The 57,671-nt window shown below is 58.0% G+C and carries 52 protein-coding genes (2 of these 52 cut by a window edge); 33 read left to right on the top strand and 19 right to left on the bottom strand.

Annotated elements, in window-relative coordinates:
* On the top strand, positions 1-688 hold the 3' portion of the coding sequence (locus ACR0KL_RS15300) for a ParB/RepB/Spo0J family partition protein (protein ID WP_170680077.1). The gene continues 380 nt to the left of window position 1, outside the view; only the last 688 of its 1,068 coding nucleotides appear in the window; its start codon lies beyond the left edge, outside the window; it ends in the stop codon at positions 686-688.
* A 439-nt stretch (positions 689-1,127) separates the two neighbouring features.
* Here the strand turns inward: ACR0KL_RS15300 and ACR0KL_RS15295 are convergent, their stop codons facing one another.
* The 15 genes from ACR0KL_RS15295 to ACR0KL_RS15225 all read right to left on the bottom strand — a co-directional run bounded on the left by ACR0KL_RS15295 (position 1,128) and on the right by ACR0KL_RS15225 (position 15,653).
* Positions 1,128-1,823: an RraA family protein gene (locus ACR0KL_RS15295; protein WP_170680078.1), complete on the bottom strand. Its 696-nt coding sequence runs from the start codon at positions 1,821-1,823 to the stop codon at positions 1,128-1,130.
* Complete coding sequence (locus tag ACR0KL_RS15290) at positions 1,820-2,515, bottom strand: alpha/beta fold hydrolase (RefSeq protein WP_170680080.1); 696 nt, start codon at positions 2,513-2,515, stop codon at positions 1,820-1,822. The genes ACR0KL_RS15295 and ACR0KL_RS15290 overlap by 4 nt, the downstream gene beginning before the upstream one ends.
* Positions 2,512-3,636 (bottom strand): cobalamin-independent methionine synthase II family protein, encoded by a 1,125-nt coding sequence (locus tag ACR0KL_RS15285; protein WP_480777220.1) that lies wholly within the window; start codon positions 3,634-3,636, stop codon positions 2,512-2,514. The genes ACR0KL_RS15290 and ACR0KL_RS15285 overlap by 4 nt, the downstream gene beginning before the upstream one ends.
* A gap of 10 nt (positions 3,637-3,646) precedes the next feature.
* The gene (locus tag ACR0KL_RS15280) at positions 3,647-4,249 is read right to left on the bottom strand and encodes a class I SAM-dependent methyltransferase (RefSeq protein WP_170680084.1); all 603 of its coding nucleotides are present in this window, start codon (positions 4,247-4,249) and stop codon (positions 3,647-3,649) included.
* Positions 4,246-5,205: a cupin domain-containing protein gene (locus ACR0KL_RS15275; protein ID WP_170641186.1), complete on the bottom strand. Its 960-nt coding sequence runs from the start codon at positions 5,203-5,205 to the stop codon at positions 4,246-4,248. Before ACR0KL_RS15275 ends, ACR0KL_RS15280 begins: the two co-directional genes overlap by 4 nt.
* A gap of 148 nt (positions 5,206-5,353) precedes the next feature.
* Positions 5,354-6,343: a nuclear transport factor 2 family protein gene (locus tag ACR0KL_RS15270; protein ID WP_170380316.1), complete on the bottom strand. Its 990-nt coding sequence runs from the start codon at positions 6,341-6,343 to the stop codon at positions 5,354-5,356.
* Entirely contained in the window at positions 6,340-7,383 is a 1,044-nt protein-coding gene (locus tag ACR0KL_RS15265; protein ID WP_480777219.1) for a LacI family DNA-binding transcriptional regulator, read from the bottom strand. Before ACR0KL_RS15265 ends, ACR0KL_RS15270 begins: the two co-directional genes overlap by 4 nt.
* Complete coding sequence (locus ACR0KL_RS15260) at positions 7,383-8,147, bottom strand: SDR family oxidoreductase (protein WP_170680088.1); 765 nt, start codon at positions 8,145-8,147, stop codon at positions 7,383-7,385. Before ACR0KL_RS15260 ends, ACR0KL_RS15265 begins: the two co-directional genes overlap by 1 nt.
* Entirely contained in the window at positions 8,147-9,199 is a 1,053-nt protein-coding gene (locus tag ACR0KL_RS15255; protein WP_170680089.1) for an ester cyclase, read from the bottom strand. The genes ACR0KL_RS15260 and ACR0KL_RS15255 overlap by 1 nt, the downstream gene beginning before the upstream one ends.
* Complete coding sequence (gene hisD, locus ACR0KL_RS15250; protein WP_170680090.1) at positions 9,196-10,527, bottom strand: histidinol dehydrogenase; 1,332 nt, start codon at positions 10,525-10,527, stop codon at positions 9,196-9,198. The genes ACR0KL_RS15255 and hisD overlap by 4 nt, the downstream gene beginning before the upstream one ends.
* A gap of 11 nt (positions 10,528-10,538) precedes the next feature.
* Complete coding sequence (locus ACR0KL_RS15245; RefSeq protein ID WP_170680091.1) at positions 10,539-11,069, bottom strand: ester cyclase; 531 nt, start codon at positions 11,067-11,069, stop codon at positions 10,539-10,541.
* Between the two features lie 4 nt (positions 11,070-11,073).
* Positions 11,074-12,228, bottom strand: a complete 1,155-nt coding sequence (locus tag ACR0KL_RS15240) for a carbohydrate ABC transporter permease (protein ID WP_170680092.1) — start codon at positions 12,226-12,228, stop codon at positions 11,074-11,076.
* 1 nt (position 12,229) lies between these two features.
* Positions 12,230-13,252, bottom strand: coding sequence for a carbohydrate ABC transporter permease (locus ACR0KL_RS15235; protein WP_170680093.1), 1,023 nt, complete (start codon positions 13,250-13,252; stop codon positions 12,230-12,232).
* Positions 13,253-13,319: 67 nt separating this feature from the next.
* A complete protein-coding gene (locus tag ACR0KL_RS15230) occupies positions 13,320-14,531 on the bottom strand; it encodes an extracellular solute-binding protein (protein ID WP_170641198.1) in 1,212 nt (403 codons plus the stop codon).
* Positions 14,532-14,606: 75 nt separating this feature from the next.
* On the bottom strand, positions 14,607-15,653 hold the full coding sequence (locus ACR0KL_RS15225) for an ABC transporter ATP-binding protein (protein ID WP_170641200.1): 1,047 nt from the start codon (positions 15,651-15,653) through the stop codon (positions 14,607-14,609).
* Positions 15,654-15,805: 152 nt separating this feature from the next.
* Between ACR0KL_RS15225 and ACR0KL_RS15220 the strand changes: the two genes are divergently transcribed.
* The gene (locus ACR0KL_RS15220; protein ID WP_170680094.1) at positions 15,806-16,819 is read left to right on the top strand and encodes an ester cyclase; all 1,014 of its coding nucleotides are present in this window, start codon (positions 15,806-15,808) and stop codon (positions 16,817-16,819) included.
* Positions 16,816-17,688 carry an amidohydrolase family protein gene (locus tag ACR0KL_RS15215; protein ID WP_170680096.1) on the top strand — a complete coding sequence of 291 codons (873 nt, stop codon included), beginning with the start codon at positions 16,816-16,818 and terminating at the stop codon, positions 17,686-17,688. The genes ACR0KL_RS15220 and ACR0KL_RS15215 overlap by 4 nt, the downstream gene beginning before the upstream one ends.
* A 209-nt stretch (positions 17,689-17,897) precedes the next feature.
* On the opposite strand, the gene ACR0KL_RS15210 is transcribed toward ACR0KL_RS15215, so the two are convergent.
* Positions 17,898-19,145, bottom strand: coding sequence for a flavin-containing monooxygenase (locus ACR0KL_RS15210; RefSeq protein WP_170680098.1), 1,248 nt, complete (start codon positions 19,143-19,145; stop codon positions 17,898-17,900).
* Between the two features lie 200 nt (positions 19,146-19,345).
* On the opposite strand from ACR0KL_RS15210, the gene ACR0KL_RS15205 reads away from it, so the two are divergent.
* The 15 genes from ACR0KL_RS15205 to ACR0KL_RS15135 all read left to right on the top strand — a co-directional run bounded on the left by ACR0KL_RS15205 (position 19,346) and on the right by ACR0KL_RS15135 (position 37,571).
* Positions 19,346-20,488 carry an SRPBCC family protein gene (locus tag ACR0KL_RS15205; protein WP_170680100.1) on the top strand — a complete coding sequence of 381 codons (1,143 nt, stop codon included), beginning with the start codon at positions 19,346-19,348 and terminating at the stop codon, positions 20,486-20,488.
* 2 nt (positions 20,489-20,490) lie between these two features.
* Positions 20,491-20,907, top strand: a complete 417-nt coding sequence (locus ACR0KL_RS15200) for a RidA family protein (RefSeq protein ID WP_480777218.1) — start codon at positions 20,491-20,493, stop codon at positions 20,905-20,907.
* 4 nt (positions 20,908-20,911) lie between these two features.
* Complete coding sequence (locus ACR0KL_RS15195; RefSeq protein WP_170473865.1) at positions 20,912-21,586, top strand: DUF1028 domain-containing protein; 675 nt, start codon at positions 20,912-20,914, stop codon at positions 21,584-21,586.
* A 24-nt stretch (positions 21,587-21,610) separates the two neighbouring features.
* Positions 21,611-22,720, top strand: a complete 1,110-nt coding sequence (locus tag ACR0KL_RS15190; protein ID WP_170680102.1) for a Rieske 2Fe-2S domain-containing protein — start codon at positions 21,611-21,613, stop codon at positions 22,718-22,720.
* A gap of 54 nt (positions 22,721-22,774) precedes the next feature.
* Entirely contained in the window at positions 22,775-23,710 is a 936-nt protein-coding gene (locus ACR0KL_RS15185) for a LysR family transcriptional regulator (protein WP_170680104.1), read from the top strand.
* Positions 23,707-24,852: an acetylornithine deacetylase gene (gene argE, locus ACR0KL_RS15180; protein WP_170680105.1), complete on the top strand. Its 1,146-nt coding sequence runs from the start codon at positions 23,707-23,709 to the stop codon at positions 24,850-24,852. The genes ACR0KL_RS15185 and argE overlap by 4 nt, the downstream gene beginning before the upstream one ends.
* A gap of 632 nt (positions 24,853-25,484) precedes the next feature.
* Positions 25,485-27,908, top strand: a complete 2,424-nt coding sequence (locus ACR0KL_RS15175) for a DUF3141 domain-containing protein (RefSeq protein WP_480777217.1) — start codon at positions 25,485-25,487, stop codon at positions 27,906-27,908.
* Positions 27,909-28,061: 153 nt separating this feature from the next.
* Positions 28,062-29,423 (top strand): V-type ATP synthase subunit B, encoded by a 1,362-nt coding sequence (locus tag ACR0KL_RS15170; protein WP_170680109.1) that lies wholly within the window; start codon positions 28,062-28,064, stop codon positions 29,421-29,423.
* Complete coding sequence (locus ACR0KL_RS15165; RefSeq protein WP_170641219.1) at positions 29,401-30,006, top strand: V-type ATP synthase subunit D; 606 nt, start codon at positions 29,401-29,403, stop codon at positions 30,004-30,006. The genes ACR0KL_RS15170 and ACR0KL_RS15165 overlap by 23 nt, the downstream gene beginning before the upstream one ends.
* On the top strand, positions 30,003-31,799 hold the full coding sequence (locus ACR0KL_RS15160) for a V-type ATP synthase subunit I (protein WP_480777216.1): 1,797 nt from the start codon (positions 30,003-30,005) through the stop codon (positions 31,797-31,799). Before ACR0KL_RS15165 ends, ACR0KL_RS15160 begins: the two co-directional genes overlap by 4 nt.
* Positions 31,796-32,239, top strand: coding sequence for an ATP synthase subunit C (locus ACR0KL_RS15155; RefSeq protein WP_170324458.1), 444 nt, complete (start codon positions 31,796-31,798; stop codon positions 32,237-32,239). Before ACR0KL_RS15160 ends, ACR0KL_RS15155 begins: the two co-directional genes overlap by 4 nt.
* Positions 32,239-32,916: a hypothetical protein gene (locus tag ACR0KL_RS15150; protein WP_170680113.1), complete on the top strand. Its 678-nt coding sequence runs from the start codon at positions 32,239-32,241 to the stop codon at positions 32,914-32,916. Before ACR0KL_RS15155 ends, ACR0KL_RS15150 begins: the two co-directional genes overlap by 1 nt.
* Before the next feature lies 1 nt (position 32,917).
* The gene (locus ACR0KL_RS15145) at positions 32,918-33,610 is read left to right on the top strand and encodes a hypothetical protein (RefSeq protein WP_170680115.1); all 693 of its coding nucleotides are present in this window, start codon (positions 32,918-32,920) and stop codon (positions 33,608-33,610) included.
* The gene (locus ACR0KL_RS15140; protein WP_170680117.1) at positions 33,607-35,448 is read left to right on the top strand and encodes a V-type ATP synthase subunit A; all 1,842 of its coding nucleotides are present in this window, start codon (positions 33,607-33,609) and stop codon (positions 35,446-35,448) included. The genes ACR0KL_RS15145 and ACR0KL_RS15140 overlap by 4 nt, the downstream gene beginning before the upstream one ends.
* 380 nt (positions 35,449-35,828) lie before the next feature.
* Entirely contained in the window at positions 35,829-37,571 is a 1,743-nt protein-coding gene (locus ACR0KL_RS15135) for a sugar phosphorylase (protein ID WP_170680119.1), read from the top strand.
* Here ACR0KL_RS15135 and ACR0KL_RS15130 read toward each other — a convergent pair.
* Positions 37,549-38,784 (bottom strand): glycosyltransferase family protein, encoded by a 1,236-nt coding sequence (locus ACR0KL_RS15130; RefSeq protein ID WP_170680121.1) that lies wholly within the window; start codon positions 38,782-38,784, stop codon positions 37,549-37,551. The two genes, ACR0KL_RS15135 and ACR0KL_RS15130, sit on opposite strands and share 23 nt — an antisense overlap.
* A gap of 18 nt (positions 38,785-38,802) precedes the next feature.
* Positions 38,803-39,579, bottom strand: coding sequence for an HAD hydrolase family protein (locus ACR0KL_RS15125; RefSeq protein ID WP_170680122.1), 777 nt, complete (start codon positions 39,577-39,579; stop codon positions 38,803-38,805).
* 263 nt (positions 39,580-39,842) lie between these two features.
* On the opposite strand from ACR0KL_RS15125, the gene ACR0KL_RS15120 reads away from it, so the two are divergent.
* From ACR0KL_RS15120 to ACR0KL_RS15085, 8 genes are all read left to right on the top strand, one after another.
* Positions 39,843-40,742, top strand: a complete 900-nt coding sequence (locus tag ACR0KL_RS15120; protein WP_170680124.1) for a LysR substrate-binding domain-containing protein — start codon at positions 39,843-39,845, stop codon at positions 40,740-40,742.
* Between the two features lie 93 nt (positions 40,743-40,835).
* Complete coding sequence (locus ACR0KL_RS15115) at positions 40,836-42,887, top strand: ABC transporter substrate-binding protein (protein WP_480777215.1); 2,052 nt, start codon at positions 40,836-40,838, stop codon at positions 42,885-42,887.
* 89 nt (positions 42,888-42,976) lie between these two features.
* On the top strand, positions 42,977-43,969 hold the full coding sequence (locus ACR0KL_RS15110) for an ABC transporter permease (RefSeq protein WP_480555242.1): 993 nt from the start codon (positions 42,977-42,979) through the stop codon (positions 43,967-43,969).
* Between the two features lies 1 nt (position 43,970).
* Positions 43,971-45,134: an ABC transporter permease gene (locus ACR0KL_RS15105; protein WP_170680128.1), complete on the top strand. Its 1,164-nt coding sequence runs from the start codon at positions 43,971-43,973 to the stop codon at positions 45,132-45,134.
* Entirely contained in the window at positions 45,134-47,068 is a 1,935-nt protein-coding gene (locus ACR0KL_RS15100; protein WP_170680129.1) for an ABC transporter ATP-binding protein, read from the top strand. Before ACR0KL_RS15105 ends, ACR0KL_RS15100 begins: the two co-directional genes overlap by 1 nt.
* Before the next feature lie 96 nt (positions 47,069-47,164).
* Positions 47,165-48,352 (top strand): 2-aminoethylphosphonate--pyruvate transaminase, encoded by a 1,188-nt coding sequence (locus ACR0KL_RS15095; protein ID WP_480555240.1) that lies wholly within the window; start codon positions 47,165-47,167, stop codon positions 48,350-48,352.
* A gap of 14 nt (positions 48,353-48,366) precedes the next feature.
* Positions 48,367-49,155 carry a phosphonoacetaldehyde hydrolase gene (gene phnX / locus ACR0KL_RS15090; RefSeq protein WP_170680133.1) on the top strand — a complete coding sequence of 263 codons (789 nt, stop codon included), beginning with the start codon at positions 48,367-48,369 and terminating at the stop codon, positions 49,153-49,155.
* Positions 49,156-49,159: 4 nt separating this feature from the next.
* A complete protein-coding gene (locus tag ACR0KL_RS15085; RefSeq protein ID WP_480777214.1) occupies positions 49,160-50,596 on the top strand; it encodes a sulfatase-like hydrolase/transferase in 1,437 nt (478 codons plus the stop codon).
* A gap of 54 nt (positions 50,597-50,650) precedes the next feature.
* On the opposite strand, the gene ACR0KL_RS15080 is transcribed toward ACR0KL_RS15085, so the two are convergent.
* On the bottom strand, positions 50,651-51,484 hold the full coding sequence (locus ACR0KL_RS15080; RefSeq protein ID WP_480777213.1) for an IclR family transcriptional regulator: 834 nt from the start codon (positions 51,482-51,484) through the stop codon (positions 50,651-50,653).
* A gap of 246 nt (positions 51,485-51,730) precedes the next feature.
* Between ACR0KL_RS15080 and ACR0KL_RS15075 the strand changes: the two genes are divergently transcribed.
* The 7 genes from ACR0KL_RS15075 to ACR0KL_RS15045 all read left to right on the top strand — a co-directional run.
* Positions 51,731-52,825 carry a TRAP transporter substrate-binding protein gene (locus ACR0KL_RS15075; RefSeq protein ID WP_170380352.1) on the top strand — a complete coding sequence of 365 codons (1,095 nt, stop codon included), beginning with the start codon at positions 51,731-51,733 and terminating at the stop codon, positions 52,823-52,825.
* An 82-nt stretch (positions 52,826-52,907) separates the two neighbouring features.
* Positions 52,908-53,516: a TRAP transporter small permease subunit gene (locus tag ACR0KL_RS15070; protein ID WP_170380353.1), complete on the top strand. Its 609-nt coding sequence runs from the start codon at positions 52,908-52,910 to the stop codon at positions 53,514-53,516.
* Positions 53,509-54,873, top strand: a complete 1,365-nt coding sequence (locus ACR0KL_RS15065; RefSeq protein ID WP_170526894.1) for a TRAP transporter large permease subunit — start codon at positions 53,509-53,511, stop codon at positions 54,871-54,873. Before ACR0KL_RS15070 ends, ACR0KL_RS15065 begins: the two co-directional genes overlap by 8 nt.
* Positions 54,870-56,213 carry an amidase gene (locus tag ACR0KL_RS15060; protein ID WP_170680139.1) on the top strand — a complete coding sequence of 448 codons (1,344 nt, stop codon included), beginning with the start codon at positions 54,870-54,872 and terminating at the stop codon, positions 56,211-56,213. The genes ACR0KL_RS15065 and ACR0KL_RS15060 overlap by 4 nt, the downstream gene beginning before the upstream one ends.
* 16 nt (positions 56,214-56,229) lie before the next feature.
* Entirely contained in the window at positions 56,230-56,424 is a 195-nt protein-coding gene (locus ACR0KL_RS15055) for a hypothetical protein (protein WP_170380356.1), read from the top strand.
* Between the two features lie 4 nt (positions 56,425-56,428).
* Complete coding sequence (locus ACR0KL_RS15050; RefSeq protein WP_480777212.1) at positions 56,429-57,391, top strand: 2-hydroxyacid dehydrogenase; 963 nt, start codon at positions 56,429-56,431, stop codon at positions 57,389-57,391.
* A gap of 15 nt (positions 57,392-57,406) precedes the next feature.
* Positions 57,407-57,671, top strand: partial view of an NAD(P)-dependent oxidoreductase gene (locus ACR0KL_RS15045; RefSeq protein ID WP_170680143.1) — the 5' end (the start) only. It continues 608 nt past the right edge of the window; only the first 265 of its 873 coding nucleotides appear in the window; it begins with the start codon at positions 57,407-57,409; the stop codon falls past the right edge of the window.

Raw genomic sequence — 57,671 nt, 5'->3', positions numbered from 1 at the left:
CGAAGGGGATGGTTTCGGTCTGATTTCGGGATTTCGGCGGCTTGAAGCGTTCCGACGGCTGGCGGGCACGGATCCTCGGTTCGCCGAAATCCCAGCTTTTGTTCGCTACGCGGGGACGGGGCAGGGGGCCTATGTCTCCATGGTCGAAGAAAACGAGCTGCGCGCCAATCTCACGCCGTATGAGAGAGGACGCATAGCTGTACTGGCGGCAGGGCAGGGGGTTTTTCCGTCGACCGAAGCGGCTGTTGATGTGCTGTTCGCCGCTGCGTCAAAAGCGAAGCGATCAAAGGTCCGCAGCTTTGCAATGGTCCATGAAAGCCTAGGCGATCTTCTCCAGCACCCGGTTGCCTTGTCAGAGAAGGCGGGTCTAAAGCTGGCATCGGCCATTCGAAGTGGTGCGCAAGCGGTGCTCCGCGACGCTTTGGCAGGAGTCGGTCCGCTGGATGCAAAGGCCGAATGGGGTATCCTTGAGAAAGCAATGAGTGACTCGTCCGATGCGTCTCAGGTCAAAAGCCGAGGCGGCCGACCCACAGAAGTTCTACGCCTCCCAAAGAGACCATTGAAGGGGGGAGGAGAGGTTTGGGCAGAAGTCGCATCAGGTGAATTGCGGTTGAAAATCAAAGGACGTGAACTGGCGCTGGCAGATGCGGAAGCCTTGGTGAACCAACTTTGTGAGCAATTTGAATAGGCAATAGTTGAGGTGCAGGGGGCTGGTAGAGAGGAGGGTAGAATAGCAAATTCACGGGAGTGCGCAAAATATAGAATTATTGAACATTATATTCGGCGAGGCTATTCTACCATAGCCAGCCATGATGTAATTGATGTACGACTTCCCAAGTTCAAAAGTAGGAACATGGAAGCTTCTGAAAATCACACACTCTGGAACAGGACTAACAGTCAGTAGATGACAAGCGCTGTAAATGCGATGGAAGAGAGGAAGGCTTCCAGGCATTCGCAGTAAACGCAATAGTAGGAAGTTGGTTGAACCGCGTATTGCTTAAGTCATCGACAGATCAAAGCTACTCTTTCGCCAGCGCGAAGTCTTGTGGCAATCGGTTTGTCTGGAATTCTCTCTAAAGAATAAGCGTAACTTACTTTTCAGAGGGTCTTTCAATTGTCGGCGGCAATCAAACTCTTGCCTTTTCGAACTCGGCCCATGCGGTTTCGAAGGTTTCAAAATCAAACCCGGATTGGCGTGCAGCATCCAAGACGATACGCTCTGTCACAAGCAGTTTCTGGATTGCGGCTTCCAGTTGCACAGTGATATCCTCTGGCATCACCAGTGCTCCGTGACGGTCAGCGTGTACCAAATCACCTGGGCTTATATTCAGGCCGAACACGGAAACCGGCGTATCAATCTCGCGTATGTGGACGAAGCCATGGCTCGGGCCGACCGAACCGGCGACAACGGGAAATCCTTCGGGTAGGTCCCCAAGATCGCGCATCACGCCATTTGTGACGACCCCCGACATACCGAACCCTTTGTGGACCGATGTGTTGATCTCACCCCAATAGGCGCCGATACAGTCCGGGTAGTCTACATCCTCAATCACCGCGACAGATGGCTCCGGGGCCTCAGCCATATATTTGTAGTAGGCCATGCGCCGCGCCCGGATCACATCTGCTGGCTCGGTTGGCGGGTGAATGGCGGCTATCTTGGCGGTGCGTGCATAGCCGACAATTGCCGGCTCATCGGGGGCAGAGCACAGCATGGTGCCCCGGGTGAACTGATCAAAGCCTCGTTTGCCCTGCGCCACTTCAATGGCGTTGCATACGGTGGGCGTGTCGACCTTGCGAAGCAGAGACAGAAGCGATGGGGTCATGTGTCCTCCAGCCAGCGGATCAGGGCCGCTGTGGTTTCTTGTGGTTGTTCCAGTGTGGGCAGGTGCCCTGCGTCTTCAATGATCGTCAGCGCGCTATTAGGCAGAAGATCGTGCATGAGTTGGTGGCGTTCGACAGGGCAAAGACCGTCGGCACGCCCGCACAGAACCAGCGTTTTGCCGGTATAGGCCGACAGGGTCGCGCGTTGGTCGATGCGATCCATCAGCGCTTGCGACTGACGTAGAAAGACGTCCGGCCCCAGATCCGTGGCCATAGCCATGCAAAGATCCAGAATAGCGCCCTGTCGCGGACCATCCGCCAGATAGTTGGGCTTCATCTCATCGCGCATCACCTGCCGCAAGCGCCCCTCGCGAACGGCGGCCATCTGCGGCGCACGGCGCGCTTTGACCTCGGACGCTTCTGCCAGCGGGTTGGTGTCTAGCAAAGCGAGCCGTTCCACCCTATCCGGGGCCTGACGCAGCACTTCCATCGCAACGATCCCACCCATCGAAAGCCCCGCCAAAGCGAAGCTAGGAGGGGCATTGTTCAGAATTCCGGCGGCAATGGCCCCGACGCTGTCCTGCTGGCTTAGCGGGAAGCTCATCAACGGCACCCTGTTTGACATTGCGTCGATCTGCGGACCAAAGAGGCGCGCATCGCACATCATGCCGGGCAACAAGATCAAAGGCGTCATGACGCAGCCAGCTTTGCCCCTGCCGACAGCGCCGCCAATTTGGCATAGGCGATCTGCGGATCAACCGCTCCGAAGCCCGCGAAGGTACCAAAACCGCAATCGCTGCCTGCAATCACCCGATCCGCCCCTACGATGCCCGAGAAACGGTCGATGCGCTGCGCCACAAGCTTGGGGTGTTCGATGAAGTTCGTGGTGGTGTCGACAACGCCGGGCACCAGTACCTTGTCATCGGGTATCTCATTTTTCCGGTCGCGGAACACGGTCCATTCATGGGCGTGTCGCGGGTTCGAAGTTTCAAACAGCACATAGCGCGATTTGGTCGCCATCAGAGTGGAGAACACCTTGTCCATTGCGATGTCACAACAATGGGGCCCCTCGTAATTGCCCCAACAGATATGCACGCGCACACGGTCCTGCGGGACGTTCTGTAGAGCATGATTCAGGGCCTCGACATGCATATTGGCGATCTTCACGAACGCATCGTCCGACAGATCGGTGAACAACATATGCCGCGACAGGGCCAGATCCGGGCAATCCAGTTGTAAGTCCAGACCGGCGGCCACAATGGTCTCGTATTCTTCTTTCATCGCATCGGCCAGCGCGGCCAGATATGCTTCGCGCGTTGGGTAGTGGTCATTCTGCAGAAACAGCGAAATCACCCCTGGCGAGGCGGCGTTCATGAAGCCTCGGTCGAGCCCACGTTGGGACATCGCCGACTTAAGGTTTTCGATGTCCTTCTGCAACTCGCCTTGCCCTTTTGAACGCACGTCGCCCGTACACATGGGTCGCGCATATTTCGGGGTGCCGCCATCATCGGCGAGGCGTTGCAAAAAGCAGGGAAACATCTTCAGATCCGCAGGTGCATTACGCGGGCTGTCACCGGAAAAACCGGTATATCGGTCTTTGACGTAGGTGGCGTAGGAAATCTTCGAGGTCTCGCCATCGCTGACGATATCCACCCCGGCTTCGACCTGTTTGCGCACCGTCTCGGAGACCGCTTCAGTCATGCAGGCATCAAAACCTGCGGCATCGTATGGCTTGCCGTTTTCACGGGCGAAGATGTAATCCACCACGTCCTGCGAGCGGGGCAGGGATCCAACATGCGTGGTCTTTACGGTCATTGGGGCCTCCTCAGATTTTGCGAGCCATCAGGATTGTGTGGCTTTGGGTTTCGGGGTCTTCGGCCAGAAACCCGGTCAATTGCAGCCCGTACTCTTCAAGGCAAACAGCATAGCCTGCCGGAGACAGCGACGCGTGATAGACACGTTCCGATCCAACGGTACCACTGTCCTCTCCCGCGCGGGGACCGACGGTCAGCATCAGCATTCCACCGGGCCGCAAGTGACGGGACATGCGGGCGATGCAATCCCTTTGCTCGTCCGCTGTCAGATGGAAAAAGCTGTTCCAGGCGATGATGCCATCGAAGGTCTGATCCAGTTCGAAATCGCGCATGTCGCCATGTCGCCAATCCCCATCGGGCCAGCGGGTCCGGGCAATGGCCAGCATCGCCTCAGAGAAATCGACACCCGTGACGTCAAACCCTTCGGCCTTGAACCACCGCGCAATCGGATCGCCTGTCCCGCACCCTAAATCCAGAACGCGATCGCCTGGCTTCAGGCTGGCAGTGAAGCGCGCCAGCCAGCGCGCTTCGAACAAGGCCTTTGAACGGCGCTTGTCATAGTCGGTCGCCTGCCGTTCATAGATAGCATGGGTGTCGTTTGGATCTGCGGTCATCCTGTCCAGGTGGCTCCTGCCGGGTCATCGGTCGCTGTAATCCGGTACAGACCTGCCTGTCCGGTCATCGACGGTTCAACGCTATAGCGTTCTCCTGGCAGAACCAAGGCGGTGTCTCCATTTGACAGAGTGGTCTCATACCCATCAATCGAGATGCGCCAGTGACCGCTGGCGGGCATTAGAACAACCGGTTTTTCAGCGACAATCGGATCATTGACACTCGACCCGCGCCCGAGGAAGTCGACCTCGAACCCCGGTTTATCTTTGATCAGAGCGTTTTCGCCAATCACCGGCGCTGGTTTATTGGCCGACAATGCCATCAGATCCCAGTAGCGGGCAACGTATTTGCCCACCACATCCTCGACCGGCACCTCGGGGTAGTCTTTCAACTGTTCCTCGGTCAGCAGCGGCATCGGGCGCACGTTGTGGGGCAGCTCTTGGCCTTTCTTGCTGTCATACAGAACGCCATTGTCACCCAGCATCAGCCCGTGGGCCTGCGCGTCCTGAATGACTTGCGGTGCCCATGTCACGCCACCCCCGGCATCGTCACCGCCGAGGATCGACATGATCATCCCATAATCCTGACCGACATTTTCGAACCCGCGAAAAATGCCGGTTGGAATGTTGAAGATGTCGCCTTCTTCGGCAATGAACTCACCCGCAGTGCCATAGCGACCCCAGAAGAACCGCCAGCGGCCCTTGGCGACAAAGAACACTTCGGCCGTGGTGTGGCTGTGCAGAGAGTTCCGGCATTTTGGAGGCTGGCCCGCAGCGCCGATGTTAAAGCCGATCTTGTCGGTGATGTGGACGTGCTGGTCGGGCGATTCCGAGACGCCGCCGCCGATAATGGTGAAGTTCTCTTTCTGGTCACTGCCCGGCGTATGGGCGTCGATAAAGGCGGTTTTGCAGGGCTGCAGCTCGCCGTAGCGGACGATGCGTTGTTGGATTGTGCTCATGATGGTCTCCTTGAAAATGGGGGTGATGGGATCAATCCCGTCCCCCGGGAGGTCGATTATTCAAACGCCGAGCGCGCAGCGAGGCGCGATGCGTGTGAAAGCGCCGCGCCGCCTGACTGGCGTTCAGGGAGAGGCCCATCGCAGCCACTCAGCCCTCCTGGTCTTGTAGCAGGATCTGTTTCCAGACCGAGGTCTCGTCGAACAGGGTATATTCCCGGCGCAGCTGCGGCTGGCCGCTGATCAACTCGCCGAACTCGCCGTGGCTGATGCCCAGAACATAGACCTGCGCACCGGTTGGCGCGCCAAAGACACCCCAGCCATCATGCTTGCCCCATAGGCTCCAGCGGATCGCGGCGCGAGGGGGCATATTCGGGTCGTCGCGGCCAATCTGGTGTTCGATCTTGAACTCGGCGTTCGGAAAGCTGGCGCGCAAGCCCATCCAGAACCGATCCACCGAGTCCCAGCCGTGACCGGTGATCCCGCCTACATATTCGGACTGAACAGCGCGATCATATTCGGTTTCGATTGCGCCCATATCGGCATTCATGATCCGGGTCAGGATATCGGCGTAACGCTGCCCCCATTCATTGTCGTTGCCGGTGCCCTTGTAGGGGCCGGGCTGGTCGATCTTGGGTGTCAGCGGTTTGACGCAGTTCTCAGGTCCACCTTCGCGCGCAATTAAATCGGCGGCGTATTCCTTGGGGTCCCAACCCATCTGACGCACGATCGCCCCCTGATCGCGGATCAGCCATTCGTCGTTGATCTGATTGTCGATGGCGTGGCAGTCGGCGAGAATCCGATAGCGCAATTTGGTTCCGGTCGCTTTTCCATAAACTCCCTCGGCCAAATGTGTTGCGGTCGAGATGATCCGGTGCGAACTCAGCATCCCCTCTTCCGGCGTACCGGACCAGATAACATCCTCGCCAAGCAATTGACGGTCGGGAAACTCGGCCAGCGTCGCCATGGTCGCGCCGATGACGTTCTGGTTGCCCAGCACCACCGACCCGGGCGAGCGCACGACGATATCCTTGCTGTAATAGTCGTGCAGCGTGGCGATGCCGCGATCCTCCCAGATCTCTTTGGTGATCCCGATGATGTAATCCGGGAAGTCCCGGAATTTCGGATCAAAGCCCTTCATGTCTCAGTCCTTTGTGGTTTCCACCCCTTCGGCAAACGCGCCGAGGTCCGCACGATCAGCGGCCCGTCAATGGCCACTTTGCGCGGTTCGGCCGTGGCCGGGGTGTCGATATGGTCAAGCAATGCGGTGACGGTTTCAGCCACCATCAGATTTGCGCGCTGGCGGATGGTCGTCAGGTTATAGGCAGGCCACCCGGCGGGCGGCACATCGTCATAGCCGATGACCGAGACATCCTCGGGCACACGCAGGCCTAGTTCGAAGCGGATCACATCCATTACGGCCAAAGCCATGTGATCATTGGCCACAAATACCGCGTCGGGCCGTTTGCCGGGCGCCACATCAAACATCCGGCGGGCGGCGGCCCGGGCGTTTTCGGTGTGGAAATCTCCGACATCATGGGCGAAAACATTCTGCCCGCCTTCTGCCAATGCCGCACGGAACCCCGCCTCGCGGTCGCGCTGGGTCGAGGCGCCCTGCCAACCCGCGATATAGGCGATACGCTTATGCCCTCCGGCCAGCAGAAACTCGGCCACTTTACGCCCGCCCGCATAGTTGTCTGAGGCCACCGTGGTAATCCCGTCTAGATCTTGCGTACGGTTGAACAATACAACCGGAACACCGGCCTGCTGGCAGCGCGTGGCAATATCCGACGACATCGGAACCGAGGCCAGAATAACCCCGTCAACCTGATAATCCAGAATCTCGTCCATCACGTCGTCAATATTCCCGGCCGAGCGTGAGGCCATGAAAATCAGCACGTGATAGCCCTGTTCCTGCAGCGCGTTGGAGAGCTTTTCTAACGCCTCGGGGTAGAAGTAATTCTCGAGATACCCCACCACCAGACCAATGATCCGGCTTTTGCCTGACACCATGGCGCGGGCCAGAACATTGGGTCTGTACCCGAGTTCGGCGGCCGCCTTGCGCACTTTGTCTTCGGTCTTTTTGCTGACCGAGGCCCCGGGCGTGAACACCCGGCTGACCGCCGACTGGCTGACGCCTGCCAGCTGTGCAACCTGCAGGGATGTGACCTTTTCAGCCATCAGTCCGCCGTCCATCCGCCGTCAATCAGCATCGAGGTGCCCGTCACCAAAGCCGAGGCGTCCGAGGCCAGATAGGTGACCGCGCCCATGATGTCTTCGACTTCGCCCACGCGGTCGAGTTTGATCTTGTCCATGATCCACGCGGCCCGTTCGGGGTTGTCGAAGGTGGATTGTGTCAGCGGCGTGCGGATGAAGGTCGGGCAAACCGTGTTGATGCGGATGCGCTGTTTGCCCCATTCGATCGCCATCGCTTTGACCATACCCTCAAGCCCGTGTTTGGTGGCGCAGTACAGCGCCCGGTCCACACCGCCCACATGGCCCATCTGGCTTGAGATATGGATGATCGATCCTGGCCGCCCCGCCGCCAGCAGCGCCTTGGCCGCGTAGGATGACAGGAAATAGGCCGAGCGCAGGTTGATATCGGTCACTGCGTCGAAATCCTCGGGCGTGGTGTCGATTGCCGAGCTGTGGCGGGCGGTCCCGGCGGAGTTGACCACCACGTCAAAGGCGCGGCCTTCAAACAACTGTTTCAGCGCCTGTAAGTTACCTTGATCCACCACAGCAGCCTCGGCCGACCAGCCCTGCGCCTGCAGCGCGGCGACGGTCTCGGCCAGTCGATCTGCCCCGCGCGCCGCACAAACCACATGCGCCCCGGCTTCGGCCAGCGCCACGGCGCAGCCCTGACCGATACCCGAGGAGGCACCGGTAACCAGCGCGGTCTTACCGCTCAGCGAAAAAGAGGGGGTGCGGGGCAGGTCAGTCATCAGCTCATTCCATCCGGTATTTCAATTCGGCCCATATTCCGGGCCTTGTTGAATTCCCGCAGACGGGCGAACACGTCAACGCCAAGTTGGCGATAAGCGTCCAGAAGATCGACCAGAACCCAGTTTTCGCGGATCAGGCCATTCTCGAGCCGCCAGAAATCAAGGCTGCGCATTGTGATCCGCTGGCCCGAGGGCGCAATCCCCATCCAGCCGTCATGGGTTACCGTTTGGATCATGTTCGGCCAGCCCGTGACGGCGGCATAATCGCCATCGCCGAAGAAGTGATAGGTGATCTCATCCACATACTTCCCGCGATCCGGCATCCCGCTCAGGAACGGAATTTGGTGCCAGTTGCGAAACCCTGCATAGCCGCGCCCGGTTCCGATCCCCGCCGGGCCGTACCAGTTCATTCGCGGATGCCAGAACTTCTCCATCTCCATCACCTCTGGCCCGCCTTCTGAGGGGTGTTTCTTGAGGTGATCCAGCATGTCGATGATGTGCTGGCATGTCTGCTGGCCCTTGGCGGCATCATATGGCCCCGGCACCAGACCATCCTGTGTCGCGGGACCCGGCACATGCCATTCGTGCCCAAGGCTAGGGGCCATGGGCCAGGCGTTGGCCTGCATCATAACTTCGGGGATGTCCCAAAGCGCCTGCATCTCGACGATTCTACCGTCGCTGAAGCGATAAAATTCATGGAACCGCATCGTCACCTGATGGCCGGTCGGCGGGATATCCAGCCACGGCCCGGTAAAGGTGCCGGTATAGTAGCCGCCGCACCCGACCCAATCCGCGCCGTGTTCATCCGGTCCGGCTGTGACGATGTAGTCGCGCCGCTCCAAGTCAGGCCATGCGTCCAACAAACCTTTGTAAGCGGTGTCATAAAACGCGTCGCTGCCTGTGCTGTCGCCGAACGGGTGGCACAACCGAAACAGGGCGTCCGGAGCGCTGATATTTGCCAGCGCCTGACGCACACCCGTTTCTATAAAGTCATACATAGCTGCCCTGATTTGCGCGATCAGCGCTTTGTGCTGCGTATGGGTGTCACTCATTCCGCGGCGTCCCGATAGGGGGCGGCCTCGCCATAGGGGACGTTGATCCCGCCATAGCGGCGGACACGGACGTTGCATTGCTCGGCATGGCCCACGAACCCTTCCAGCATACACAGGCGCGAGCCATATTCGCCGATTAGCGTTGCCGCTTCATCGGTCAGAACCTTCTGATAACTGTGCGTTTTCAGGTACTTGCCAACCCAAAGGCCGCCGGTATACCGCCCGGCCTTTTTGGTCGGCAGCGTGTGGTTGGTACCAATCACCTTGTCGCCATTCGACACATTGGTGCGCGGACCGAGGAACAGCGCGCCGTAGCAGGTCATATTCGCAAGGAACCAGTCATCGCGGTCGGTCATCACTTGCACATGCTCGGACGCGATGTCGTCGGCAACTTTCAGCATCTCGTCATAGGTGTCGCAGACAATCACCTCGCCATACTCGGCCCAGGACACTTTCGCGGTGTCGGCGGTGGGCAGGATGCCCAGCAGGCGGTCGACCTCGGCAAGAGTATCCTCGGCCAGTTTGCGCGAATTGGTCAGCAACACGCAGGGGCTGTTATAGCCATGCTCGGCCTGACCCAACAGGTCGGTTGCGCAGAGTTCCGCGTCTGCTGCGGTCTCATCTGCGATCACCATAGTCTCGGTCGGACCAGCAAACAGGTCGATGCCCACACGGCCAAACAGTTGACGCTTGGCTTCGGCCACAAAGGCATTGCCGGGGCCGACCAGCATGTGGACGGGATCAATGGTTTCGGTTCCCAGCGCCATCGCGCCGATGGCCTGAATGCCGCCCATCACATAGATCTCGTGCGCACCGCCCAGATGCATGGCGGCGATCACCGCCGGGTTCGGCTTACCCTGAAACGGAGGTGTGCAGGCGATGATGCGCGGCACGCCCGCCACGCTGGCCGTCGCAACCGACATATGGGCCGAGGCCACCATCGGGAACTTGCCGCCGGGCACATAGCAGCCTACCGATTGCACGGGGATGTTCTTGTGACCCAAAATGACGCCGGGAAGGGTTTCAACCTCGATATCCAGCATCGAGTCGCGCTGCGCCTGTGCAAAGTTGCGCACCTGTTCTTGGGCGAATTTGATATCGTCCAGCTCGCGGTCGGTCAGCTGGCCGATCAGATCGTCGATCTGCTCCTGCGACAAGCGGAACGAGGCGGGGGAATAGTTGTCGAACTTCTCGCTCAGTTCGCGCACAGCGGCGTCGCCACGGGTTTCGATGTCTTTCAGTGTGGCCTCGACCACGGCGCGGGTCTTGGCGTCATCTTCGGCCCGGTCAGCGTCGGACTTGCCGCGTTTGAGATACTCGATTGCCATTGTCGTGATCCTTACTTGTCGGGGCGGGGCGCGATTTTCTCACCCCGGTCATAGGCTTCCCAGCCCTCACCGTTAAACAGATCGACCCCCAGCTGCGCGGCCACATGGGCGAAATCCACATTCACCCAGTTGTCGACGATTTTGCCGTCGACCACTTTCCAGAAATCCATGTAACGGATTTCAACCCGCTTTCCGGTGGGGGCGATGCCCAGAAACTCGCCGGAATGGGTGGCCTCTTGCCGGCCGAAGGCGGCAGCCCATTCACCCATATAAAGGCGTGCCTCATCGATGCAGGTTTTGTCTGAAAACGCCGCTTGGAAGGGGCGCTGCCAGTTGTCTTGAAACTCTTTCAGGCCGGTCTTGGTGCCGCAACCCTGATTGCCCATCCAGCGGAAACCCTGCGAAAAGAACTCGCCGATATCGTCTATACGGTGGTCGTTCAAACCGTCCACCATGGTTTCGATCACGCGGCGCGTATCTTCGGTTTTGCTCAGATCCGTTTCACGGGTCAGAACGGCTTGTTCCGGGCGGGAACCCTTCATTTCTTTATCCTTTTACTGCGCCAGCGGTCAGTCCGCTTACGATTTGGCGTTGGAAGATCATCACAAGGAAGAACAGCGGGGCGATGATTGACACCGCAGCGGCTACGGCGACCACCTGATCGGTTGTCGTCGTCTCGCGGTTGAACATGCCCGCAATGGCGGGGACCATCGTCTGGTTCTGCGCATCAAGCAGCAGCGAGGTCACAAGAAAGTCGTTATAAGCCAGCAGGAAGCTGAACAGCCCGGTCGTGATCACCCCCGGCCACATCACCGGCATGATCACGCGGCGGAAGGCCTGAAAGTGGTTGCAGCCATCAACCCGCGCAGCCTCATCCAGTTCGGCCGGAATGTTCTGGAAGAACGAGCGCAGCATCCAGATCGTGAACGGCTGGTTGATCGCCACCAGCACCGCGATTACGGCGAAAGGCTTGCCATAGAGCGTCGGTGCATTCTCACCCAGAATTGGCGCCAGCCATTCGGCCGAGTTGATGAAGACCGGCAGGTAGCCCGCCACCAGAACCGAATGTGGCAGCGCGCGAAAGATCAGCGCAATCAGCAAGATCCAGAAGGCCAGTGTCGAGCCCGACCGCGCCAGACCATAACCGGCCAGCGTTCCCACGGTCAGCGATACGGTCACAACCCCTGCGGTCACGATCAGCGAGTTTTTGAAGTTGTTGGAAAAGCCCCGGTCGACCCAGACGGTCTTGTAGTGCTCGGTCGTCACGCCCAGCACGTCGCGACCCAGAGGGCCGAATAGCGGGTTCAGCACGTTCAGAAGCGCAGGCAAGACCACAAAGAACACCAGCAGGAAGGCGATCAGGGCAACAAGCACTCCGACCACCCAGCCGAACCATGCCTGACCCGGCGCAGTGTATTCCCTGATCTTCGTGGGCAGCACCTTGGTTACGACCATGGCTGCGCCCCAGATCACCGTGATCCCTAGAATGATATCCAGAACCGACAACCCGTTCCCGGTGGCCAGCGTCGCCGGGCCAAAGATCACGTTCAGCGCGTTGCTGTCATAGGCGTCCACTGGGGATTTGACGCTCATGATCGCAATCCAGACGATCGGGAAGGCGGCGACAAGGCACCAGAACGCCAGGAAGATGTTTGATGTCAGCCGCAGGCTGAGAGGTTGGCGAAGCGCGCGTGAGGACATATCAGTGGCCTCCTTTATGGTCGCGCCAGGTGCGGCGCAGCGGCAGGATCAGCAGAATGACGATCCCGATCATGGTCAGCATCGCGCTGGCCGAGGCCCGGCTGATCGACCGGTTGCCCGCCTGATCCGGCACGAGGAAGTCGAAGGTCAGCCATTGTAGCGAGATGACATAAGCCTGACTGGAGAAACCGACGATCTCTTCGAACACCCGGTAAGCGTCCATCAGGTGAATCATCGATACGAAGATGATCAGCGGCATCAGATGCGGAATGACGATGTATTTCATGCGCTGCCAACGAGTCGCCCCATCGATCACGGCGCTTTCCAGACTGTCCTGATTGACGGTCTGCAGCCCGGCATAGAACACAACGGCCGCAAACGGGGCCACGTGCCAGACGCGGTAGAACATCATCAGGATTTCAATCGTCCAGGCCTGCGCGAACAGGGCGATGTCTCGGTTCAACCACCATTCCAGCAGTGCGGTCAGGATACCGTCCCCACGGAACAACCAGTTGATCGACAGCGCGCCGATCACCGGCGTGATGATGAAGGGCAGCAGCGAGATGAAGATGACCGGTCCGCGGATCGACCCCGCAGCGTTATTGATCAGAACCGCGATGCCCAGCCCGAACCCAATGACCAGAGGCAGCGTGATTAGCGTAAAAGTCAGCGTGAATCGCAGCGCCTTCCAGAAGTTGATGGTGGACAGCACGGACCAGTTGCCCTCGGTGATCGCGCGCCAGGCCCGCTCGGGTTCCAGCACGTTGCGATAGCTTTGCAGGCCGACATATTCGGTCTGGGTGATAACCTCGCCATGTTCATCCAGCTTGGGCTGCGATTTCTGCTCGGTCACACAAGTCTGAGTCAGGAAGCCAGGGGTACAGGTTTCGACCTCGACTGTCTCATAGACGGGTTGGGTGATGTAAAAGCTCTGCTTAAACACGCTGACCAACGGGAAAGCGATAAAGAGAAGCATCATAAAGACAGAGGGGCCAACAAAGGCGGCAAATGTCCTGAAATTCATGGCTCTGCCTTTCTCATGGTTCTCGGGTGGGGAATTAGGGAGGGCACGGGGCCCTCCCCAGGGAGGATCAGTTGCTGATCAGACCAGCTTCTTTCGCGGCAGTGATGTAGTCCGCCTCGATATCGGCCAGTGCGGTTTGCGCGTCCTTGGCGCCGGTCAGGTAATCGGCCAAACCATTGCCCAGGGCGCTGTGCAGAACACCCATTGCGGCGCTGGCCGGGTAGGCCCCCGCACCGTTTTCCGCCGAGGCGGCAGCGCCTGCAGCCAGTTCGCCGGGCTGGTAGGCCGCGTTTAGCCAGACGGCAGTGTCATTGTTGGCACTGACCATGTCACCGTCGATTCCTTCCATGACCAGACGGAAGGCGGCATCGGCCTCTTCATCGCTCATGTTCGAGGCCAGAACGATGCCGTCCCACCAGATCGTGGTCGAGGGACGCTCGGATCCCATCGGAGCCGAGGCCATGGTGACCTTGCCGACCACTTGGCTTTCGGCCTCGTCATTCATGGCAGCGGCGCGGCTGGCCCACAGGTTCGCCATGGCGATCTTGCCCTGTTGGAACTGCTGCTGGACATAGGTGGAATCGGAGACAAGGTATTCGGGATCCATGAACTCGGTCATGGCCTTCATCGTCTCAAGCGCTTTGACGCCTTTTTCGTTGTTGATCGCGGGCATGTTGCCCTCGCCGATGAACGTGCCGCCTTCGCCCATATACATGTTGACGAATTCCTGAGCCAGGTTCCAACCGGTTTTGAACGTGCCGCCGATTGGGTATTCCATCACGCCGGCCTCTTTGATCTTGGCTGCGGCAGCCAGAACGTCGTCATAGGTCTTGGGTTCTTCGATGCCCAGCTCGGCCAGAACATCATTGCGATACATCAGGTGCTGCGCGTTCACCATCATAGCGATCGCCATCACCTTGCCATCCACCTTGATCAGCTGGTTGGGCAGCAGGTCTTGCCCGTATTTCGCGACAAGATCATCCAGTGGGCGGATCGTGCCCGCGTTCAGAAGCGGGATCATGGTTTCGTTCGCCACGCCGCCGATCTGATAGAGCGAGGGGTTGGCAGCGAAAGCTTCGGGCTGCTTCTCGCGGAATTCCTGATCCAGCGAGGCGCTGAAATTGCCGCACTCGGCCATCGCATCCGTCACTGCTTTCCAGGCTTCGAACCCTGCCGACAGCGATTTCAGCGGCACTTCGTTTTCATAGGAACAGGCTGCCGATGCACCGCTTGCCGCGATGGCCATGGCGCCTGCCATTAGGATCGTCTTGAGTTTCATGCGTTTCTCCCTGTCAGGATGGGTCCGTCGTCGACGCCCGGACCGCTGTTATGCCCCGAAGGGCTGTTGGCGGGGTTACTCCCCGATCCGCGCACCGCTTCCAGCTTCGAAGAGGTGACAGATTTCTGTTGGCACCGAGAATGAGACATCATCCCCGATCTCGGCGCGGAAAGATTTATCGGCCTTGACCGACACCAAAGCCCCACCGACCCGGACCGATATCATGGTCGCGTCGCCCAGAAGCTCCAGCGTGTAGATCGGTGCGGTGATCTGGCCTGCGCCTTCGGCAAGACTGGCATCCTCAGCCCGGAAACCCAGTGTCATGGGGCCATCGGGCGCGTTGACTGGGATCTCAACATGTTCCGCACGGAACACGCCGCCCGCGACCTCACCCTCCATCAGGTTCATGGCGGGCGAGCCGATAAAGCTGGCGACAAATGTATTCGCGGGTCGGTCATAGATTTCGGTCGGGCTGCCGACCTGCTGCACAACGCCCTGTTTCATCACCACAACGCGGTCAGCCAGTGTCATCGCTTCGATCTGGTCATGGGTCACATAGATCGTCGTCACCGCCAGCTCATGGCTGAGGTTTTTGATCTGCGCCCGGGTCGAGACCCGCAGCTTGGCATCCAGGTTCGACAGAGGCTCGTCCATCAGGAATACGTTCGGTTCTCGTACGATGGCGCGGGCCAGGGCCACGCGCTGCCGCTGACCGCCCGACAGTTCGGCGGGTTTGCGATGCAGAAAATCGTCCAGCTCGACCATTGCGCTGGCGCGGCGCACCTTGTCGTCATGGGTCGCCGGGTCGATGCCGCGGACTTTCAGCGGAAAGCGGATGTTCTCATAGACGTTCATGTTGGGGTAGAGCGCATAGCTTTGGAACACCATCGCCACGTCGCGGTCTTTGGGTTCCAGATCGTTTACGACCTTGCCGTCGATCAAAATATCGCCCTCGGTCACGTCCTCAAGCCCGGCGATCATCCGCATCGTGGTGGTCTTGCCGCAACCCGATGGACCCAGCAGCACCAGAAACTCGCGATCTGCGATGGTTAGGTCAAAATTGTGGACCCCCACAAACGAACCCCATCGTTTGCCGACGTTACGCAGTTGAATTTCCGCCATGGTGCCCCCAACTAGGATTCGTTTTGCATACGTTTGCAAAACTGTAATTCGCATATATCAAATCAGGCAAGACTTTTTTGCATACGTATGCAAGAATGTGGAAAATACCCGATTCATTCCAGCGACACAAAACGCGCAACACCCTGACAAAAATGGAAAATACCGTGACCTTCCAGAAAGAGAAAAAAGTTATCTCTGACTTTCATTCCGCATTGGATTCAGCGACGCCCCAAGACGTTCCCAACGTCATGAGCCGTTTCTGCACACCTGATTCAGTTTGGCGCGGCTTTCACCCATTCAACTTGATCAATGATGCTGAACAAGTGGCCCAGCAATTCTGGATGCCCCTGAAATCCAGTCTGACACGATTGCAAAATCGGGTGGATATCATGTTCGCCGGGCAGAATTCGCTACGTGATGAATCAGATGTGTGGGTCGTCACTATGGGGCATTTGATGGGCCTGTTCGACCATCCTTGGTTGGGCATTCGCCCGACCGGAAAGCTGGCGTTTCTGCGCTATTGTGCGTTCTACAAGGTCGCCGATGGCAAGATCACGGAAACGGCGATGTATTTCGACATACCACACCTGATGGTGCAGGCCGGGCAGAACCCGTTTCCTCCGCAAACAGCGGCGCATCTGGTGCAACCTGGCCCAATGCCGCATGATGGCCTGCTGCTTACGGAACAGCCGGTTGCAGAGGGTGAGAAAACACTGGCATTGATCAATGCGATGATCTCGGACCTTGGCCAGTGGCAAGGCGGGTTACCGCTTGAGGAAGAGTTGGCCAGAACCTGGCATAAAGACATGATCTGGTGGGGGCCCGAGGGGATAGGCGCGACCTACACGATCGAACGCTATGCCAAGCAACACTCGGGACCGTTCCGCGCGGGTTTCAAAGACCGGTCAAAGACCAAGCATATCTGCCGTCTGGCCGAAGGGCATTATGGCGGCTTCTTTGGCTGGCCCAACTTCACCGCAACGCCCTCAGGAGGGTTCATGGGTATGCCGGCCACTGGCAAACCGGGTGAGTTCAGGGTGATCGACATTTATCGCCGTGCCGAGGACAAACTGGCCGAAAACTGGATTTTCATAGACCTGCTGCATTTCTGGAAACAACAGGGGGTCGAAGTATTGGGCCGCACTGCTGGGATTGAAACACCATGAAAATAGACGCACATCACCATCTGTGGGATCTGAACGCGGTGGAGTATCCTTGGTTGATGGAAAAGGGCGCCGTTCGGTTTTTTGGCGACCCCACGCCGATCCAGCGTGACTATTTTTTACCAGAGTTTCGTGCAGACGCGTCGGCACAGGGTTTCTCGGCTTCGGTTCATATCCAAGTCGGCGCCGCCGATCCCTGGGCCGAGGCGCAGTGGGTGCAATCCGTGGCCGATCAATATCCGGACTGGCCGCTGGTTCAGGTCGTGTTTTGCGATCTGACGGCTGATGATTTGGATTACCAGCTGAATCGCTTTCAATCGCTACCCTCGGTCCGGGGTGTTCGTCAGATCGTCGGGCGCGCGCCCGGCGAAGATGCCAAGACCGGCACAAACAAGTTGCTTGAAAACCCGGATTTCCAGACCGGCCTCAAAGCCGTGGGCGAGCGAGGCCTTTCCTTTGACCTGCAATTGCTTCCCGAACTGATGGAGCAAACTGCCGAAGTGCTTTCGCAGGCACCAAGTACACGTGTCGCTCTTTGTCACGCAGGCTCACCACATGACCGCAGTGCTGATGGGTTAAGTCACTGGCAAGAGGCGCTTAGTTCTCTATCCAAACTGCCGCACGTCAATTGCAAACTCTCTGGGCTTGGTATGTTTGACCACAACTGGAGCACCGACAGTGTCGCGCCAATCGTTTCAACCTGCTTGTCGCAATTCGGAGCCGATCGTTGCATGTTCGGATCGAACTTTCCGGTCGACAGTCTTTCTTCGACTTACCATGAACTGGTGTCGCGCCTTCAAGAACTGATCCCTGACGCGCATCAGAACAGCGTGTTCCAAGATACTGCAAAGAGGTTCTACCGTTTTGAATGAGTTTGGAAACTGTATTCGAAGTTGATCGGCCCGTTGCAATTGAGGGTACCGCGTGGGGCGATACGTTTAGATATGCGCACGCCCGGATTCATTCGGTTTCAACATGTCAGGCAATCACAGCCAGACTTTCGACTTCAAATTAAAACCGAGCCAGGCAGATCAGGCCGCTCATGAGAACGGCCTGTTTCTCTTTTGCTGATCAAAACCTCTCAAGGAGAATTTGGTGCATAGGCCAGATAGTTTTCCTGAATAGAGATCTGGTCCGCGATGAACTTTGCATCATGCCAAACGCCCCAGATAAACGATGATCCGCGGCGCGATTGCCAAGGCAGCCCGACAAAATAGAGCCCCGGCACCGGAGAGACACCGCGTTGATGGATCGGTCTGCCTCGGTCGTCCAGCGTGTCTGCCTCCAGCCAGTCATAGTCAAACTGGAACCCGGTTGCCCAGATCACGGTGCGTATATTGTTACGCTCAAGGTCCAGCTCGCGAATGGGGTCCGACACACAAGCGGGATCGTCCGCTATGACCCAGGCCTCGGGCTCTTCTGGCAGGTCCATGCCGGTGCGCGCGACGTAGGCATCAGCGGCTTCGAGCAGGGACAACATGTTTGCGTCGCCCGCATCGAGATTGGCTTTGAGGTCATCAGCGATATGGAGAACGCCGTTTTCATATCCTGACGACATCCCCAGCAAAGTGATACCGCGCTGGGCAAGTTTCCTGAAATCTACGGTATTGCCGCCATGCGCGCCGCTGACTGCGATCGTGACATGCTCGGTGCCGGGCGCCGGTGTATCCAAATTCCAAATGCCGAGAACACCCAGCCACCAGACATTGTCGCGCCCGCGATAGCGACGCGGAGGTCGGTCATGGGGGCCAATGGAGAAGAAAACCTCGCGCCCAGCATCGTGCAACTCGGCGGCGATCTGCGATCCTGAGGAACCGCCGCCGATGACCAGAACGGCGCCCTCAGGCAAAGCCTCGGGATTGCGATACGCGATGGAATGCATCTGCAGAACGTCAGAGGTTTCAGGTATGATCGGCGGAATTGCCGGTTTCTGAAACGGCCCTGTGGCACAGACGAGGTGGCGCGCTTCTATGGGACCTTGTGACGTTTCGATCAAAAAACCCGCGCGGTTTTCATGCGGCCGCGCACGCGTCACCGTGACGCCGGTGCGCACGGGCGCGTCGATCATTTTGGCATAGTCTTCAAAATACTGGGCCACGCATTCCTTGCGCGGAAAGGCGTCGCGGTCGCCGGAAAACTCCAGGCCCGGGAAGCGATCATGCCATGCCGGACCATTTGCAACGAGTGAATCCCACCGTTCGGATCGCCAACGTTCGGCAATGCGGCCCCGCTCTAAAAGGACGTGGTCAATGCCTTGGGCACGGAGATGCTCGCTTGTGGCAATGCCCGCCTGACCTGCGCCAATCACCACCGTGTCGAAGTTTTCCATCGCGTCACCTTTTTTGCCGTGCTGGGTATCTGTTGGCCCGGCCGCTTCTTTTGCTTGTGCAACCCTAATTTTGTATCATCTTATGTCGATTAGATTTTACCTAATCACCGGTAAGATAGACTTTTGGTTTGTTTCCGGCAAAAGCCGTCTCAGTATGTGAATGCGGTGACCGCCCGCGACTCAGGCAAAGAGGTTCGTTCATGCCCAAAGACCACGTTGATCCTATCGCCGCTCTGCGCGCGAACACCTCGGTCCCATTTGAACGTGCGCGGGCCATGCCGACCGAGGTCTATACCGAGCAGAGCTTTGTAGATGCAGAGCTGGAGCACATCTTCCGCAAGGATTGGTACTGTGTGGGCCGGGCGGACGCCTTGTCGTCTGTCGGGGACTATGTGGCCTGTGAACTGGCTGGGCAGCCAATCGTTGTGTTGCGTGACAGAGACGGCGATCTGCGCGCGATGAGCAATGTGTGCCTGCACCGCATGTCGACGCTTTTGCAAGGGCGCGGGAATGCAAAGACAATCGTCTGCCCCTATCACGCCTGGACCTACAACCTCGACGGCAAGCTACGCGGAGCGCCCGCGATGAAGCAGAACGAGGGGTTTTGCAAAGAAAACTACGCGTTGCCTCAGGTCCGCTGCGAGGAATGGCTGGGCTGGGTCTTTGTCTGCCTTGATCCAAATGCAGCCCCCGTGGTCGAGCAGCTGTCCGAAGTGGCGACCATGATCGAAGGCTATGACATGGCCAACTATTCCGAGGCGTTCTATGAAGAACACGTCTGGGACACCAACTGGAAGGTGTTGGCCGAGAATTTTATGGAAAGCTACCATTTGCCGGTGTGTCACGCGGGCACGATTGGTGGATTGTCGCGGCTGGAGGACATGATTTGCCCACCCGGCAGCCCGGCCTTCAACTACCACACGATTCTGAAGGATGAATCCTTGCGCATCGCCATGGCGCATCCCAGCAATGACCGGCTGAAAGGCGATGAACGCCGCACGACCTTTCTTCTGGCGCTTTATCCAAGCCTGATGATCACGCTGACGCCAGGGTATTTCTGGTATCTGTCCTTGCATCCCAAAGGGCCGGGTCAGGTGCATATCCGCTTTGGCGGTGGCATGTCGAATGACTTTGCGGATGACCCGGATGCGCAAGACAATTTCACCGCGCTCAAGGCGCTTCTGGATGACGTGAATGTCGAAGATCGCGGTTGCACCGAAAAAGTGTTTCGGGGCCTGTGTTCAGAAGCGGCAACGCCTGGGCATCTCAGCCATCTGGAACGCCCGAACTACGACTTTGCGCAATATCTGATGTCAAAGATCGACGCAGGAGGCGCGTCCTAAATATGGCTCACACCCGCATCCGCCCCTTCAATACCGGCGATACCTACCCTGAACAATCGCTCGACAATGACCTGTGCCAAGCCGTTGTCACCCGCGGCGGGAGTACTGTCTGGATGCGCGGGCAGTGCCCGCAGAACCTGGACGATGCCAAGAACATCGATAGCCACGACCCGGCAGAGCAGACCCACAAGGTGATGCAGAACATCAAACAATTGATCGAAGAAGCAGGCGGCGAAATGGAGCATCTCGTCAAGGTGGTCGTCTATATCATCGATGTCCGCCACCGTGAGGCTGTGTATCGGACCATGGGCGAATACATCAAAGGCGTGCATCCTGTTTCGACCGGGCTTGTGGTGCAGGCTCTGGCACGGCCCGAATGGCTGGTGGAGATTGACGCCACCGCCGTGATCCCGGACTAGCCCCGTGACTTTCTCTCTTGTGGCCCGCTGCGCGCAGACCGGCATGTTTGGCGTGGCGATCTCGTCTTCTTCTCCGGCAGTTGCAGCCCGTTGCGCCTATGCGCGTACAGGCGTTGGTGCGGTGGCAAGCCAGAATGTCACCGATCCGAGCCTTGGTCCAAAGACGCTCGATCTGATGGAACAGGGCGCCTCGGCTGAGGCGGCGGTGCGCCAAATCACTGGTGAGGCCGCGCACATCGCGTACAGGCAACTTCTGGCGATTGACCGGAACGGAACCACAGCCATCCACTCAGGCCAAAACGTGCTGGGCAACTGGAACGAGGCGCAGGGCAGGGATGTTGCATCGGGGGGCAATCTTCTGGCCCATGACGGTGTACCCGCTGCCATCGTGTCCGCATTCGAAGATGCGACAGGTCACTTGGGTGACCGGCTGATTGCTGCACTGCGCGCTGGGCTTGTTGCCGGGGGCGAGGCCGGGCCCGTGCATTCCGCGGGTCTGATGTTGGTCGACAAAGTCAGCTGGCCCGTGGCCGACCTGCGCTGCGACTGGACCGAGGATTGCCCCATTGAAGCGGTTGCAACCGCCTGGGACGTCTACAAACCACAACTGGACGATTACGTGCGCCGCGCACTCGATCCCTCCGCCGCGCCCTCCTATGGCGTGCCAGGGGACGCGTAAGACATAACAACAAGGGAGGCCGGGATGACCCATTTGCGAACGAAACTTCAAGACTTGGCCGCCTTGCCCGCGGATCGCCCGATGGGCATGCCCGGCGCGTTCTATACCTCGCAGGAGCAATTCGACCACGAGGCGCAGACTGTGCTGCGCAGCGGGTGGCACTGCTTGGGTCGGGTTGATGAAATCCCTGAACCCGGTGATTTCTTCACTGTCCAGCTTCTGAATGAACCCTTGCTTGTCGTGCGCGGCGATGAAGGTGAAATCCGTGCCCTTGCGAATGTGTGTAGGCATCGCGGAATGCCACTGGCAGAAGGAAGCGGCAATACAAAACGGTTTGTTTGCTCGTATCACGCTTGGGCCTATGGGCGCGACGGTGCCTTGCTGCGTGCGCCGCGAATGGAGAACGCGGGCTTTGATCCCAAATCCTGCAGGCTGCCGGAACACCAGGTGCAGCTTTGGAACGGGTTCATTTACGTGAACCTGGCACCGAACGCCCCGCCGTTTGAACACCCCGAGCTTGATGCCATGCTAGCGCCCTATGAGACCGAGGATTTCCGCCTTGTGCATGTGGCTGAAGAGAACTGGCAGACCAACTGGAAATGCCTGGTTGAGAACTTCATGGAAGGCTACCACCTGAGTGTGGTCCATCCGCAAACCCTGCACGGCTACACCCCGTCAGGGCTGTCGCGCAAGCTGGTCAGCGGGGATGGATACACCTCCTACGCTGCCAATTACCCGGACAATATCACGCCGCGCGGAGACGGCGCGGCGGGCCTGAGCGAGGCAGAACGAAAACGGTCGTCCCTCTTTGCCAAGTTTCCCACGCAGGTGGCCAGCCAAGCCGCCAGCCTGCTCGTATCGCTGTCTATTTTCCCGATCAACGCGAACCTGATCCGCGTCAAATGGACGATGTCCGTCTATCGCGATAACCTCGATCACGACACGATCCAGGGGCGAATCGCGCTCTGGGAAGAGGTCAACCGCGAGGATCGCGAAAAGCTTGAGCGCATGCAGGTCGCGCTGCATTCTGCCCACGCGATCGAAGGGCCGCTGGCAGGGGATGACTATGAAGGCACGATCCGCGATTTCCAAACATGGCTGGCCCAACAGGATAGTGCCCCTGATCTGGCCTGAGACTATGCGAGCCGCTAAGACCTCTGACAACATCTCTAAAATAGGAGCGTCTGCGTGCCGCGTCTGACCCTCCGGCAGTTGGAGTACCTTGTTACGGTTGGCGAAACAGGCAGTATAGCGCGGGCTGCAGACCGGTTGAACGTCTCGTCGCCGTCGATCTCATCTGCCATCACCCAGCTTGAAGAAGAGTTGGCGATTTCGCTGTTTGTGCGGCAACACGCGCAGGGCCTGTCACTGACACAAGGTGGGCAAAGGGTGTTTGAAAAAGCCCGCCAGGTCCTGAACGACGCGAGAGAGATCGCAAACATTGCCGCCGATATTTCAGGTACGGCGCGCGGCCCTCTCGCAGTGGGCTGCCTCCTGACCTTTGCGCAACTTGTTTTACCGCGGTTGCGGCGCGGGTTTGAAACCGGATTTCCCGATGTCAGGATCGCCCAGAAAGAACTGAACCAGGCCGAGATTTTCAACGCGTTGCAACGGTCCGAGATCGACATTGCGCTGACCTATGACATGGATATTCCAACCGATCTGAATTTCATAGGGCTGGTGCGCCTGAACCCTTTTGCATTGCTGCATGCCGGGCATGAATTGGCGACACGGACATCCGTATCCATTGATGATCTGGCGGACCTGCCAATGATCCTTCTCGATTTGCCGATCAGTACCGACTACTTCCTGTCGCTCTTTACGGCATCCTCGCGCCAGCCTCGCATTGTGGAGCTGACGCGAGACATGGCTGTGATGCGTTCGATGGTCGGGAACGCCTTTGGCTATTCCATCGCCAATGTGCGCCCGCAAAGCAATACATCACCGGACGGCAACCCGCTGGTTTGTGTGCCGATCACCGGGCCGGTTCGGTCCTTGAGAATGGGCCTTTTGACCACCCACGGTGCGGAAAAATCGCGCACCGTTTCTGCGTTCATAGACTATGCGCAAGCTCAGGCCCGTGCGGGCGCCTTTCGCGCCATCGGAGGAGAAGCGCTTTCATGAGTGTCTCGCTAAAGGTTCTGGAGCGTCTGGTTGCCTTTGAATCCGTCAGTGCCCGATCCAACCTCGATATGATCGCCTATATCGAAGACTTTCTGCGCAATCGCGGCTTTCGGGTGCAGCGCATCACAGATCCTGACGAACCTAAGGCAGGGCTTTTTGCAGAAATCGGGCCATCTGTTGAAGGTGGGCTGTTACTCTCTGCGCATTCCGACGTGGTGCCGGTTGAGGGGCAGGATTGGAGCGTAAGCCCCTTCAAACTTACCCGACAGGAAGGCCGATTGTACGGGCGTGGAACGACCGATATGAAAGGCTTTCTGGCTGAGATGCTGGCCCTTGCCGATGCCATGCACGGTCGGGAACTGAAAACGCCTTTAAAGCTCTTGGTGTCATACGACGAAGAGATCGGCTGCGTCGGGATTTCACGTATGAAAAAGCAGCTACCGGCGCTCTTGGGACGCCCCAAACTGGCCATTGTGGGCGAGCCGACCGAGATGCAGGTCGCCATTGGTCACAAAGGCAAGCGTGCCTACCGCGCCGACATAAGAGGAGAGGCCGGACATTCCGCACTGGCCCCGCAATTTGTAAACGCACTCCACGTTGCTGTCGATTTCGTCGCAGAGTTGCGCCAGATGCAGCAGAAGGCCCAACAAACTGGGATCCGCAACGACGCCTACGATGTTCCCTATACGACCTTCCATGTTGGCCAGCTGTCCGGCGGCACAGCGCTCAACCTTGTACCCGACAAGGCGACGCTTGTGTTTGAGTTCCGGCATCTGGCGGAAGATGACCCCGACGAGATCGAAGCCGAGCTTCAGCAGGCAGCAGACGCGGTTTTGGCCAAGTTTCCAACGGCTGCCCAAATCTCGCTTCGGGCGTTGGCGGGATACCCCGGGCTGTCGGTCGCCAGCTCTGAACCGGTGGTCTCACTGGTAAAATCCTCTGGCGGCGGTGACACAAGCCACGTTGAATTCGGAACTGAGGCTGGCGTTCTGTCAGACCTCGGCATCGCGACAGTGGTGTGTGGCCCAGGGTCTATGGCGGAACAAGGCCACAAGCCTGATGAGTTTGTTTCCGAGGAACAGTTGGTTGCTTGTTCTCTCATGCTCAGAAAAGTCGCGGATGAGGTGTTGATTGGCGTCTAGAGCAGATGTGTTTTTGATGAGGTCAGTCGCGAAGCTTCCGACAATTGACGCCCAAAACTGGTTCTGATGAATGCCGTCTGCTCTGAGAGGGGGCGATCCGGGATTGGCGTGCAGCCATCAACTTAACCCTTGTCCGTGCTCTTGGATCGGTCGCATATCTGTTTCCTACGACGCGAGTCGTCAGAGACTGTCGCGGAATAGGATGCGCCACGAGCTCGCTTCTGAACGACTTTGTCGCAGCGTTGGCGAGATAGTTTGACCATTCAATTGTTTCGAATCGATTGAGAAGTGGTATGCTGCACCGCAGAAATCGAGGCGCCACGATGTTCCGCCTGAACAGGTCAAAAGCTGTCGTCATCGGAGTGGCAAGCGATCGGTCGATCGCGTGGGGTAATGCACGCGCGCTGCAGTCGCAAAGCGAAGATGTCGCCCGGCCCTTTGAAAACCCGCGTACTCACCGGGACAGTCAATTTCGGTGCGCTGCAGTAAATCGTGCACCCACGTATTGCTTCGCGACCATTGAAGATGTCGGCCTGTGCAGCGTTTATTGCAAGCCGCGAGGCGTTCAATTTTATCAGGGGCATATACCCCATCGACGATGAAAACAGCATCGTCTGAGGAAGGATAGATCAATGGCTCGGAATTCACGCGCGAATGAAAAGGCATCGAACCTAGCAAATGGTGAAAACATAGCGGCCGTGAACAGCAATATGTCTGACGCGATTTCCAACGTGCTCGACCAATCTGGCGTTCAGTATGAAATTCTGTCTCGCGCCGCCACAATTCAGGCTCAGAAGATAACTGAACACCATTCGGATCGGGGGTTAAAACTGACAAACGAACTGCGAGGTCTTGCAGTTCAATTAACGCAGACGAAATCTGTTGGCTCGGCTTGGGCGGACTACGTCAAGGATGCTGGTCAGCGCGTCGCCTTGACGATGGACGCCTTGCGTGAGCGTGGCGATGTTTTCCTCGAACATGAAGCGGCCGGATGCCCGCCGGTGCTCGCCTATGACTACGAAGTGATCGTTGACGGGGCGGAGCTCGACCGGCCTTGCAACTATCAGCTATTGCGCATTGTCCCCCCGCAAGGGATCGACGTAGACGATCACAAACGCCCCTACATCATCATTGACCCGCGTGCCGGTCATGGGGGTGGTATTGGTGGTTTCAAGTCCGACAGCCAGGTCGGCGTGGCGCTGGCCAAGGGCCATCCGGTCTATTTTGTGAGCTTCGGCCGTGATCCGGTTAAAGGTCAGACATTAGCCGACGTCATGCATGCCGAGGCTGGATTTGTTCGAACAGTCAGCGCGCGTCACCCCAAAAGCCCGCAACCAGTTGTGACAGGAAACTGCCAGGGCGGTTGGGCGACATTGCTGATGGCGGCCTGCAACCCAGATCTGAACGGACCTTTGGTGCTCAACGGAGCGCCGGTTGCACCTTGGTCGGGTGAGGTTGGTGAAAACCCCATGCGCTACAACGGTGGTATGCTTGGTGGCACCTGGCAGCCGATGTTCTGGTCAGATTTGGGGAATGGCAAGTTCGACGGCGCCAATCTGGTGATGAATTTCGAGCAGCTAAACCCCAGCCGAAACTACTTTGGCAAATATTTCGATCTGTATCGCGATCCCGAAGCCGGCAGGCAGCGCTTCATTGATTTTGAGCGCTGGTGGGGTGGGTTTTTCATTCTGAACGAGGCCGAAATTCGATGGATTGTCGAACAGCTGTTCGTTGGAAACCGGCTGGTCAAGAATACCGCGCAACTGGAACCCGGAGTTCCCGTTGATCTCAAGGCGATCAAAGCGCCGATTTTTGTCTTTGCAAGCCATGGCGACAATATCACGCCGCCGCAACAGGCGTTGAACTGGATTGCCGAAACCTATGCGGACGAAGAAGAGATACGGGTACGCGGCCAGCGCATCATCTACATGCTTCATGATGAGGTGGGACATCTGGGCATCTTTGTTTCCTCCAAGGTCGCGCGCAAAGAGCACGCAGGCTTGGCGTCTACACTTGAGACGGTCGAGGCAATGGCGCCGGGTCTCTATGAGATGATCATTGATAACATTGAAGGGGATGGGGTCGATAAGTCGTTCGAAGTTCGTTTCGTCGAGCGTACGCTTTCCGATGTCGCAGCATTGGATGACGGTCGGCAGGATGAGACCAGCTTTGCCGCAGTGGCGCAAATGTCCGAAGTGCAAGCAGGAGCTTATGAAACCTTCGCTCGCCCGGCGGTGCAAGCCCTGTCGTCACCGGTGATGGCCCGGGCTTTGCGCGATGCAAATCCATTGCGTGCACAGCGCGCTGCGATGTCTTCGAATACAATTTTGGGGAAAGGAATCGAAACTCTGGCGCAGAATGCCAGAGCGCAGCGCGCTCCTGCCGATGCTGAAAATCCGTTTCTGAAATGGGAAAAACTCACCGGAGAATGGATTGAGCAGTCGATGGATTTTGGCCGTGATCTGCGCGACGCCTGGTATGAGGCGTCGTTCTACGCAATTTGGGGCGGGCCGTTTGCGTCTTGGTTCGGGCAAAGGAATGCAGCTCGCCGTACCCTGCCGGATCCGGCGACTTTGCGCGATCTGCCCGAGGTCAGCGCTGTGCTTGCTCATATGCGGCAAGGGGGTCTGCCCGAGGCGGTCATTCGTATGCTGGTTCTATTGGCTGACAGTCACAAAGGCTTTCGTGCCGAGATTTTACACCGTTGGGCGCATATCTTTCACCACGAAGCGCCGTTCAAGTGCCTTTCGGTCACCGACCGTCAACGTATTCTGCATGAGCAATCTCTGGTCGCCACTTTCGATCCGAAGGGTGCGGTCGAAACGTTGCCTTATCTATTGCCGGACAAAGCGCGGCGCACTGAAGCCGTCGATCTCGTCAAACACATCATAGGTGAAGTCCGAACGCCCTCTAAAGAACTGGAAGAGATGGCCAATCTGCTTGTGCGGGTTTTGGACTACAGTGGCGATGCTGGAACTGAGGCAAAGCCAGCGTCAGAGTCATCACCGGCACGACCCAGAAAGCGAAGAGTAAAGACAAAATCCAGTCTGAATTAAAACGATTTCATTGCTTTAGGCTGGAAACGTCTATTAACTTAGCGGCAACCAGATTTGCCAGATCAATATAAATCCCTCCGGCGCTGATGCTTTGGTGGGCAGCACGAAAGTGGAAAGAATTTAAACTCTTAAAACTGCGACTTAGGGTAGGCGATGTCTCAGAGTCTTTTGAAGTATACACGTGTTTTGGAAATTGTCGGCGACACGATCAAGGTTCGTGTGCCGGTTGACGATGGTGGCGCACCGGCTGTTCGGTTCAATGATCTGGCGGTGATCGAAACGGTCGATGGGCATAAAACGCTGGCCCAGGCGATCTTTATCGACCGGGATGTGGTGACGCTGCAAGTGTTCTCGGGCACCAAGGGCATCTCGACCGAGGCGACAGCGACCTTCCTGGGTCACCCGATGCAGACGCCGTATTCCGCCAATATTCTGGGACGCGTTTTTGACGGAGCGGGAGAGCCGATAGACGGCGGCCCTGACCTGTCATCCGAACCGCGGATCGAGATAGGCGGGCCAACTGTGAACCCGGCCGAGCGGGCCGTGCCCAACAAGATGATCCGCACCGACGTGCCAATGATCGACGTGTTCAATACGTTGGTCGAAAGTCAGAAGATCCCGATCTTTTCGGTCTCGGGCGAACCGTTCAACGCCTTCCTCAGCCGCATCGGGATACAGGCGGACGCGGATATCGTGGTCTTCGGCGGGTTGGGGTTGATCTTCGATGACTACCACACGTTTCGGACTTCGTTTGAGGATGCAGGGGTGTTCTCGCGCACTGTGATGTTTGTCAATCAGGCCATGGACCCTCTGGTCGAACGCCTTCTGGTGCCAGACATGGTGCTGGCCGTGGCCGAGAAATTCGCGGTGGAAGAGGGTAAGCGCGTTCTCGTGCTTCTGACCGACATGACCGCCTATGCTGATGCGATGAAAGAGGTGGGCATCAGTCAGGAGCGCGTCCCTTCGCAGCGTGGCTATATGGGCGATCTCTATTCGCAACTGGCGCGACGCTACGAGAAAGCCTGTGATTATGCCAAGGGGGGTTCGGTGACTGTTTTGACCGTCACGACGATGCCCGGCAATGATGTGACCCATCCGGTGCCGGACAACACGGGCTACATCACTGAGGGGCAGTTCTACCTGCATTCGGGTGTGATTGACCCGTTCGGCAGCCTCTCGCGCCTGAAGCAGAACGTCATAGGCAAGACTACACGTGAGGATCACGGGCAGATCATGAACACGATGATCCGCTTCTATTCGGAAAGCCGGGATGCCGCGCAGAAGCAGGCGATGGCCTTTGATCTGTCGGACTACGATCACCAACTGCTGAAATTCGGCGCGCTGTTCCGCAAGCGGTTCATGGATATCAATGTCTCGATCCCGTTGGAGGACGCGCTGGATCTGGGTTGGAAAACACTGGCCGAGTGTTTTGCGCCTGAACAATTGCTGATGAAGCAAGCTCTGATCGACAAGTATTTCCCAAAGGACGGTGATGGCGCGGTTGCAGCTGAATAAGTCGTCGCTCGCCCGCGAGCAGACACAGCTGAAAAGCTATGAGCGGTTCCTGCCGTCGCTGGACCTGAAGCGCCAGCAGTTGATGGCCGAACGCGCCAAGGCACGAGAAGATGTAAAGCGTCTGGAAGACGAAGTGAGCGATCTGGCGCAACAGGTTGGCGCAAAGCTCCCCATGCTGGCGCAGAAGGGCATTGATCTTGATGGCTTGGTACAGCTGACAGACTACAAAGTCAAAGAGGTGAATGTCGTGGGCGTCAAGATGCCCGCCCTTGACCGGATTGAGGTTTCGGTTCGGCCGTACTCACGGCTGGCCAAGCCCCATTGGGTCGACGCCGCCGCGCAGTTGCTGCACGACATGATTGAGGCGCGTCTGCGGGTCAAAGTGGCGGAAGAGCGGGTGAAGATATTCGACAAGGCCGTCGCCACGATCACGCAGCGGGTCAATCTGTTCGAAAAGGTTCTGATCCCGCGCGCCAAGGCCAATATCAAGAAGATCCGCATCTATCTGAGTGATGAGCAGATGCAGGCCGTCGTGCGCTCGAAGATCTCCAAGCGCAAACATGCGCAGGAGGCCATGTCATGAGTGTTGCACGGCTTAAGAAGCTGTCTTTGGTGGGACGGGCGGCGCAGAAGATCGAAACGCTTGAGGCGCTGCAGGCTCTGGGCTGTATGCATGTTCTGCCCCTGGCGCCGCCGCCGGCTGAGCCGGAAAAGGTCAACGAACGGGGCGCGCATGAAGCATACAAGGCGCTGCGTTTCCTGACCGATGTCCCCGAGCCTCGCAGGCAAATACAACGCGATCCTGAGTTCCAGATGAATCAGTTCGTCAAAGACGTGCTGGACCTGATGCAGCGTACGCGTGACATGTCGGACCGGCGGGATTTTCTGGCCCATCGAATTGCTCAGGTGCAGCCTTGGGGGGATTTGGATTTCCCGCCCGACGATGTGCTAGCGGGCAACCGGTTGTGGTTCTACCAACTGCCCCTAAAGCATCGGGATGCGTTGGAAGGTCTGGCGCTGCCTTGGGCCATTCTCGAACAGGATCACCGCTTCATCTATGCCGTCCTGATTGCGCCAGACGAACCGGCCGACGATATCCTGCAGGTCCCGCGCACGCATACCGGGTCTTTGCCGATCCACGAGTTGGAAGCACAGCTGGAAGAGGCAGAGATCGCGATCGAAGCGCTTGAGGCGGAACGGGTTGCGCAGACCCGATATCTAACGCTGATGCGGCGCAACCTGTCCGTAGCTGAAAGTGCGGCGGAGTTGGCCCACGCGACCCAGAAGGTCCGTGACGAAGAGGCGATGTTCGCCCTGCAGGGCTGGGTGCCAGAAGATCGGATTGATGCGGTTCTGGAGATGGCGGGGGCGAAAGACGCCGCCGTTCTGATCGAAGACCCGGGCGCCGATGACACCCCTCCCACATTGCTGGAGCAGCCGGAACAGCGCAGCGCTGCTGTGGACTTGGCGCTGTTTTACCAAGTGCCGGGCTACAAGGACTGGGACCCGAGCGTGATCGTCGCTGCGTCTTTCGCGTTCTTCTTTGCGATGATCGTGGCAGATGCTGGATACGGGGCCGTCATTCTGCTGGGCCTGTTATTGTTCTGGAAGCGTTTGGGCGGGACGGTCAGCCAACAATCCTGGAGGCGCTACGGCGTGATCGTCTCGGTGGCGACCATCCTGTATGGCGTTCTGGTTGGCAGCTATTTCGGGGTCGCACCGCCCGATGGGTCCCTTCTGGCAAAAGCAAAACTGTTGGATCTGAATAACTTCGGCGCGATGATGATGATCTCGATTGTTGTCGGTGTCTTGCACCTTGTGCTGGCCAACGCACTGGCCGCGCGCGCGGCATGGGGGCAGCGTAAAGCGGTTGCGAACCTGGGTTGGATCGCGGCGCTGATCGGCGGGTTCGTCCTGTGGCTCAGCTACATGAAAGGCCAATCAGCAACGCCGGGCGCGATGATATTGGGCGCGGGTCTTTTGGCGATCCTGCTGTTTACCAGCGAGAGGCAGATCAAAAAACCAATCGACTGGCTCTGGCGACTTATTGACGGTGTGCAGGGTCTTGCCGGGGCCATGGGCGCATTCGGAGATGTCCTTAGCTACATGCGTCTATTTGCACTCGGATTGGCCTCGGCCTCGCTTGCAATCACTTTCAACGATCTGGCCGTCTCGGTGATCCACGCGCTGAAAGGGCCGGGCATTTTGTTCGGCCTGCTAATCCTGATCATTGGCCACATACTGAACTTCGCCCTCGCCATGATGAGCGGCGTCGTCCACGGGTTACGTCTTAATTACATCGAATTCTTTAAATGGGGCCTACCGGACGAAGGCATTGTTTTTCGTCCGTTCGCCCGCAAGGAGGTTCAGGAATGAATGAGCTTGTTCTGACATTGGGTTGGCTGGGCATCTACGCCCCCATGGCGCTGGGCGCGGCGGCCAGTGCGATTGGCTGTTCGATTGCGGGCATGGCCAGTATTGGTGCGATGACCGAGACGGAGGGCGGCTATGGCCGGTTCGTCGGTGTCTCGGCCTTTCCGTCAACGATGGTGATCTACGGGATCGTCATCATGTTCACGCTCAACCGCGATGTGACGCCGGAAAACGCGGGTGGGCTGTTCGGGATCGGCATCCTGTCAGGCATCGCGCTCATGTATTGCGGAATCTGGCAGGGTCGGGCCTGTGCCGCCGCGATTAATGCGACCAAAGAAAAGCCTGAGATTTTCGGCCTGTCCTTGGCTCCGGCGGCTATTATCGAAGGCTTTGGCGTCTTCGCCTTCGTCTTCGCCCTCGTGATCAGTGCGGGGATCAGTTGATGGCACAGGATGGCATGATCTCGCACGGCGTTGACGCGCTGATCGACAAACTGCGCAGTGATGGGGTGGCCGCCGGGCAGGCGGATGCCGAGAAGCTGAGGGCGGATGCCAAGGCCGAAGCGACCAAGATTCTGGCGGACGCCAAGCGTGAGGCGGATGCCTACCAGAAAAAGGCTCGCAGCGACTCCGACAGCTATCGCGCGGCAGGCGAAGAAGCATTGAACACCGCCATGCGGGACGCGGTTCTGACCATGAAGGCGGGCTTGACGGATCGGTTTCGAGAGGACGTGGCGCGCCTCGTCACCAAGGAAATGGCAGACCCGGACCTGCTGAAACAGATGATCCTGGAGGTTGTCGGGCGCGCGGCTGAGGGCGCCAATCTCGAGGGCAAGGTTCAGGTCATCCTGCCCGCAAAGGTCGCCACGCAAGAGGATATCAAGCAAAACGCTGATGACATCCAGTCCGGTAAGCTGACGAAATACGTACTTGGCCTGACCGCCGAAATGCTGCGCGAACAGGTTGAATTGCATGCTGCGGACGATGCGCAGGATGGTATCCGTGTTCGGGCCGAGGATCAGGGCGTCGTTCTGGACTTAACCGACAAAGCCGTGGCCTCGTTGCTGATGCAGCATCTACAACCTCGCTTCCGCGCCGTGCTGGAAGGGGTGATCCGGTAACATGTCGGACCCCGACGCCTATATCGCTTTGATCAGCAGCCTGCCGGGCTCGGAACGGTTGTTTGTCGCCAAGCAGCCACCCTTGTCGCGCCTGCGCCTTGAGCGGCGTTTGACGGCGCTGACATCCGAGGACGCGCGCGTTTTGAAGGCGTTGGAGCATGCCCTGAATTGGAGCGGCTATGACATGGACGTGACGGATGCTCAGGCCATGAAGCGATGCAAAGAAGCACTGGAGGATACGCAGCAACCAACTCTGCGGAAGATCCTTGTGGAACGCATGGATCTGCGCACCGTCGTTGCCGCGCTTCGCCTGCGTAAGCAAGGCGGTGGTGCCCCGTCAGGGGTGTTCGGCATGGGCCGTTGGAGCCGGCACATCCCCGAGAATTGGGGCGACCCGCACTTCCGTCTTGAAGGTGCGATGCCGTGGATCAAGGACGCGAAACAGCTGTTGGAGGCCGAAGATCCACTGGGCCTGGAACGGTTGCTCTTGTCGGTCAGTCACAAGCAACTGAAACGACACGCATCTCGTCACTACTTCGATTTCGAAGCCGTGGCGATCTATGTGCTGAAATGGAACATTTTCGACCGCTGGGCGCAAAGCAACGCGCAGGACGCGGCCAAGAGATTTGAGCATCTGGCGCAACAGGCCATGGCCGATGTCGCCGATATCGATTTTGAGGGAGCATACGCATGACCGCCCCAACACCCGCCACTCAGACCGCCACAGCCCGCGTCGTTTCGGTGCAGGAGGGGCTTGTGCAAATCCAAGCCAACGCTGACGCCTCGGGCCAGCCCGGACAGCTGGTCAAGAACGAAGTCGTGTTCATCCTTCCAACGCGCCCCGGCCCAGGCGGCAGGCAAGAGCGTCTAAAGGCCGAAGTGTTGCGCGTGCGCGGTGATACAGCGGACGTGCAGGTCTATGAAAGCACCGACGGTGTCGCGGTCGGCGATCCGGTAGAACAATCGGGCCAGTTGCTGTCGGTCGAACTCGGGCCGGGCTTGCTGGGGCAGGTGTTTGATGGCTTGCAATCGCCGCTGCCCAAGGTGGCCAGCGAGTTTGGAACATTCCTGCCGCGCGGGGCAGACGTTGCCCCACTCGACGATCAGGCAAAATGGTCATTCACGCCGTCGGTCAAGGTTGGGGATACGGTCACAGCAGGCGACAGCATCGGAACGGTGCCCGAAGGCCACTTCAGCCACAAGATCATGTTGCCCTTCAATTGGACGGGCGACTACAGGGTCGTTTGGGTCCAGAAGGGCGCGGCCACGATCCACGACATCGTTGCCCGGCTGGAGGATGAGCAGGGTGGCGAACACACACTCACCCTTTCGCAGAAATGGCCAGTACGTCGCCCCTTACCAGAGAGCATCCTCAAGCGCGCCCTGTCCGAACGCCTCTATCCAACTGAGCCAGTTCTGACCTCGCAGCGATTGATTGATACGTTCTTCCCGATCGCCCGCGGCGGGACAGCCTGCATTCCCGGCCCGTTTGGGGCAGGTAAGACGGTGCTGCAAAACCTGATCGCGCGGAATGCCAAGGTAGATATCGTCATCGTCGTTGCCTGTGGTGAACGCGCCGGTGAGGTGGTCGAGACCATCCACGAATTCCCCAAGATGACCGACCCGACCACCGGCGGCAGCCTGATGGATCGCACGATCATCATCTGTAACACCTCCTCGATGCCGGTCGCCGCGCGCGAGGCCTCAATCTTCACCGGCATTACGTTGGGCGAGTACTACCGACAGATGGGCTACGACGTTCTGCTGATCGCCGACAGCACCAGCCGTTGGGCCCAAGCGATGCGCGAAACCTCTGGCAAGCTTGAAGAAATCCCAGGCGAAGAGGGGTTTCCGGCTTATCTGGAAAGCTCGATCAAGGGTTTGTACGAACGGGCTGGCGCGTTGAAAACCAATGATGACGATCTGGGCAGCTTGACCCTGATCGGGACTGTTTCACCTGCTGGAGGCAATTTTGATGAACCGGTCACGCAGTCCACTCTGTCTACCGTGAAATGTTTCCTCGGCCTGTCCTCGGAGCGGGCCTATAAGCGGTTCTATCCAGCCGTTGACCCGATGCTCAGCTGGTCGCGCTACACGGATCAGCTTTCCGACTGGTATGACAAGAACGCGGAACCCGGTTGGACGGGTAAGGTTAGGGACCTGCTGGCCTTGATCGAAAAAGGTGAGCAGGTCGACCAAATGATGCAGGTCACCGGCGAAGAGGGTGTCACCATCGAGGACTTTGTCACCCAACAAAAGGCGCTGTTTGTGGATATGGTCTACCTGCAGCAGGATGCTTTTGACCAGGTGGACGCAACCGTGCCGCTGGAGCGGCAAAAGATGACCTTCAAACTGGTCTACGATGTCACCCAGTCGAGTGCCGATTTCGCCGACAAAGCCGAAGTGCGGCAGGTGTTCACGCAACTCACCGGATTGATGAAAAACTTCCACTACGCGGCAGAGAACACGCCGGAATTCAAGTCAATCTGGCAACAGATCACCGATCTCTGTCATGAAAAATTCGGAGTCTGACGAATTGCTGGCCATTGAGGACGGAAAGCCGACTGCTGAGGACAATGTACGTGAGTTTTCGGGCTAGCTAAAACATCGTTCCCAGCGCTGTTGCAAACTTTTGACAACCGAAAGTGTCTTGGCTAGCCGGAGCATGACTTTCGAGGTCATCGCGTTGAAAGCCCATCCATGATTCCGTCAAAAGCACTCAATATTCGAAGAATGCTATGCGCGAGGACCGTATCGTATGCGCGTTTTGTTTTCTTTGGCATCGACCAATTTACAGGCAGATGGATGGATAAACCTCGGCAAGGTGCGCAAATGGATTTTGACTTGTTTGACAGAGCTACTGCTCTGGCGAACAATTGGCATTTGACGAAGCCGAGCCAAGCACAACGACCATGAGCCAGAATTTCTCCCGGCGACTGACGGATTTTCTGATCCGTATCTACCCGGACCACGATCATTCAGAATTGTCCGAGCAGATTGTGCAAGCGTTCTGGCCGTCCGGCCACCACCAAAGAAAGCAGGGGCGAAAGCCCGGCAATGGTCTTTGGTCGGAGCGAGACAGTGTTCTGATCACTTACGGCAATTCCATCGAAGATCAAGTTCATAAACCGCTGGACCTGTTGCACGATTTTCTTGTGCGTCATCTGCAAGGGGTCGTGAATGGCGTGCATATCCTGCCTTTCTTTCCCTTCACATCCGATGATGGGTTTGCGGTTTCGGATTACTACAGCGTCAGCGCGCAATTGGGGGATTGGCCGGACATCACGCGCATCGCGGATGATTTCCACCTGATGTCGGATCTTGTGCTCAACCACATGTCTAGTCAGGGGCTATGGTTCAACAACTACCTGCAGGGAAAACCGCCGCATGATAGGTTCTTCTTCGAAGCCAAGCCCGAAGATGATCTGCGGCCGGTGGTACGGCCCAGAACCACGCCGCTTTTGCGTCAGGTGGAAACGAGCCGTGGCGACCGTCACGTCTGGTGTACTTTTAGCCACGATCAAATCGATCTAGACTTCCGCAATCCTGAGGTTCTGATCGAAATGCTGCGGATCATCCGACTGCATATCGACAAGGGCGTGCGCATCCTGCGGCTGGACGCCGTGGCCTTCATCTGGAAAGAAGTGGGCACGAACTCGATCCACCTTCCTCAGACGCATGCCATCGTGCAACTGCTTCGGCTTCTTTGCGATTTCACGACAGAGACTGTCGTACTGCTGACCGAAACCAATGTTCCGCGTACAGAAAACTTAAGCTATTTCGGCAATCGGAACGAGGCGCATGCGGTTTACAACTTTCCCCTTCCTCCCTTGATCCTGCACGCCATGCAGTCTGGCACGGCACGATACTTGCGTGAGTGGCAGGCGGCCATGCCCCCGGCGCAATTGGGGTGTGCTTATCTGAATTTCACCGCCAGCCATGATGGTATCGGGATGCGGCCCGCAGAAGGGCTTCTGCCACCCGAAGAAAAGACGCGGATGATCGACACCGTGCGAAGGCTGGGCGGGCTGGTTTCCATGCGCGCCTTACCGGATGGTCGCGAAGAACCTTATGAATTGAACTGCGCCTTCTTCGAGGCCATGCGCGCGACCTTTGACGGCGAAGACCAATTTCACTTGGCGCGTTTTATCTGTTCGCAGACCATCGTGATGTCGCTTGAGGGTATTCCCGCGTTTTACATCCATTCACTGTTGGCTACCCCCAACGACCATGAGGCGGTTGAACGTCGCAGGATGAACAGGGCGATCAATCGGCATCGCTGGCACTATCCGGACCTGTTGTCAAAACTAGCCGACCCCGGATCGGATCAATCCCGAGTGTTGTCGGAAATGTCGCGCCGGTTGCGCATTCGCGCGCAGCAGTCGGCGTTCCACCCGAATGCGACGCAGTTCACCCTGCGGCTTGACGAAAGGGTTTTCGGCATCTGGCGGCAGAGCCTGGATCGAAGCCAATCCATTTTCGCCCTTCACAACGTGTCTTCGGATCACGTTCAGATCAACCCGACAGAGGTGAACCTGATTGCCGAAGAAACGTGGATGGATGCGCTGACCGGCGAGGTTTTTGGCGCCAACATGTCCGAATTCTCGCTGGCGCCTTACCAGTGTCGCTGGATCACGAACGCCCCTGCGGTGTGAACTCTTCCAGATCCAGAGCGACCGCTTCGCTCAAGTGGTGCAGGAACTCGGCATCTGCGGCATGGACCCGGTTCCATGTCGGGATAAAGGGCGTTTCATGGGGGTTTTCCAAAAAGACCCGACCGGCGCGGATGATATTTTCGGCAAACAGCTCAATCGACTTTTCCTCAGTATGGCGATCAAGTGCCAAGCCGTTCATCTTTGCATCGGTATAGTACCCCTCGAGCAAATCCAGAGCCGAGCGATAATAGGTCGCCTTGAGCGTGCGGAACGTGTTGGCGGTGAACACGGTGCCGTCTGCGGCCAGTTTGCGGAAAATGGCCTTGCAAATGTCGGTCGACATCCGGCTCAGCCCTGTGTTTGCATCTTCGGGCGACAGCTTCTGATGCTTGTGATCGTAATTGTCGGCAATCTCGACCTGGCAGACGGATTTGGGCGCGAGGTTCCTCCAGGCCTCAGATAGAACGCCGATTTCAAGCCCCCAGTCGGACGGGATGCGCAGATCGGGCAAGGTTGGTGTGCGAATGGCAAACTCGCCTGACAGCGGATAGCGGAAGCTGCGCAGGTAGTCGATGTAGTCCCGATCTCCGATCACCTTTTTCAGCGCGATCAGCAGAGGGCTGACCAGCAGCCGCGTGACACGGCCGTTCAGGTTGCCATTGCCGATGCGCGGATAAAAACCTTTTGCCATCTGGAACGGGAAGGTCGGGTTGACCACAGGGTAGACCAGCCGATCCAGCATATCCCGTTTGTAGGTCACGATATCGCAGTCATGGATCGCCATGACCGAGCTGTCGGCGCAGGCCAGCAGATAGCCGATACAGGACCAGACGTTTTTGCCCTTGCCGGGCTCCTGTGGTGCAAGGCCAAGGTCGCGCAGCCGGTCTTCCAGCTGCAACATCCGGGGGCTGCTATTCCAGATCACAACATGTTTCTGGGGCAAACGCTCAAAAAACGCTCTGGCGCTTTGGTATTGTTCTGCGTCGGCCTGATCTAGCCCGATGATAATGCGATGCAGGTAGCTGACCTTGGACAGCTCATCGATAATCCCCGTAAGGGCCGGACCTTCCAGTTCTGAGTAGAGACAGGGCAGGATCAGCGTCACCTTACGCGTTTCGGCAAAGACCGAGATTTCGTGCACCAGATGCTCGGCCGGGCGGCTTCGCAGGTTGTGAAGCGTGGTGATGTTTCCGTTTTGATGGAAGTCTGCCATTTGGGCTGCCTGTCTTGGTTAACTGTCTTTGTGATCGGCTGCGGTGAGGGTCAGAATGGCCTCGGCCCAGCCTTCGGGACCTTCACGTGAGGTTCTGAGGATCCGCTGTTCGGTTTCTGGCGCCTGGACCGGAATGGGTGTACCATGCCGGTTTGCGACAACGACGCCGGTTTCGGCGGAAAGGATCATTTCCAGATCGTTTGGTGCATCGCCGAGAGCGATGATTCTTTCGGGTTTCAACTGGCGGATCACGTCGGACATGGCATCCGCTTTGGTCTTTCCGAACGACAAAGTGAGAAATCGACCGCCTTGCCTGGCTTTTAGACCGTACCGCCCGGCTTCGGAGATAAACCCGTCAAGATCTTCTGGCGCGCCCTCCCACACGCCCGGTTCGCTGAAATGCCGATCCTGGGCTTTCTCTGCCTCGACGAGATCAAGGCCGGTCCTGTCGCTCACCTCCTGCACGCTCATATCTGCAAAACCGCGAAAGCCGGGTTGGAGGTGTTGCAGGATATTCAGAATGTTCAGATATTCAGAGGGTCCATCGGTTTCTGGGTGGCCCGGTGTCAGAATGCCAGCCCCATTTTCGACGATCGACGGCATGTTCGAAAAGCCTATGGCTTGGCGCAAGCCAATAATCTCGGCAGCGGTTTTACTGCTGGCTAGCACGAGCCCCGCGCCAATGTCCCTAAGCCGCTTTAGCGCGGGTTGTGCGGCGTCCCAGCTATAGTCTTGATGGTTCAGCAGAGTACCATCGAGATCGGAGAAAACCAGAAGTGGCAGGCGTTGGAGCATGGCTTCTGACTAGCATCCGAGATTGCGCGGCTACATCTCAAATCAGAAGAAGACGCGAGTTTTCTGTTTAAAAAAACAGCATACAGGCGAGAACGATTAAGAATTAGGCAATTTAGGCCGGTAAGTTCTGACTTAACCCGCTCCCATGCGCACTGGACGGGCGGTAAATGAAAACGGATAAAACTAAGAAAGCGTATCCGGGCATTGAACTTTGTGTCTGTTCCGGATCACCTGCACGACAGCGCGAGCGAAGGAAACCGACCATGCCCAGCAATGTAGAACCGAGCATCCGCCAGCTCAAAGCGCTTGAGGCGGTTGCCCGCACCGGCAGTTTCACGGCTGCGGCAGAAGAGTTGGGCGTCTCTCAACCCACGGTTTCCAACCTGATCGTCGCCTTGGAGCGGCAAACCGAGTGTCGCTTTTTGCGGCGGGGCAACAAAGGTATTGAAACCACCGAAATGTTCGAAACACTGCGTCCACAGATCAAGGCTCTGCTGGCGTTGAAGTCCGAGGTCGATCTGGCGATTGGCGCGCGGAAAGACCTGAAGTCGGGCAGCTTTTGGGTGGGCTATTCGACCTATCAAATCGCCATGCCTCCAATTGCCCGATTTATTCAGACCCATCCGCGTGTCACCCTGAATGCACGTGCCATGGCCAGCCTCGACCTGCTGCCCTTGCTGCGCACGGGTGATCTGGATGTCGCCTTTGTCACCGCACTCGAACCGCTGGAGACGATGCATTGCCAAAAGGTCGCCTCGTTCCGGATCGGCGTCGTCGCCCAAAGCGAAGGTGCATTGCGAGACGTCGAGACCCTTAGTTGGGCGGATGTCGGGAAACTGAGACTGATACAGCGGGAGCCGAATGCCGGTACGCGTCAGATCTTCGAACGCGCAGCCTCAGAAGCTGGTATCGCGCCGGATACCATTCTGGGCCTCGGCTCCTGGGGGTCGATCACCTCTCTGGTTCGGGCTGGCGTGGGCGAGGGGGTAGGCTTCGAATCGGAATTGGTGGCTTCCGACAAGGATCTGAAATTTATCCCGATTTACGATCAAAAGCTAAGCGCTCATCAGTTTTTGGTTTCGATGCCTGCGATGGCTGCGTCAGCCACCGTCCGGCAATTCTATGAAATTACTCAAGAAACTTTGGCGAGCGTTAACGAATAGGAGTAATATAGTTAAAAGCTATAAACGCTCACTCATTATTAAATTGTTACAATAGCCCCTTAACCGGGTCGTCGAACAAACCTGGAGGTTGTCATGACGATCCGTCATATCCTGATGTCCACTGCCGCGACGATGATTGCGGTTCCCGCGTTGGCAAATTGCCCTGTCGCCACCGTCGCTGATCCAATGGGGCTAGAGCCCGCGTTCCCGCAGCAGCTGGAACTGGCCGAGCTGCAATCGACCGCATCCTGCAACCTGGAATTCTCGGAAAATCCCGCGATTACCGAACTGAACAGCAAAATCCTTGGCAACGCCGACCTGGCCGCTGTTGCAGACCGCCTGCCGGCCGAGCCTCTGGTCGTGATGCCCTATGAGAGCATCGGCCAGTATGGCGGCGCGATCACCGGCATCTCGAAAGCGACGGAGTCGGGCACGTCGGACCTTCTATCCGTGCGTCATGTGAACTTTGTGCGCTATGCGGATGACTTGCAGACGGTTGTGCCCAACGTCGCCAAGGCTTGGGACTGGAACGAAGACAAAACCGTTCTGACGATCACGCTGCGTGAAGGCCACAAATGGTCTGACGGCGAACCCTTCAGCGCCGAAGACGTTGCCTTCTGGTACAATGATCTGCTGCTGAACACTGACATTCTGGAAAAAACCCCGGATCGCTGGCTGTTTGCAGGCGAGCCGATCAAGGTTGAGGCGGTCGACGACGTGACCGTCCGCATGACCTTCCCGGTGCCGACGCCGGGCATTCTGAACCGCTTTGCCGTCGACTATGGCCAGCCGTTCCAACCCAAGCATTTCCTGGGCCAGTTCATGCCCAAATACAACGAAAACGCCGATGCGCTGGCGCAGGAATACGGTTTCGCCAACGGGGCCGAGGCAGTTGATTTCTACTACGGCGGCTCAGATTGGAAAGACGTTCCATCTCCGCTGCTGAAAGACGCCGACAAAGCAGCCGCCATCGGCCGCGCAGTAGTGCCGACACTGGAAAGCCACATCGTTGTCGAAGAGACTTCGGAAGGCCGTAAACTGGTAGCGAACCCCTATTTCCACCAGGTCGACACTGCAGGCAATCAGCTGCCCTATATCAATGAAATCGTTGAGAGCTATGTCAGCGACAAGGAAGTTCAGAACCTCAAGGTCATGAATGGAGAGGTTGTCTGGAAACAGCAGGCGATCTTCCTGGAAGACTTCCCGCTGCTGAAAGAGAACGAAGCCAAGGGCGGCTACACAATCCAGTTCGCGCCGACCCTGGGTGAAAACGTGTTCTTCTCGTTCAACCGCACCCATAACGACGAAGTGCTGCGCGAAATCTTCAACGATGTACGCTTCAACCGCGCCATGTCGTTGGCGATGAACCGTGATGAAATCAACGAGATCGTCTATCTGGGTCAGGGCACTCCGATGCAGGGTGTGCCGGCGGAGCCCAAGACCGTGTCGTTTATCTCGGATGACGTGCTGAACAAGGACATCGCCTATGATGTCGAAGGCGCCAAGGCCCTTCTGGCCGAAATGGGCCTGAGCGACAGCGACGGCGACGGCACGTTGGAGCGCGCGGACGGCAAGCCTCTGGTCATTCGCCTGGTCTATTCCTCGCAAGGTGTACCGGTGAAAATGATGGAGCTGGTGCGGGACTACTGGACCGCCGTGGGCGTGCGCGTTGACCTGAAAGAGGTTACCTCGGACGAATACCGCGCCTCGGGCAACAACAACGATCTGGACCTGACGACCTGGAAGTATGATGGCAATGCTGGCCCGACCATCTCGCAGGATACCACCGTTTTCGTGCCGCCCTTTGGTGACTTCTTCAACCCAGGCACCGGTGCCAAATGGGCCACATGGAAACAGACCGATGGTGCTGAAGGTGTTGAACCCCCGGCCGATATCCAGAAGCTGTGGGACCTGAGCGAGCGGTTCATCCAGGCTGAGTTCGGCTCGGACACCAGCAATGAAATCGGTGCGGAAATCGTCAAGATACACACTGACAACATGCTGAAGATCGGCACCGTCGGTGACATCGTTGCCCCCTTCCTGTGGCGCAACGATCTGCAGAACGTCAAACCCATCAAGTCGAAAACCTACGACTTCTACTGGACCTACCCCTACCGCCCCTCGCAGTGGTGGCTGGAACAGTAACCCCCATACGGGTTTGACATTTTCCTCCGGGGCGTTTGCAGCAGACGCCCCGGAGTTTGCAGTCCAAGCTGCAATCTCGGGACAGACGCATGCTCAGATTCACTGCAGAACGACTAGTAGGGATGGCCATCACGATGCTTCTGGTGTCGATGATGGTATTCCTGATCATGGAAATCCCGCCCGGAGACTACGCCGACCGCTACGCGTTCCGGAAATACTCGGGCACCGGGGTCAACGTAACCGAGGCCGATGTGCAGGCCATCCGTCAGGAGCTGGGTTTGGACAAGCCCATGCTGCTTCGGTATTTCGACTGGATCGGCGGTATCGTTCTGCGCTGGGATTTCGGGCAGGCATTTGCCTTTGAAACCTCGGTCACCAAGGTGATCGGTGACAAGGTCTGGCTGACCGCGGGCATCCTGTTCGCGACGCTGATCCTGACCTATCTGATCTCAATCCCCGTTGGGATCTACGCGGCCGTCCGGCGCGGCTCGGCCATTGACTACGGTCTGACGATTTTCTCGTATCTGGGCCTCGCGCTGCCGAACTTTCTGCTGGCGCTGGTTATGCTTTATTTCGCCAACCGCTGGTTCGGTGCGGATATCGGCGGGTTGTTCTCGGCCCAGTATCAGGACGCTCCGTGGAGCGTGGCCAAGGTCTGGGATATGCTGAAACATCTGTGGTTGCCCGCAGTGGTTTTGGCGTGGTCGGCAGTGGCCTATCAAATCCAGACCGTGCGCGCGACCATGTCGGATGAGTTGAACAAGCTATCCGTTACCGCAGCCCGCGCGCGCGGTGTGCCTGAGCGGAAGCTGCTGATCAAATACCCGGCCCGGCTGGCGATCAACCCGGTCGTCTCGACCATCGGGTTTGACGTGAACCGTATCTTTTCCGAGCTGCCGATCGTGGCCGTGGTTCTGGGCCTGACCGAGCTGGGTGAGCTGCTGCTGAAAGCGTATCTCGACCTCGACATGAACGTGGCGGGTGCGATCCTGCTGATGCTGACCTTTGCCATCGTCTTCATGAATTTCCTTTCCGATCTGCTGTTGGCGTGGCTCGACCCGCGCATCAAGCTGGGGGCGTGAAATGACCGATATGACAGATCCCGAAATGACCCCGGCCCAGCGTCGGGCTGCGGAAAAAGAACGTCAGCAGCTGCTGAAATACTACTCGGCCTCGCAATGGACCCTGATCTGGTGGCGTTTCAAAAAACATCGCGCCGCGATGTATGCCTCGATCGTGCTGGGGCTGATGGCGCTGGCCGGCTTGTTTGCCGAGATCGTGGCCCCCTATGGCCCGGTCACGCGCGATACGTCCTATATCGAAGGACCGCCGCAAATCCCGCGTTTTTGCGATGACAACGGATGCTCGGTCGTGCCCTTTATCAACGGCACCAAGACCGAGCGTGATCCGGTTACCCTGCGGGCTGTCTCGGTGCCCGATCCCGAGGTGCGCAACTATTTAGGGCTCTTCGTAAAAGGAGAACCGGTCAAGGTTCTGGGCTTTATCCCAACCGACCGCCACCTGATCGGCTTGCAGATCCCCGACGCCAAGATCCATTTCTGGGGCACGGATGATCTGGGACGGGATGTGTTCTCACGCACCATCTATGCCACACGCACCTCTCTTTCGATTGGTGTGATCGGCGTGCTGATTTCCTTCGTACTGGCGCTGATCATCGGCGGGATTGCCGGGTATTTCAGCGGCCTCATCGACAACGTCATCCAGCGCGTGACCGAGGTGATCCGGGTGGTGCCCATCATCCCGCTTTACATGGGACTGGCGGCCGCCATGCCCAAGGAATGGTCGACCACGCAGGTCTATTTTGCGATGACACTGATCCTTGGCCTCTTTGGCTGGCCGACACTGGCGCGGCGCATCCGGTCGCAGCTTTTGTCGATCCGGAATGAAGACTACGTTGTCGCGGCCCGACTGGCCGGCGCGCGCCCCAAGCGCATCATCGGTCAGCACATGCTGCCCAGCTTCACCAGCTTCATCATCGTCGATCTGGTGATCTCGTTCCCCTACATGATCCTGTCGGAAACCGCGCTGTCCTTTGTTGGCCTCGGCCTGCGCCCGCCATCGGTCTCGTGGGGTGTTCTGCTGCAACAGGCGCAATCGGTGCGCGCGATCGAGCAAACCCCATGGCTGTTCATTCCCGCCGTATTCGTGGTGGTGGCCGTTCTGGCCTTCACCGTGATCGGCGACGGGCTGCGCGACGCTGCTGACCCTTATGCGGAGGCGAAGTGATGGCAAACATCCTCGACGTCAAAAACCTGACCCTGTCTTTCCGCACCGATGAAGGGCTGATCCAGCCGGTGCGCGATGTCTCATTCTCGCTGGAGAAGGGCAAGACGCTGGGCATCGTGGGTGAAAGTGGCTCGGGCAAATCCGCGTCGACCAAGGCGGTGATGCAGCTGCTGCCCGGTATTGCCAGCATCGATCAGGGGTCCGAGATCAACTACGTCATGAAGGGCGGAAAATCCGTCGATCTGGCCAAGGTGCGCCCCCATGACCCGCGGATGGGCGTGATCCGCGGCGGTGAGATCGGGATGATCTTTCAGGAGCCGATGGCCAGCTTTTCGCCGATCTACACCATCGGCAACCAGATCATGGAGGCGATCCAGCTGCATCGCGGGCTCAACAAACGGCTGGCGCGTGAGCTGGCGATAGAGATGCTGGACAAGGTCGGCATCACCAACCCCTCCGCCCGCGTCGATCAGTTCCCGCATGAGATGTCGGGTGGCATGCGCCAGAGGGCCATGATCGCTCTGGCCCTCTCGGCGGGCCCGCAACTGCTGATCGCGGATGAGCCGACAACCGCTTTGGACGTGACCATTCAGGCGCAGGTTCTGCAACTGATGCGTGATCTGCAGGCTGAGCTGGGCATGAGCATGATTTTCATCACCCACGATCTGGGTGTGGTCGCTCAGGTCGCGGACGACATTGCAGTGATGTATAAGGGCGAGATTGTCGAGCGTGGCACCGTGCGCGAGGTCATCAACAACCCGCAACAGGCCTATACCCAGCGCTTGCTGGACGCGGTTCCGAGGTTGGACAAGGTCGTCCCGCCCGCGCCACTGAAGAAGGCCCGCAAGCTGATTGACGTCCACAATCTGGGCGTCGAATTCGAGGTGCGAAAGAAGAAGCTGTTCCGAACCGAGGTTGAAACGGTCCGCGCGGTCAGTGACATCACTTTCGACATCCTCAAGGGCGAAACCGTGGGCCTCGTCGGTGAAAGCGGATCGGGTAAAACCACCGTTGGACGCGCGATGTTGCGCGCCATTGATCCCAGCGAAGGCGAGGTGATCTTTCACCGCAAGAAAAAGGGCGATATCGACCTTGCCCACGCCTCCGAGGCCGAGCTTCGTGCGGTGCGCAGCAAGATCAACATGGCGTTCCATGAAGGCCCGGTTCAGTTGCACAACCTCGGTGGGAACCTGCTACGCAGCTTCCGCCCGGAAATGAGCCTTGTCTTTCAGGACCCGTATTCCTCACTGAACCCGCGCATGACGGTGCGCGATATCATCGCCGAACCGCTCGTGGCCTCAGGCCTGATGACGGACCGGGACCAGATCGACGAGCGGGTGCGCGAGATAGCATCACGTTGCAAGATCGACCTAGAACATTTGCGTCGTTTCCCGCATGCGTTCTCCGGCGGTCAACGGCAGCGGATCTGCATTGCGCGCGCCCTGGTGTCCAAGCCCAAATTTGTTGTCTGCGACGAATGCGTCTCGGCACTGGACGTGTCGATTCAGGCCGAGATTGTCGCGCTTTTGAAGGACGTACAGGCCGAACTTGGTGTCAGCTTTCTGTTCATCGCGCATGATCTGGCGGTGGTTGCGCAGATCTCGCACCGGGTGGCGGTGATGTATCGGGGGCGGTTCATGGAATATGGCCCGACCGACAAGATCTTTTTCAACCCGCAGCACCCTTACACCAAGGCGTTGCTGTCCGCCGTACCGCATCCTGATCCTGACGCCGAATTCAAACCGATCCGCTTTGAGGGCGATATGATCCATCCCGTTGCCTCGAATGGTCCAGACGGTGTGTCGCTGCGTATCCCGGACCAACCCTCGAACGAGCCGATCCAACTGGTGAAAGTGGAGGAGGGGCATTTTGTTGCCTGTCATCTAGACCAGCACGTGACCACGAAAAGGACCAAGGCGCTGGAACCCGCTTAGCCGGTCGAACCACCCTTGCGGAGGTCACTGGAAAACTGTAGCCACACCATAGCTCAAACCTATGTTATGGCAACCTTCATATAGAAGATGAATGACATGATTGATCACACCCAAAGACTGCCATCGCCCCATTTCGGCGAACCGTATCTGTTGACTCCGGGCCCGTTGACCACGTCGCTGCCGGTGAAAGAGGCGATGCTGCGCGACTGGGGCAGCTGGGACGCCGATTTCCGCGCCATTACGGCTGAGTTGCGTAGCCGCCTGCTGGATATTCTGGGGCAGGACAAAGCCCGCTATGGCTGTGTGCCTTTGCAGGGCAGCGGCTCTTACGTGGTCGAGGCGATGCTGGGCAGCTTTGTACCCAAGGACGGCAAGGTGCTGGTGTTGTGCAACGGCGCCTATGGCAAACGAGCGGTACAGACTCTGGGTTATCTTGGCCGTGACTACGCCGTGATCGATATGGGGGACTATCTGCCGCCGCGCGGGGATCAGGTGGCAGAGGCGCTGCAGGCCGACCCCGCGATCACGCATGTGCTGGCCATCCATTGCGAGACCAGCTCGGGCATCCTCAACCCGCTGCAAGAGATCTCGGACGCGACGCAAGCGGCGGGCCGCAAGCTTCTGGTCGATTCCATGTCGGCCTTCGGTGCCGTTCCGCTCGAGCCGCATGTGATCCCGTTTCAGGCCATGGTCAGCTCGGCCAATAAATGCATCGAGGGCGTACCGGGCTTTGGTTTTGTGATCGCCGAAACAGGTGCGATCAAGGCGGCGGAAGGCAACAGCCATTCGCTTAGCCTGGATGTTTATGCCCAATGGGCCGCGATGGAGAAAACAGGCCAGTGGCGCTTTACCCCGCCGACGCATGTGGTCGCGTCCTTCATCGAAGCGCTGCGCGCGCATGAGGCCGAGGGCGGCGTCGCTGCAAGGGGCGCGCGGTATCTTGAGAACCGCAAGACGCTGGTCAAAGGGATGCGCGCGCTGGGCTTTGTCACATTGCTGGACGATGAATGGCTGTCGCCGATCATCACCACCTTCTTCTGCCCAGATCACCCGCGTTTTGCGTTTCCGGATTTCTATAACCGCATGAAAGCGCGCGGATTTATCCTGTATCCCGGCAAACTGACGGCGGCGGAAAGCTTCCGGATAGGCCACATCGGACAGGTCGATGCGCATGTGATGCAAGCGGTCGTTGACACCGCAGCCGAGGAGCTGCGTGACATGGGGGTCGACAGTGCCAGACCCTCGGACGAAACACTCAAACAGAAACAGGTTGAACCTGCCTGACGAAAGGAAAGACAATGAGCAAATTCAAAGCCGCCGTGTTTGATTGGGCGGGGACAATGGTCGATTTCGGATCATTCGCGCCGATGGGAGTGTTTGTGAAGGCCTTTGCCAAGTTCGATATCGAAGCCACGATCGAGCAGGCCCGCGCACCGATGGGCGCGCCCAAATGGGATCACATCCGCTCCATGATGGATATGCCCGAAATCGCCGCCCAGTGGGAGGCAAAATACGGCAACGCGCCCACCGATCAGGATGTCGACAAAGTCTATGAGATATTTGTGCCGATGAACGAAAAAGTCGCCGCCGACTACGCGGATCTGGTTCCGGGTGGCAAAGCTGCGATTGATGATCTGCGGTCCATGGGCCTCAAGATCGGATCGACCACAGGATATACCCGGTCAATCATGGAGAACGTTCTGCCGGTTGCCGCCGCTCAAGGCTATGAGCCGGACAATCTGGTCTGTTCCGACGACCTGCCCGAAGGCCGCCCCGGCCCGCTGGGCATGTATAAGTGCATGGTCGATCTGGTGGCTTATCCGCCTGCGGCGATCATCAAGGTCGATGACACCGAGCCGGGCATCAAAGAGGGCGTCGCCGCGGGCTGTCTGACAGTTGGCGTGTCTTTGTCTGGCAACGCAGTGGGCAAGACACCGGAGGAACTGGCTGCTCTGTCCGCAGAAGAGGTTGACGCGCTGCGCCAGCACGCGACCAAGATCCTGAAGGACGCGGGCGCGGACTATGTGATCGACACGGTTGCCGATCTGCCCGCGCTGATCCGCGAACTGGACGGCGCAGAGGCCTGACGCCATGTTGAAGAAGGCTCCGCGCAATTTTCTGTTCATCGTCATCGATCAGTTCCGCGCGGACCTTCTTACCGGCGCTTTGGGTCAGCATGTGCCGCTGCCCAACATTCGCGCTCTCGCAGAACGATCGGTGCATTTCCGCAACCATCATACGGTTGTGGTGCCTTGCGGCCCGGCGCGTGCAAGCCTGCTAACGGGCCAATACGCCATGAACCACGGATCGGTTCAGAATGGCGTTCCGCTGCGGCGCGATATCCCCAACCTTGCAACGGCGCTGCGCACCATTGGGCGAGAGCTGTTGCTGTTCGGCTATACAGATACGCAGCCTGATCCCAAAGGCTTGCACCCGAATGACCCGGCGCATCTGTCCTACACGGGGCCGATCCCAGGGATCACCGAGGTTACCGAGATGCGCGAGGAAGCGTGGGAGTGGCTCGCCCATCTCAGATCGCGTGGATATGACGTGCCGGATGCGGGCGACCTGACCGCGCTCTACAGACCTAAGAACGATACCTTCGGAGGGCCAGCACTCTATGACGCGCAGGACAGTGATACCGCGTATCTGACCGACCGGGTTTTGGCACATCTTGACGTGCGCAAATCACAGCCATGGTCTGCCATGGTCACCTATATCCGGCCTCATCCTCCGTTTGTTGCCCCTGCGCCGTATAACGACTTGATCAACCCTCAGGGCATCTCGCCACCGGTTGGGGCCACTTTTGAGCATCCTTTTTTCGAAGCCTATCATTCCCGCCCAAGCGGTGCGGATATGTTCTGGGGTTTTGACGGAAAGCAAGATGCCATGACGCCCGAGCAGATCGCTCTCTGCCGGTCCACATATCTGGGGCTGGCCGCCGAGGTCGATCACCATATCGGTCGGATTTTTGAATGGTTGCGAAACGTGGGGCAGTTGGACGACACACTGATCGTGTTGACCGCCGATCACGGAGAGATGCTGGGCGATCTTGGTCTGTGGGGAAAGCAGACCCCGTTCCGCGCCGCCTCGCACGTGCCCCTGATGATCGGGCATCCGGATCTTGCGCCCGAAGATATCGACGTGTTGACCCAGTCAATTGACGTTGCCCCGACGGTTCTGTCGGCGCTTGGGGCGACAACGCCGCCCGAGATGCAGGGCAGCAACCTCTTGGCGCCCGACCGACCCGTCGGGCAAGGGGCCATGGTCGAGCTTGAGCTTGGATCAGAAACCGGCCAAGGGCGCTTTGAAACCGCATGGCAATGCCCACCTGATCATTGCCGCGCCCTCGCGTTTGAGAAAGACGGGTATCGGCTTGCGCATTTCGCAACGGATATCGCGCCGATGCTGTTTGATGTCGAAAATGATCCCGATTGCACCCGGAATCTCGCGCGGGAAGATCTGCCCCGACTGCATCACCTTCGGGCTGAGGCGCTGTCACACAGAATGAGAAAAGGCTCGGTCTGAGGTGACCTCGGGTCCTGACCCCCAAAGCTTAAAACGGTTGAAAAAGCAAAGAAATTAGCTCTGAGGTGGGGAATTTCGGAGCTTTTCAGAAATGCTTGCCGCAGTCTCAACAACCGACGCGGCCAAGGTTTCAAGCTTGTTGTCGGGGAATCTGGTGATGGGCCCAGATACTGAAACGCCAGCGACAACATTCTCCAACGAGTCGAAGACAGGCGCTGCGATACAGCGCAGGCCCGGAAAACGCTCTTCATCGTCGATCGCCCATCCCCTTTGCCGGGAAGTCTGCAGCTCGTCTTTGAGCTGTTGTTTGTCCGTAATCGAGTTGGGCGTCTGCTGAACCAGTGTCAGCGGGGCCAACAGCTTTTCAAGTGCCGCCTCGTCCATGTACGCCATGATGGCTTTGCCGACGCCGGATGTGTGAAAGTAAGCTGCGGTTCCGTTCTTGATCGAGGCGCGGATCGGGTTTTCGGATTCCACCTGAATCAGATACAGCAACTGCCCACCTTCCTCGATGGCGAGGTTCACGGTCTCTCCGGTTTCCTTGGACAGCTTGCGCATCGCGGCTGGCGCGACTTCCAGCAAATTCGAGGCTTCCTCAAACGTATTGCCGATCCGATAAGCCTGCGGTCCGACGCGCCACTTACCATGTTCGGCATCGTTAACCACCATTCCTCGCTGTTGAAGCGTGGTCAGAAGCCGGTGCGCCGTCGCCGTTGGAATGCCTGTCGTTCTTGCGATGTCGACAAGCGTCGCGCCCCCGGCATCTGCAATGGCAATCAGGACACGAATCCCACGATCCAGCGCCCCGACCAGAGAACCTGCGGGCTTTTCTTCATTCGCTTTCAGGCGTGGGCGCCCGCGTCTTGCAACTGTTTTTGGTTCGTTCATTTTTGGCGCGTTTGTCATCTGGCTTGTTGTGAAAAGAGTCTAGCTTGTTCGCAAGTGCAAAAAAATGAAAATAATAAATGGATTAAAAACAATAAATTGCGCCTATTTTGACGCTCAAAATGAAAGAGTTTCCAAAATATTTTGAAAAATCGCGAATCTGGCTTATCGTAGATTCTATCCGCTGGAGGGCGGGTTTGGTGCCAATGCCGAAGGGATATCGGCGACGGCCCAGTCTAGGGAGGAAACATGACAAAATCTTTGAACCGCAGAAACTTTCTGCGCGGCTCCGCTGTTGTAGGTGCTGGTGCGCTTGCTGCTCCGGCTGTCCATGCGCAGGAAGGAACGACAATGAAGATGCAGGCAGCCTGGGGCGGCGGCATCTTTCTTGAGAACGCGCAATCCTACGTCAACCGCGTCAATGAAATGTCCGGTGGCAAACTGACGATCGAACTTCTGCCTGTGAATTCGGTCGTAAAAACCAGCCAGATGCAGGACGCGGTCCACCGCGGCGTTCTGGACGCGGCGCATTACGTTCCGGCCTACTGGTACTCGAAATCCAAGACGGCATCGCTGTTCGGAACGGGTCCGTGCTTTGGCTGGTCCAGCCAAGAGGTTCTGGGCTGGGTGAACTATGGCGGCGGTCAGGAACTGTTTGACGAGCTGATGGGCATCCTTGGCCTGAACGTTGTGTCCTTCTTCAACTCGCCCATGCCCGCACAGCCACTGGGTTGGTTCAAAGAGGAAATCACAAGCTCGGATCAGATGAACGGTCTGAAATACCGTACAGTTGGTCTTGCGGCAGATGTTCTGCTTGAGATGGGCATGTCCGTTGTGCAGCTGCCCGGGGGCGAGATCCAGCCCGCGATGAAGTCCGGCCTGATTGATGCGGCCGAGTTCAACAACCCCACATCCGACCGCGATTTTGGTATGCAGGACGTGTCCAAACACTATCATCTGGCCTCGTTCCACCAGAGCCAGGAGTTCTTCGAGGTCACGTTCAACAAGGACAAGTTCAACGCGCTTGCGCCCGAGCTTCAGGCGATCCTAAAATACGCGTCCGAGGCCGAGAACTCGAATTTCTACTGGAACAACACCAAGCGCTACGCCGACGATCTGGTGACGCTGGCCGAAGAGCAGGGCGTCAACGTGTATCGGACGCCTGACAGCGTCATGCAGGCCCAGCTTGAAGCTTGGGACGTTGTGGTCGAAAGGATCTCGAACGAAGATCCGTTCTTTGCCAAGGTCGTCGACAGCCAGAAGGCCTATGCGAAGACTGTCATGAACTACCTCAACCTCAACCAGCCGGACTACAAGCTGGCGTACAAGCACTATTTCGGCTGAGGCCTGACAACTCTTTGAAAACGGAAGGTCGCGCTGGTGCGCGGCTTTCTGAACTGCGGGCGGAACAGGCGAGGAACTGACCTTGATCAAGACAATCCACGCCATCGAAGGGCTAAGCCAATGGGTCGGCAAAGCCTTCGGTTGGTGCATCCTAATTCTGACACTTTCGGTGTCCTACGAAGTGTTCGTCCGGTACGTGCTGAACAAGCCGACCGTCTGGGCGTTCGATATGATGGTACAGATGTATGGCGCCCTGTTCCTGATGGCCGGGGCCTATGCGCTGGCGCAAGACGCGCATGTGCGCGGTGACGTGCTGTACCGCCTTTTCTCGGTCCGCTGGCAGGCGCGGGTCGATTTCGTTCTGTATATTATCTTTTTCTTCCCCGGCATGTTTGCCCTGTTCTGGTACGGCTGGGAAATCGCCAAGGACAGCTGGCGCTATGAAGAAGTTAGCTGGAACAGCCCCGCCAGAATTCAGATTTATTTCTTCAAAACTCTGATCCCCGTCGCCGGTGTTTTGCTGATGCTGCAAGGGCTTGCCGAGATGGCAAGATGCTGGCTGGCGATGCGAAATGGCGTCTGGCTCGACCGTCTGGATGACGTACGTGAGACCGAAGACATGCTGATGGAATCAACCGTCGACCGAATTCATACAACAGGCACCAAGCAAGGAGGTCGCAGCGATGACTGACCCACAAGTCGCCATCCTGATGCTCAGCCTCTTTATTGTGCTGGTGCTGTTGGGCTTTCCGATTGCGTTCACACTGCTCGCCATGGGCGTCGCGTTCGGGTATTACGCCTATTACCAGTCCGCGCCCGAGAGCATTGCGGACATCTTCAACAACAACATCTTCTACCTGCTGAACCAGAACACCTATTCGGTGATGGAGAATGACACGCTTGTTGCCATCCCCTTGTTCCTGTTCATGGGCTACGTGGTCGAAAGGGCGAATATCGTCGACCGGCTGTTCTTTTCGCTCTACATGGCAGCCCGTAACCTACCCGGATCTCTGGCGATTGCGGCTCTGCTGACCTGCGCGGTGTTCTCGACGGCGTCGGGCATCGTGGGCGCGGTTGTCACCCTGATGGGGTTGCTGGCCTATCCGGCAATGGCCAACGCGGGATATCAGCGCAGTTTTGCCTCGGGCGTGATCTGCGCCGGTGGCACCTTGGGCATCCTGATCCCGCCGTCGATCATGTTGATCGTCTACGCCGCCATTGCCGAGCTTTCTCCGCTGCGCCTCTATGCAGCGGCGGTCTTTCCGGGCCTCATGCTGGCGGGTCTCTACATCGTCTACGTCATGGTGCGCGTCTGGCTGAACCCGTCGCTGGCCCCCAAGCCGCAGGAGGACGATGTTCCGCCAAAACGGCAGATCTATATGGACCTGCTGATCTCGTTCGTGCCGTTGACGGTTTTGATCTTGCTGGTGCTTGGCTCAATCCTCGGCGGTCTTGCAACACCGGCCGAAGCGGCAGCGATGGGTGCCTTGGGCGGGCTTGTGCTGGCAATGCTCTACCGGTCGCTCACCTGGGACAAGGTCAAGCAAAGTGTCTTCCTCACGGCCAAGGCCACTGCCATGGTGTGCTGGTTATTCGTGGGCTCGTGGACCTTTGCGTCGATCTTTTCATATCTCGGCGGGCATGACGTGATCGAGCATTGGGTTGTTGGTATGAACCTTCAGCCCTGGCAGTTCCTGGTGCTCGCGCAGCTGATTATTTTCCTGCTGGGCTGGCCGCTTGAATGGTCTGAAATTCTGATCATCTTCGTGCCGATCTTCCTGCCCATGCTCGAAACGTTTGGCGTCAACCCGTATTTCTTCGCGATGCTGGTGGCTCTGAACTTGCAGACCTCATTCCTGACACCACCGATGGCTATGTCGGCCTACTATTTGAAGGGGGTCCTTAAGAACCAGATCCAGCTGATGGAGATCTTCCGAGGTCTGATGCCCTATCTGGCCATCGTGATCCTGTGCATGGTGCTGATGTATCAGTTCCCCGGTATCGCGCTGTGGCTGCCTGACTACCTCTTCGGGGTCTGGGTGCCATGACCAAACATGATCTGTCATTGTTCCCGGCGGTTGAATCCGCCGAGGGCATTCGGGACGGGCGTATCTTGTCCGAAGCATTGGTTGAGGACTGTCTCAAACGCATCGAAGAGACCGACAGCACCATCCGCGCTTGGGCTTATCTGGATGCAGGCGTAGCGCTGGATCAGGCGCGTGAGCTGGATCGCATTCGCAAGGCCGGACGGGCGACAGGCCCCTTGCACGGCGTGCCCATCGGGCTAAAGGACATTGTCGATACAAAAGACATGCCCACGCAGCGGGGCACACCGATCTTTTCGGGTCGGCAGCCGGAGGCAGATGCTAGGCTCGTAGAGTGCTTGCGCGAGGCCGGCGCCGTTATCATGGGCAAGACCAAGACGACCGAGCTTGCTTTCATGCATCCGACCGACACCACCAACCCTTTTGATGCGACCAGAACACCGGGCGGCTCGTCCAGCGGATCAGCGGCGGCCGTTGCGGCCAGACATGTGCCTCTGGCCATCGGCACTCAGACCGGGGGCTCGGTCATCCGTCCGGCCTCATACTGCGGCGTCTATGGTTTCAAACCCACGCGCGGAATGATCTCGCGACATGGGGTTTTCAGGACGTCGGTCTCTTTGGACCACGTTGGGGGGTTCGCCAACACGCTGGAAGATATCGCTCTGCTGACAGACGTGGTCGCCGGATATGACCAGCGCGACCCCGCCAGCTTTGCCCGGCCGCGAGCGGATATGCTGTCCGGCGCGCAGGCCGAGGTTCTGGTCGAACCGAACATTGCCTGGCTCGATTTTCCGTTCAACGACCGCCTTGATGCAGATGCGCTTGAGGGGCTGAACGCCGTTATCGAGGGGCTTGGTGGAAGGGTCGAGCGTTTCTCGGTATCGCCGCAACTGGCCGATCTGATCACCGTTCACAAAACAATCTATGACTTTGAGATTCGCCAGAACATGGCCGAAATCTCGAATGCGCATTGGCCGGAGCTCAGCCCCGAGATGCAATCCGCAATCACCCGCGGCGGAGATATCAGCGAGGCCCAGTATGAAGACGCCTTGGCCGTCATGGCGTCCGCTCAGGGCTTCTTTGCCGAGTATTTCAATGAATTCGACGCAATCCTGGCCCCGGCAGCAACCGGTGAAGCCGTGCCGCTGAGCGCGGGCCATACCGGAGATTCCGTTTTCTGCCTCACTTGGACGCTGGCGGGTTTGCCCTGCCTCACGCTGCCTTTGTTGGTGGGGCAGAATGACCTGCCCATTGGTGTCCAGCTGATCGGCGCGGTCGAAGAAGACGATCGGCTTCTTCGCACTGCTTCTTGGGTTCAAAGAACCCTCAGAACGCAAGAATAAAAGGGAGAGTAATCCTATGTCACGACTGACAAATATTCTCATGGGCCTCATCGGCACCGGCCTGATGATGGTGTTCGTTCTCGGGCTTGCCCACAGTATCTCGACCGGGTTCGCCGGGTTCTGGGGCGGTTTTCCATTCTTGTGTATTGCGGTCTTCGTGATAGCCCTTGCGCTGTACAATTTCTGGGAAGACGCGATCAAAAAGGACTGACCCCATGAGCGATAGACCTGTTCTCTGGCTACCGCGTCGGGTGTCCGATGCCACGATTGCGCGCGCACGACAAGGCTATGACGTGATCCTGAACGAGGCCGACACGCCAGGCACTGCAGACGAGATCATCGCCATGAGCGCGAAGGTCGACGCGATGATGCCCTGTCACTCGGAACATTTCTCGGCCGAGGTCGTTTCAAAGCTCAATCCAAGGCTGAAGATTTTGGCGAACCATTCAGTGGGCGTAGATCACTGCGACCTTCCGGCGCTGGCGGCGAAAGGGATTGTTGTGACAAACACGCCTGACGTCCTGTCGGATGCCACGGCTGAGCTTGCGATATTGCTGATGCTGGGCGCGGCGCGGCACGCGGTCCGAGGGGATCGCCTGATGCGCACCGGTGCCTGGGACAGCTGGAGCCCGTCTTTCATGGTCGGCAAACAGGTCACCGGCGCTCGGCTTGGGATTGTCGGTATGGGTCGTGTGGGCCGCGCGTTCGCAGAAAAGGCGCGCGGTTTTGATATGGAGGTTCACTATTTCAACCGCAGCCGCCTGTCGCCTGAACAAGAGCAAGGCGCGACATATCACGACAACATCGACACGTTGTTGACGGTCGCGGATTTCCTGTCGCTTCATTGTCCTGCAACACCTGAAACTGTGAACCTTATGGATGCCCAAAATCTGGCAAAACTGCCTGGCGGCGCGGTTCTGGTGAACTCTGCGAGGGGCGCGCTGGTTGACGAAGACGCTGTGCTGGGCGCAATCGAAAGCGGCAAGCTGGCGGCCGCCGGTCTTGATTGTTTCAAGACCGAACCGGGTGGAAACCCAAAATTCGCCGCGCATGAAAACATCTTCATGCTGCCGCATATTGGCAGCGCCACAACCAAAACCCGAGACGCTATGGGCTTTCGTGCTTTGGACAATCTGGACGCCTTTTTTGCGGGTCAAATACCGCGAGACCTTGTGTAGTAGAGGATTTAACTAATGGCTAAACTTGCTTTTCTTGGCTTGGGAGTGATGGGCTATCCGATGGCCGGCCACTTGCAGGCTGCAGGCCACGACGTGACGGTTTTCAACCGGACGGCAGCCAAAGCCGAAGCCTGGGTTGCCGAACATGGTGGCTCAATGGCCGCAACCCCGCGAAAGGCGGCCGAGGGGGCAGAATTTGTCATGACCTGTGTGGGGAATGACGATGACCTGCGCAGCGTTTGCACGGGGGCAGACGGAGCGTTCTCGGGGATGTCGCAAA

The organism is Ruegeria sp. C8, assembly GCF_056537565.1.
The sequence above is the reverse complement of the archived record's forward strand: the minus strand, read 5'-3'. Positions and strand labels throughout refer to the sequence as shown.

Bases quoted from the DNA above. Each gene is read 5' to 3' on its own strand.
- ACR0KL_RS15200 (WP_480777218.1), top strand. From the start codon at position 20,491: ATGGCTCACACCCGCATCCGCCCCTTCAATACCGGCGATACCTACCCT.
- ACR0KL_RS15205 (WP_170680100.1), top strand. From the start codon at position 19,346: ATGCCCAAAGACCACGTTGATCCTATCGCCGCTCTGCGCGCGAACACC.
- ACR0KL_RS15260 (WP_170680088.1), bottom strand. From the start codon at position 8,147: ATGACTGACCTGCCCCGCACCCCCTCTTTTTCGCTGAGCGGTAAGACC.
- ACR0KL_RS15125 (WP_170680122.1), bottom strand. From the start codon at position 39,579: ATGCTCCAACGCCTGCCACTTCTGGTTTTCTCCGATCTCGATGGTACT.
- ACR0KL_RS15050 (WP_480777212.1), top strand. From the start codon at position 56,429: ATGAGCGATAGACCTGTTCTCTGGCTACCGCGTCGGGTGTCCGATGCC.
- ACR0KL_RS15065 (WP_170526894.1), top strand. From the start codon at position 53,509: ATGACTGACCCACAAGTCGCCATCCTGATGCTCAGCCTCTTTATTGTG.
- ACR0KL_RS15240 (WP_170680092.1), bottom strand. From the start codon at position 12,228: ATGTCCTCACGCGCGCTTCGCCAACCTCTCAGCCTGCGGCTGACATCA.
- ACR0KL_RS15285 (WP_480777220.1), bottom strand. From the start codon at position 3,636: ATGACCGTAAAGACCACGCATGTTGGATCCCTGCCCCGCTCGCAGGAC.
- ACR0KL_RS15060 (WP_170680139.1), top strand. From the start codon at position 54,870: ATGACCAAACATGATCTGTCATTGTTCCCGGCGGTTGAATCCGCCGAG.
- argE (WP_170680105.1), top strand. From the start codon at position 23,707: ATGAGTGTCTCGCTAAAGGTTCTGGAGCGTCTGGTTGCCTTTGAATCC.
- ACR0KL_RS15095 (WP_480555240.1), top strand. From the start codon at position 47,165: ATGATTGATCACACCCAAAGACTGCCATCGCCCCATTTCGGCGAACCG.
- ACR0KL_RS15115 (WP_480777215.1), top strand. From the start codon at position 40,836: ATGACGATCCGTCATATCCTGATGTCCACTGCCGCGACGATGATTGCG.
- ACR0KL_RS15230 (WP_170641198.1), bottom strand. From the start codon at position 14,531: ATGAAACTCAAGACGATCCTAATGGCAGGCGCCATGGCCATCGCGGCA.
- ACR0KL_RS15145 (WP_170680115.1), top strand. From the start codon at position 32,918: ATGTCGGACCCCGACGCCTATATCGCTTTGATCAGCAGCCTGCCGGGC.
- ACR0KL_RS15155 (WP_170324458.1), top strand. From the start codon at position 31,796: ATGAATGAGCTTGTTCTGACATTGGGTTGGCTGGGCATCTACGCCCCC.
- ACR0KL_RS15255 (WP_170680089.1), bottom strand. From the start codon at position 9,199: ATGAGTGACACCCATACGCAGCACAAAGCGCTGATCGCGCAAATCAGG.
- ACR0KL_RS15290 (WP_170680080.1), bottom strand. From the start codon at position 2,515: ATGACGCCTTTGATCTTGTTGCCCGGCATGATGTGCGATGCGCGCCTC.
- ACR0KL_RS15235 (WP_170680093.1), bottom strand. From the start codon at position 13,252: ATGAATTTCAGGACATTTGCCGCCTTTGTTGGCCCCTCTGTCTTTATG.
- ACR0KL_RS15270 (WP_170380316.1), bottom strand. From the start codon at position 6,343: ATGAAGGGCTTTGATCCGAAATTCCGGGACTTCCCGGATTACATCATC.
- ACR0KL_RS15165 (WP_170641219.1), top strand. From the start codon at position 29,401: ATGGCGCGGTTGCAGCTGAATAAGTCGTCGCTCGCCCGCGAGCAGACA.
- ACR0KL_RS15170 (WP_170680109.1), top strand. From the start codon at position 28,062: ATGTCTCAGAGTCTTTTGAAGTATACACGTGTTTTGGAAATTGTCGGC.
- ACR0KL_RS15245 (WP_170680091.1), bottom strand. From the start codon at position 11,069: ATGAAGGGTTCCCGCCCGGAACAAGCCGTTCTGACCCGTGAAACGGAT.
- ACR0KL_RS15225 (WP_170641200.1), bottom strand. From the start codon at position 15,653: ATGGCGGAAATTCAACTGCGTAACGTCGGCAAACGATGGGGTTCGTTT.
- ACR0KL_RS15100 (WP_170680129.1), top strand. From the start codon at position 45,134: ATGGCAAACATCCTCGACGTCAAAAACCTGACCCTGTCTTTCCGCACC.
- ACR0KL_RS15150 (WP_170680113.1), top strand. From the start codon at position 32,239: ATGGCACAGGATGGCATGATCTCGCACGGCGTTGACGCGCTGATCGAC.
- ACR0KL_RS15105 (WP_170680128.1), top strand. From the start codon at position 43,971: ATGACCGATATGACAGATCCCGAAATGACCCCGGCCCAGCGTCGGGCT.
- ACR0KL_RS15085 (WP_480777214.1), top strand. From the start codon at position 49,160: ATGTTGAAGAAGGCTCCGCGCAATTTTCTGTTCATCGTCATCGATCAG.
- ACR0KL_RS15075 (WP_170380352.1), top strand. From the start codon at position 51,731: ATGACAAAATCTTTGAACCGCAGAAACTTTCTGCGCGGCTCCGCTGTT.
- ACR0KL_RS15295 (WP_170680078.1), bottom strand. From the start codon at position 1,823: ATGACCCCATCGCTTCTGTCTCTGCTTCGCAAGGTCGACACGCCCACC.
- ACR0KL_RS15055 (WP_170380356.1), top strand. From the start codon at position 56,230: ATGTCACGACTGACAAATATTCTCATGGGCCTCATCGGCACCGGCCTG.
- ACR0KL_RS15080 (WP_480777213.1), bottom strand. From the start codon at position 51,484: ATGAACGAACCAAAAACAGTTGCAAGACGCGGGCGCCCACGCCTGAAA.
- ACR0KL_RS15110 (WP_480555242.1), top strand. From the start codon at position 42,977: ATGCTCAGATTCACTGCAGAACGACTAGTAGGGATGGCCATCACGATG.
- ACR0KL_RS15130 (WP_170680121.1), bottom strand. From the start codon at position 38,784: ATGGCAGACTTCCATCAAAACGGAAACATCACCACGCTTCACAACCTG.
- ACR0KL_RS15275 (WP_170641186.1), bottom strand. From the start codon at position 5,205: ATGAGCACAATCCAACAACGCATCGTCCGCTACGGCGAGCTGCAGCCC.
- ACR0KL_RS15220 (WP_170680094.1), top strand. From the start codon at position 15,806: ATGGAAAATACCGTGACCTTCCAGAAAGAGAAAAAAGTTATCTCTGAC.
- hisD (WP_170680090.1), bottom strand. From the start codon at position 10,527: ATGGCAATCGAGTATCTCAAACGCGGCAAGTCCGACGCTGACCGGGCC.
- ACR0KL_RS15120 (WP_170680124.1), top strand. From the start codon at position 39,843: ATGCCCAGCAATGTAGAACCGAGCATCCGCCAGCTCAAAGCGCTTGAG.
- ACR0KL_RS15140 (WP_170680117.1), top strand. From the start codon at position 33,607: ATGACCGCCCCAACACCCGCCACTCAGACCGCCACAGCCCGCGTCGTT.
- ACR0KL_RS15210 (WP_170680098.1), bottom strand. From the start codon at position 19,145: ATGGAAAACTTCGACACGGTGGTGATTGGCGCAGGTCAGGCGGGCATT.
- phnX (WP_170680133.1), top strand. From the start codon at position 48,367: ATGAGCAAATTCAAAGCCGCCGTGTTTGATTGGGCGGGGACAATGGTC.
- ACR0KL_RS15280 (WP_170680084.1), bottom strand. From the start codon at position 4,249: ATGACCGCAGATCCAAACGACACCCATGCTATCTATGAACGGCAGGCG.
- ACR0KL_RS15190 (WP_170680102.1), top strand. From the start codon at position 21,611: ATGACCCATTTGCGAACGAAACTTCAAGACTTGGCCGCCTTGCCCGCG.
- ACR0KL_RS15215 (WP_170680096.1), top strand. From the start codon at position 16,816: ATGAAAATAGACGCACATCACCATCTGTGGGATCTGAACGCGGTGGAG.
- ACR0KL_RS15135 (WP_170680119.1), top strand. From the start codon at position 35,829: ATGAGCCAGAATTTCTCCCGGCGACTGACGGATTTTCTGATCCGTATC.
- ACR0KL_RS15160 (WP_480777216.1), top strand. From the start codon at position 30,003: ATGAGTGTTGCACGGCTTAAGAAGCTGTCTTTGGTGGGACGGGCGGCG.
- ACR0KL_RS15175 (WP_480777217.1), top strand. From the start codon at position 25,485: ATGGCTCGGAATTCACGCGCGAATGAAAAGGCATCGAACCTAGCAAAT.
- ACR0KL_RS15265 (WP_480777219.1), bottom strand. From the start codon at position 7,383: ATGGCTGAAAAGGTCACATCCCTGCAGGTTGCACAGCTGGCAGGCGTC.